49 protein-coding genes, 4 tRNA genes and 1 pseudogene (2 of these 54 only partly in view) are annotated in these 56,971 nt (G+C 66.6%); 28 read left to right on the forward strand and 26 right to left on the reverse strand.

The features are described 5' to 3' along the window. From clpX to ASF26_RS14535, 4 genes are all read left to right on the forward strand, one after another. A protein-coding gene (gene clpX, locus ASF26_RS14520; RefSeq protein WP_018044550.1) for an ATP-dependent Clp protease ATP-binding subunit ClpX crosses the window boundary here: on the forward strand, positions 1–1,048 show its 3' portion. It extends 224 nt beyond the left edge of the window; only the last 1,048 of its 1,272 coding nucleotides appear in the window; the start codon falls outside the window, past its left edge; it ends in the stop codon at positions 1,046–1,048. A 251-nt stretch (positions 1,049–1,299) separates the two neighbouring features. Beyond that, positions 1,300–3,729, forward strand: coding sequence for an endopeptidase La (lon, locus tag ASF26_RS14525; protein ID WP_056255313.1), 2,430 nt, complete (start codon positions 1,300–1,302; stop codon positions 3,727–3,729). A gap of 118 nt (positions 3,730–3,847) precedes the next feature. After that, a tRNA-Val gene (locus tag ASF26_RS14530) sits at positions 3,848–3,923 on the forward strand. Between the two features lie 46 nt (positions 3,924–3,969). Further along, positions 3,970–4,224 (forward strand): hypothetical protein, encoded by a 255-nt coding sequence (locus ASF26_RS14535; protein ID WP_056255315.1) that lies wholly within the window; start codon positions 3,970–3,972, stop codon positions 4,222–4,224. A gap of 41 nt (positions 4,225–4,265) precedes the next feature. Here ASF26_RS14535 and ASF26_RS14540 read toward each other — a convergent pair whose 3' ends face one another. The 4 genes from ASF26_RS14540 to ASF26_RS14555 form a co-directional block, all read right to left on the reverse strand. Then, positions 4,266–4,781 (reverse strand): CAP domain-containing protein, encoded by a 516-nt coding sequence (locus ASF26_RS14540; protein WP_056255317.1) that lies wholly within the window; start codon positions 4,779–4,781, stop codon positions 4,266–4,268. 176 nt (positions 4,782–4,957) lie between these two features. Continuing rightward, positions 4,958–5,173 (reverse strand): hypothetical protein, encoded by a 216-nt coding sequence (locus tag ASF26_RS14545; RefSeq protein ID WP_056255320.1) that lies wholly within the window; start codon positions 5,171–5,173, stop codon positions 4,958–4,960. A 126-nt stretch (positions 5,174–5,299) separates the two neighbouring features. Further along, a tRNA-Asp gene (locus ASF26_RS14550) sits at positions 5,300–5,376 on the reverse strand. A gap of 57 nt (positions 5,377–5,433) precedes the next feature. Next, a tRNA-Asp gene (locus ASF26_RS14555) sits at positions 5,434–5,510 on the reverse strand. 318 nt (positions 5,511–5,828) lie between these two features. Between ASF26_RS14555 and rpmI the strand changes: the two genes are divergently transcribed. From rpmI to ASF26_RS14615, 12 genes are all read left to right on the forward strand, one after another. Continuing rightward, a complete protein-coding gene (gene rpmI / locus ASF26_RS14560; protein WP_018044555.1) occupies positions 5,829–6,032 on the forward strand; it encodes a 50S ribosomal protein L35 in 204 nt (67 codons plus the stop codon). A gap of 46 nt (positions 6,033–6,078) precedes the next feature. Beyond that, the gene (gene rplT / locus ASF26_RS14565) at positions 6,079–6,453 is read left to right on the forward strand and encodes a 50S ribosomal protein L20 (protein ID WP_056255321.1); all 375 of its coding nucleotides are present in this window, start codon (positions 6,079–6,081) and stop codon (positions 6,451–6,453) included. Positions 6,454–6,651: 198 nt separating this feature from the next. Then, entirely contained in the window at positions 6,652–7,734 is a 1,083-nt protein-coding gene (gene pheS, locus ASF26_RS14570) for a phenylalanine--tRNA ligase subunit alpha (RefSeq protein WP_056255324.1), read from the forward strand. A 17-nt stretch (positions 7,735–7,751) separates the two neighbouring features. Continuing rightward, positions 7,752–8,036 carry a hypothetical protein gene (locus tag ASF26_RS14575; RefSeq protein ID WP_147829579.1) on the forward strand — a complete coding sequence of 95 codons (285 nt, stop codon included), beginning with the start codon at positions 7,752–7,754 and terminating at the stop codon, positions 8,034–8,036. Positions 8,037–8,039: 3 nt separating this feature from the next. Then, on the forward strand, positions 8,040–8,510 hold the full coding sequence (locus tag ASF26_RS14580) for a hypothetical protein (RefSeq protein ID WP_056255329.1): 471 nt from the start codon (positions 8,040–8,042) through the stop codon (positions 8,508–8,510). Beyond that, entirely contained in the window at positions 8,507–10,930 is a 2,424-nt protein-coding gene (gene pheT / locus ASF26_RS14585; RefSeq protein WP_056255333.1) for a phenylalanine--tRNA ligase subunit beta, read from the forward strand. Before ASF26_RS14580 ends, pheT begins: the two co-directional genes overlap by 4 nt. A gap of 36 nt (positions 10,931–10,966) precedes the next feature. Continuing rightward, on the forward strand, positions 10,967–11,803 hold the full coding sequence (locus ASF26_RS14590) for a DUF1186 domain-containing protein (protein WP_056255334.1): 837 nt from the start codon (positions 10,967–10,969) through the stop codon (positions 11,801–11,803). Positions 11,804–11,924: 121 nt separating this feature from the next. Next, positions 11,925–12,503 carry an NAD(P)H-dependent oxidoreductase gene (locus ASF26_RS14595; protein ID WP_056255337.1) on the forward strand — a complete coding sequence of 193 codons (579 nt, stop codon included), beginning with the start codon at positions 11,925–11,927 and terminating at the stop codon, positions 12,501–12,503. A gap of 300 nt (positions 12,504–12,803) precedes the next feature. Beyond that, positions 12,804–13,133 (forward strand): hypothetical protein, encoded by a 330-nt coding sequence (locus ASF26_RS14600; protein ID WP_056255805.1) that lies wholly within the window; start codon positions 12,804–12,806, stop codon positions 13,131–13,133. Positions 13,134–13,271: 138 nt separating this feature from the next. Next, on the forward strand, positions 13,272–15,584 hold the full coding sequence (rnr, locus tag ASF26_RS14605) for a ribonuclease R (protein WP_056255339.1): 2,313 nt from the start codon (positions 13,272–13,274) through the stop codon (positions 15,582–15,584). Positions 15,585–15,690: 106 nt separating this feature from the next. Further along, positions 15,691–16,170, forward strand: a complete 480-nt coding sequence (locus ASF26_RS14610; protein ID WP_056255342.1) for a DUF983 domain-containing protein — start codon at positions 15,691–15,693, stop codon at positions 16,168–16,170. Beyond that, positions 16,127–16,870: an NUDIX hydrolase gene (locus ASF26_RS14615; RefSeq protein WP_056255344.1), complete on the forward strand. Its 744-nt coding sequence runs from the start codon at positions 16,127–16,129 to the stop codon at positions 16,868–16,870. The genes ASF26_RS14610 and ASF26_RS14615 overlap by 44 nt, the downstream gene beginning before the upstream one ends. Before the next feature lie 273 nt (positions 16,871–17,143). Here the strand turns inward: ASF26_RS14615 and ASF26_RS14620 are convergent, their stop codons facing one another. The 5 genes from ASF26_RS14620 to ASF26_RS14640 form a co-directional block, all read right to left on the reverse strand. Beyond that, entirely contained in the window at positions 17,144–18,544 is a 1,401-nt protein-coding gene (locus ASF26_RS14620) for a 3-deoxy-7-phosphoheptulonate synthase class II (RefSeq protein ID WP_056255347.1), read from the reverse strand. 227 nt (positions 18,545–18,771) lie between these two features. Beyond that, entirely contained in the window at positions 18,772–19,071 is a 300-nt protein-coding gene (locus ASF26_RS14625) for an RNA polymerase sigma factor region1.1 domain-containing protein (RefSeq protein ID WP_056255349.1), read from the reverse strand. 82 nt (positions 19,072–19,153) lie between these two features. Continuing rightward, positions 19,154–21,451: an FdhF/YdeP family oxidoreductase gene (locus ASF26_RS14630; protein ID WP_056255807.1), complete on the reverse strand. Its 2,298-nt coding sequence runs from the start codon at positions 21,449–21,451 to the stop codon at positions 19,154–19,156. Between the two features lie 84 nt (positions 21,452–21,535). Beyond that, positions 21,536–22,921 carry a glutathione-disulfide reductase gene (gene gor / locus ASF26_RS14635; protein ID WP_056255351.1) on the reverse strand — a complete coding sequence of 462 codons (1,386 nt, stop codon included), beginning with the start codon at positions 22,919–22,921 and terminating at the stop codon, positions 21,536–21,538. A 188-nt stretch (positions 22,922–23,109) separates the two neighbouring features. After that, positions 23,110–24,108 carry a M10 family metallopeptidase C-terminal domain-containing protein gene (locus ASF26_RS14640; protein WP_056255354.1) on the reverse strand — a complete coding sequence of 333 codons (999 nt, stop codon included), beginning with the start codon at positions 24,106–24,108 and terminating at the stop codon, positions 23,110–23,112. Between the two features lie 361 nt (positions 24,109–24,469). Between ASF26_RS14640 and ASF26_RS14645 the strand changes: the two genes are divergently transcribed. After that, a complete protein-coding gene (locus ASF26_RS14645; protein ID WP_018044573.1) occupies positions 24,470–24,859 on the forward strand; it encodes a hypothetical protein in 390 nt (129 codons plus the stop codon). A 50-nt stretch (positions 24,860–24,909) separates the two neighbouring features. Beyond that, positions 24,910–25,548, forward strand: coding sequence for a general stress protein (locus ASF26_RS14650; RefSeq protein WP_056255356.1), 639 nt, complete (start codon positions 24,910–24,912; stop codon positions 25,546–25,548). Positions 25,549–25,727: 179 nt separating this feature from the next. Here ASF26_RS14650 and rpmG read toward each other — a convergent pair whose 3' ends face one another. The 11 genes from rpmG to ASF26_RS14705 form a co-directional block, all read right to left on the reverse strand. Continuing rightward, the gene (gene rpmG, locus ASF26_RS14655; protein ID WP_056255359.1) at positions 25,728–25,895 is read right to left on the reverse strand and encodes a 50S ribosomal protein L33; all 168 of its coding nucleotides are present in this window, start codon (positions 25,893–25,895) and stop codon (positions 25,728–25,730) included. A 99-nt stretch (positions 25,896–25,994) separates the two neighbouring features. Beyond that, on the reverse strand, positions 25,995–27,176 hold the full coding sequence (locus tag ASF26_RS14660; RefSeq protein ID WP_056255361.1) for an MFS transporter: 1,182 nt from the start codon (positions 27,174–27,176) through the stop codon (positions 25,995–25,997). 124 nt (positions 27,177–27,300) lie between these two features. After that, on the reverse strand, positions 27,301–28,644 hold the full coding sequence (locus ASF26_RS14665) for an efflux RND transporter periplasmic adaptor subunit (RefSeq protein WP_056255363.1): 1,344 nt from the start codon (positions 28,642–28,644) through the stop codon (positions 27,301–27,303). Next, positions 28,641–31,868 carry an efflux RND transporter permease subunit gene (locus ASF26_RS14670; RefSeq protein ID WP_056255365.1) on the reverse strand — a complete coding sequence of 1,076 codons (3,228 nt, stop codon included), beginning with the start codon at positions 31,866–31,868 and terminating at the stop codon, positions 28,641–28,643. The genes ASF26_RS14665 and ASF26_RS14670 overlap by 4 nt, the downstream gene beginning before the upstream one ends. 159 nt (positions 31,869–32,027) lie before the next feature. Next, positions 32,028–33,125, reverse strand: a complete 1,098-nt coding sequence (locus tag ASF26_RS14675; protein WP_056255368.1) for a M48 family metallopeptidase — start codon at positions 33,123–33,125, stop codon at positions 32,028–32,030. Beyond that, on the reverse strand, positions 33,125–34,417 hold the full coding sequence (locus tag ASF26_RS14680) for a YjgN family protein (protein ID WP_056255370.1): 1,293 nt from the start codon (positions 34,415–34,417) through the stop codon (positions 33,125–33,127). Before ASF26_RS14680 ends, ASF26_RS14675 begins: the two co-directional genes overlap by 1 nt. 249 nt (positions 34,418–34,666) lie before the next feature. Continuing rightward, on the reverse strand, positions 34,667–34,891 hold the full coding sequence (locus ASF26_RS14685) for a YbdD/YjiX family protein (protein ID WP_027172736.1): 225 nt from the start codon (positions 34,889–34,891) through the stop codon (positions 34,667–34,669). 5 nt (positions 34,892–34,896) lie between these two features. Next, complete coding sequence (locus ASF26_RS14690) at positions 34,897–36,957, reverse strand: carbon starvation CstA family protein (RefSeq protein ID WP_056255372.1); 2,061 nt, start codon at positions 36,955–36,957, stop codon at positions 34,897–34,899. 106 nt (positions 36,958–37,063) lie between these two features. Then, a complete protein-coding gene (locus ASF26_RS14695) occupies positions 37,064–37,675 on the reverse strand; it encodes a TPM domain-containing protein (protein WP_056255374.1) in 612 nt (203 codons plus the stop codon). A gap of 1 nt (position 37,676) precedes the next feature. Continuing rightward, positions 37,677–38,390 (reverse strand): YgcG family protein, encoded by a 714-nt coding sequence (locus ASF26_RS14700; RefSeq protein WP_244475954.1) that lies wholly within the window; start codon positions 38,388–38,390, stop codon positions 37,677–37,679. 76 nt (positions 38,391–38,466) lie between these two features. After that, entirely contained in the window at positions 38,467–39,048 is a 582-nt protein-coding gene (locus ASF26_RS14705; RefSeq protein ID WP_244475955.1) for a LemA family protein, read from the reverse strand. A gap of 301 nt (positions 39,049–39,349) precedes the next feature. Here ASF26_RS14705 and ASF26_RS14710 point away from each other — a divergent pair, with 301 nt between their 5' ends. The 6 genes from ASF26_RS14710 (at position 39,350) to ASF26_RS14735 (ending at position 46,506) form a co-directional block, all read left to right on the forward strand. Further along, positions 39,350–39,655 (forward strand): SelT/SelW/SelH family protein, encoded by a 306-nt coding sequence (locus ASF26_RS14710; RefSeq protein WP_056255381.1) that lies wholly within the window; start codon positions 39,350–39,352, stop codon positions 39,653–39,655. A 98-nt stretch (positions 39,656–39,753) separates the two neighbouring features. Further along, on the forward strand, positions 39,754–41,898 hold the full coding sequence (locus tag ASF26_RS14715; RefSeq protein ID WP_056255810.1) for an HWE histidine kinase domain-containing protein: 2,145 nt from the start codon (positions 39,754–39,756) through the stop codon (positions 41,896–41,898). Positions 41,899–42,412: 514 nt separating this feature from the next. Then, entirely contained in the window at positions 42,413–43,795 is a 1,383-nt protein-coding gene (locus ASF26_RS14720; protein WP_056255384.1) for a methyl-accepting chemotaxis protein, read from the forward strand. 123 nt (positions 43,796–43,918) lie between these two features. Next, positions 43,919–45,457 (forward strand): AMP-binding protein, encoded by a 1,539-nt coding sequence (locus ASF26_RS14725; protein WP_056255387.1) that lies wholly within the window; start codon positions 43,919–43,921, stop codon positions 45,455–45,457. A 114-nt stretch (positions 45,458–45,571) separates the two neighbouring features. Beyond that, positions 45,572–46,402 (forward strand): glycosyltransferase family 2 protein, encoded by an 831-nt coding sequence (locus ASF26_RS14730; protein ID WP_056255390.1) that lies wholly within the window; start codon positions 45,572–45,574, stop codon positions 46,400–46,402. Positions 46,403–46,414: 12 nt separating this feature from the next. Next, positions 46,415–46,506: transfer RNA gene (locus tag ASF26_RS14735), tRNA-Ser, on the forward strand. Between the two features lie 179 nt (positions 46,507–46,685). Here ASF26_RS14735 and ASF26_RS23470 read toward each other — a convergent pair. Next, positions 46,686–47,069: pseudogene (locus ASF26_RS23470) on the reverse strand (IS5/IS1182 family transposase); the annotation flags it as partial. Between the two features lie 292 nt (positions 47,070–47,361). Between ASF26_RS23470 and paoA the strand changes: the two are divergent. From paoA to ASF26_RS14755, 4 genes are all read left to right on the forward strand, one after another. Continuing rightward, positions 47,362–47,994 carry an aldehyde dehydrogenase iron-sulfur subunit PaoA gene (gene paoA, locus ASF26_RS14740; protein WP_056255392.1) on the forward strand — a complete coding sequence of 211 codons (633 nt, stop codon included), beginning with the start codon at positions 47,362–47,364 and terminating at the stop codon, positions 47,992–47,994. After that, entirely contained in the window at positions 47,991–48,941 is a 951-nt protein-coding gene (locus ASF26_RS14745) for a xanthine dehydrogenase family protein subunit M (protein WP_056255394.1), read from the forward strand. The genes paoA and ASF26_RS14745 overlap by 4 nt, the downstream gene beginning before the upstream one ends. Before the next feature lie 3 nt (positions 48,942–48,944). After that, positions 48,945–51,161, forward strand: a complete 2,217-nt coding sequence (gene paoC / locus ASF26_RS14750) for an aldehyde oxidoreductase molybdenum-binding subunit PaoC (protein ID WP_056255396.1) — start codon at positions 48,945–48,947, stop codon at positions 51,159–51,161. Positions 51,162–51,537: 376 nt separating this feature from the next. After that, the gene (locus tag ASF26_RS14755) at positions 51,538–52,461 is read left to right on the forward strand and encodes a hypothetical protein (RefSeq protein WP_056255397.1); all 924 of its coding nucleotides are present in this window, start codon (positions 51,538–51,540) and stop codon (positions 52,459–52,461) included. Positions 52,462–52,700: 239 nt separating this feature from the next. Here ASF26_RS14755 and ASF26_RS14760 read toward each other — a convergent pair whose 3' ends face one another. The 5 genes from ASF26_RS14760 to ASF26_RS14780 form a co-directional block, all read right to left on the reverse strand. Further along, positions 52,701–53,903: a Zn-dependent hydrolase gene (locus tag ASF26_RS14760; RefSeq protein WP_056255400.1), complete on the reverse strand. Its 1,203-nt coding sequence runs from the start codon at positions 53,901–53,903 to the stop codon at positions 52,701–52,703. Positions 53,904–53,953: 50 nt separating this feature from the next. Beyond that, positions 53,954–54,901 carry a PDR/VanB family oxidoreductase gene (locus ASF26_RS14765; protein WP_056255402.1) on the reverse strand — a complete coding sequence of 316 codons (948 nt, stop codon included), beginning with the start codon at positions 54,899–54,901 and terminating at the stop codon, positions 53,954–53,956. Between the two features lie 3 nt (positions 54,902–54,904). Beyond that, positions 54,905–55,474: an MOSC domain-containing protein gene (locus tag ASF26_RS14770; protein WP_082477646.1), complete on the reverse strand. Its 570-nt coding sequence runs from the start codon at positions 55,472–55,474 to the stop codon at positions 54,905–54,907. Then, the gene (locus ASF26_RS14775) at positions 55,471–55,869 is read right to left on the reverse strand and encodes a Rid family detoxifying hydrolase (RefSeq protein ID WP_056255404.1); all 399 of its coding nucleotides are present in this window, start codon (positions 55,867–55,869) and stop codon (positions 55,471–55,473) included. Before ASF26_RS14775 ends, ASF26_RS14770 begins: the two co-directional genes overlap by 4 nt. Before the next feature lie 125 nt (positions 55,870–55,994). Further along, a protein-coding gene (locus ASF26_RS14780; protein ID WP_200925945.1) for an MFS transporter crosses the window boundary here: on the reverse strand, positions 55,995–56,971 show its 3' portion. The gene runs 331 nt beyond the window's last position; the window shows 977 of its 1,308 coding nt (coding positions 332–1,308); its start codon lies beyond the right edge, outside the window; the stop codon is at positions 55,995–55,997.

The following is a 56,971-nucleotide window of genomic DNA, read 5'->3' on the forward strand; positions in this document are numbered from 1 at the left end:
TTACGTCATCGGCCAGGATTTCGCGAAGAAGGTTCTCTCCGTCGCGGTCCACAACCATTACAAGCGCCTCGCCCACGCCTCGAAGCACAACGACGTCGAGCTGGCGAAGTCCAACATCATGCTGATCGGGCCGACCGGTTCGGGCAAGACCCTGCTCGCGCAGACCCTGGCCCGCATCCTCGATGTGCCCTTCACCATGGCCGATGCGACGACGCTGACCGAGGCCGGCTATGTCGGCGAGGACGTCGAGAACATCATCCTCAAGCTGCTCCAGGCTTCCGACTACAATGTCGAGCGGGCGCAGCGCGGCATCGTCTACATCGACGAGATCGACAAGATCTCCCGCAAGTCCGACAACCCGTCGATCACCCGCGACGTGTCGGGCGAAGGCGTGCAGCAGGCCCTCCTCAAGATCATGGAAGGCACCGTCGCCTCCGTGCCTCCGCAGGGCGGCCGCAAGCACCCGCAGCAGGAATTCCTGCAGGTCGACACCACCAACATCCTCTTCATCTGCGGCGGCGCCTTCGCCGGCCTGGAGCGGATCATCTCGGCGCGCGGCAAGGGCACCTCGATCGGCTTTGGCGCCACCGTCCAGGCTCCGGACGACCGCCGCACCGGCGAGATCTTCCGCAATGTCGAGCCCGAGGACCTGCTGAAGTTCGGCCTGATCCCGGAATTTGTCGGCCGTCTGCCCGTGCTGGCGACGCTGGAGGACCTCGACGAGACCGCCCTCAAGCGGATCCTGCAGGAGCCCAAGAACGCTCTGGTCAAGCAGTACCAGCGCCTGTTCGAGATGGAGAACGTCGACCTCACCTTCCAGGACGAGGCGCTCTCCATGGTGGCCCGCAAGGCCATCGAGCGGAAGACCGGCGCCCGTGGTCTGCGCTCGATCCTCGAGACCATCCTGCTCGAGACGATGTACGACCTGCCCGGCCTCGAATCCGTGGAGCAGGTGGTGATCGGTCCGGAAGTGGTGGAGGGCAAGTCGCGCCCCCTCTACATCCACGGCGACCGCAACAAGGACGTTCCGGCGAGCGTCAGCGCCTGAGGGTGCGACTCGGCGGCCGAGGTTAGCCGCCGAAACGGTCCGGGGAGAATTCTTGAAAAAGTCCTCCCCGGCTTCCATCTGAATTGTCAGACGCGACGGCCGCACGCTCACCTTCTGAGGTGCGGTGTCCGCCTCCAGCCTCACAGTTCAACGATGTCCCCGACCCCGCGATGCGGCCCGGTCGGCCCGTGGCAGGATGCTTGCTCATTTCGAGGAGCTAGAGCCCGGAGTCCATCAAGAGGAAGTCCGACATGTCCCAATCGAAATCTCGCCAGCCGGTCGTTCCGGGTTCGACGGGCTCCTACGCCGTTCTGCCCCTACGCGACATCGTCGTCTTCCCGCACATGATCGTGCCGCTCTTCGTCGGCCGCGAGAAGTCGATCCGCGCCCTCGAAGAGGCCGTCCGCACCGACCGCCACATCCTGCTGGCCACACAGATCAATGCCAGCGACGACGATCCGTCCACCGATGCGATCTACAAGATCGGCACCCTGGCCAGTGTCCTGCAGCTGCTGAAGCTGCCCGACGGCACCGTGAAGGTGCTCGTCGAAGGCGCGGGCCGCGCCAGGATCACGAACTTCAATAAGTCGGATTCGTTCTACGAGGCCGAGGTCGAGACGCTTACCGACGAGCTCGGCGACCCCGTCGAGGCCGAAGCCCTCGCCCGCTCGGTCATCTCCGAGTTCGAGAATTACGTGAAGCTCAACAAGAAGATCTCGCCCGAGGTCGTCTCCGCCGTCACTCAGATCGACGAGCCCTCGAAGCTCGCCGATACCGTCGGCTCGCATCTCGCGGTCAAGATCGCCGACAAGCAGGCAATCCTCGAAATCCCCACGGTGGCCGAGCGCCTCGAGCGCGTCCTGTCGCTGATGGAGAGCGAGATCTCCGTGCTCCAGGTGGAAAAGCGCATCCGGACCCGCGTCAAGCGGCAGATGGAGAAGACCCAGCGTGAGTACTACCTCAACGAGCAGATGAAGGCGATCCAGAAGGAGCTGGGCGATTCCGAGGACGGCAAGGACGAGCTCGCCGAGATCGAGGAGAAGATCGAGAAGACCAAGTTCTCGAAGGAGGCTCGCGAGAAGGCGATGGCCGAGCTGAAGAAGCTTCGGCAGATGTCGCCGATGTCGGCGGAAGCCACCGTCGTGCGCAACTATCTCGACTGGATGCTCGGCATCCCGTGGTCGAAGCGGTCGCGGATCAAGAAGGATCTGCTCGGTGCGCAGGTCATGCTCGACCAGGACCATTTCGGTCTGGAGAAGGTGAAGGAGCGCATCGTCGAGTATCTCGCCGTGCAGCAGCGCGCCAACAAGCTCACCGGCCCGATCCTCTGCCTCGTCGGCCCTCCCGGCGTCGGCAAGACCTCGCTCGGCAAGTCCATCGCCAAGGCGACCGGACGCGAGTTCGTGCGCATGTCGCTGGGCGGCGTGCGTGACGAGGCCGAGATCCGCGGTCACCGTCGGACCTATATCGGCTCCATGCCCGGCAAGATCGTCCAGTCGATGCGCAAGGCCAAGACCTCGAACCCGCTCATCCTCCTCGACGAGATCGACAAGATGGGCCAGGATTTCCGTGGCGATCCGTCCGCGGCACTCCTCGAGGTGCTGGACCCCGAGCAGAACGGCACGTTCAACGACCACTACTTGGAAGTCGATTACGACCTCTCGGACGTGATGTTCGTGACCACGGCGAACACGCTCAACATCCCCGCGCCCTTGATGGATCGCATGGAGGTGATCCGTATCGCCGGCTACACCGAGGAAGAGAAGCTTCAGATCGCGCGCAAGCACCTCATCCCGGGCGCGGTGAAGAAGCACGGCCTCACGGTCAAGGAATGGGAGATCGACGATTCCGGTGTTCTCATGCTCATCCGCCGTTACACGCGGGAAGCGGGCGTGCGTAACCTGGAGCGCGAGATCTCGAACCTGATCCGTAAGGCGGTGAAGGAGATCCTCATCACCAAGGTGAAGGCCGTCGCCGTCACCGAAGAGAACCTGCCGAATTTCCTCGGTGCGCCGAAGTTCCGCTACGGCGAGATCGACGAGGAGGATCAGGTCGGCGTGGTGACGGGTCTTGCCTGGACCGAGGTCGGCGGCGAGTTGCTGACGATCGAGGGCGTCATGATGCCTGGCAAGGGCAAGATGACGGTCACGGGCAACCTGCGTGACGTGATGAAGGAGTCGATCTCGGCGGCGGCGAGCTATGTCCGCTCCCGCGCCGTCGATTTCGGCATCGAGCCGCCCTTGTTCGAGCGTCGCGATATCCACGTCCACGTTCCGGAAGGGGCGACCCCGAAGGACGGTCCGTCGGCCGGTATCGGCATGGCCACCGCCATCATCTCCACCCTCACCGGGATCCCGGTGAGGAAGGATGTGGCGATGACCGGAGAGGTCACCCTGCGAGGCCGCATCCTGCCCATCGGCGGCCTCAAGGAGAAGCTGCTTGCGGCCCTGCGCGGCGGGATCAAGACGGTCCTCATCCCCGAGGAGAACGCCAAGGACATCGCCGAGGTGCCCGACAGCGTGAAGAACGGGATGGAGATCATCCCGGTGGCGCGGATGGACCAGGTGCTGAAGCACGCCCTCGTGCGACAGCCGGTGCCGATCGAGTGGGAGGAGCCCCTCCCCGTCGCTCGCCGCCCCGTGGTCGGCGAGGACGAGCCGACGACGGTGATCGCTCACTGACCGGCATCTACCGCTGGAGAATGAAAAGGCCCCGGGGCAGAACCCCGGGGCCTTTTCTTTGTAGCCCGCTTAGGGTTGCCATCCCGACGATGCTTGGATTAACGATGCAGCGCGCGTCGGGCGGTTAGCTCAGTTGGTAGAGCGTCTCCTTTACACGGAGAGGGTCGGCGGTTCGAGCCCGTCACCGCCCACCAAGCGTCTACGCCTTTCCTTGCCCCTCCCCGGCTACAGAGACCAGCGATGACCGCGCGCGGCTTCCCCACACCCTGGCTCGTCGTCGAGAAGGTCGAGAGTTTCTGCATCGAGGATGCGGACGGGGCGGCCGTCGCCTGGACCTACTTTTCCGACGAGGCGGAGAAGCGGGAGGCGACCGGCCTCATGACACGCGAGGAGGCTTCGCGGATCGCCAGGGCCATCGCAATGATCCCTGAGATGCGCACGATCATCCGCAGCATTCAGGACGTGTTGACCGAGGCCGACCAGATTACGGATTGAGCGGCGCGGCGAGGTCCCGCGCCCCCTGAACCGCTGCGCCGTCAGTTGCCGGCGAGGACCAGGGCCCAGAAGCGCTTGTAGCGCGTGCCCGGCGCATCGACCCGGGCGATGCCGATCCGCTTAAGCTGGGGCATCAGCATGTTCTTGTTGTGCTCGGACGAATTTTTCCAGCGCGCAAGCACCTCGTCGAAGGTGTTGGAGCCGGCGCTGAGGTTTTCGGCGGCGAAGGAGCGGCCAAATCCCGCCCGCGCCATGCGCGACTCGAAGGTGCCGCCGATCTCGTGGCTGAGCCTGCCGGCCTTGGCGTTGGATTCCGCCTGGTAGGAGGCCGCCCGGATCAGGCTGGAATCCAGCACCACCGGGCCGAGCCCGTGCGACGCCCTGTAGCGAGAGATCGCCGCGGCGGCGGCCCCCTCGTCGAGAATCACCGGGCTCGTGAGGTTGTCGGCCTCGGGCAGAATCGTCGGCCCGCCGCAGCCGCCGAGCGCCAGCAGGCTCCCCACAAGAACGCCGGCGCCCAGGCGCGACAGGATGGGGGACAAGGGGAAGGGGATCATCGCTCGGTGCCGGTTCGCTGCGCTGCCGTGTCGTCGGCTCCGCCATCCCGGTCCGATGGGGCGAAATCGCGGCGGCGGGGCGCACGGGGTCGCAGGACGGGCGGATGTGTCCGATCCGCCACGCATCATGTTTACGTGGATGGACTGAGGCGAAGCTCGACCCCGACGCTGCCCCCTTAGATCCGCGTGCCGAGATCCCGGGGCGGCGACCCGCAGCGCCATGCGGTGATGCGGTAATCGGGATGGGTGTCGATCCATCGCGCCAATTGCGGCTGTGCCACGCGGATGCAGCCCCTTGCATCGGCGACATCGAGCGGGAGCCGCTTCGATTCGCAGGTGTCCGGCGCATTCGCCATGCAGGCGGTGAAATAAAGGAAGAAGAAGCCTGCCATGGTTCGGACAGCCCATTTCGCGAGTCGCGCTCGGAAGAAGGCTAGGGCGCGAACGTCCCGTGTCGAGGGGATCCCTCGGCGCGACCCGTATCGAAGCTGCCCGTTCGGCGATTTGGGTTGTATGAATGGCGCGGGCGACGGGACTCGAACCCGCGACCTCCGGCGTGACAGGCCGGCACTCTAACCAACTGAGCTACGCCCGCGTATCTGGGTAGCTTGGCATTCGGATCGTCCACCACGACGCAGGTCGATGATGGACGTGGCGCGGGCGACGGGACTCGAACCCGCGACCTCCGGCGTGACAGGCCGGCACTCTAACCAACTGAGCTACGCCCGCACGGCGTCCCGCCCCGTTTCCGGCGGTGTCGGGGGTCTAGTTTCCGCACCCCGGCCTGTCAAGCAACCGGACGCCGCATTTCCATGGAAAATCCGGTCACCGCCGTTTCAAGGAGGGAGCGAGCGGGAGGGGCGACGGCCCGGCGAGCGCAGCCGCCATTGAAACGACGTCTCTTTTCTGTCATACGCCCCCTCGCGTTGAACCGCCCGGCCGATAGGGCTGCCGTGGCGGTTCGTGCTGCTCCATCAGAAGCATCAACCGAGCGCACGCCTTCGACCTGTCCCAGGGTCGGAGGGCATGCGCGTTCAGGAGAGCCAAATGCCCAAGCTGAAAACCAAGTCGGGCGCGAAGAAGCGCTTCAAGATCACCGGCACCGGCAAGGTCATGTATGCCCAGGCCGGCAAGCGCCACGGAATGATCAAGCGGACGACGAAGCAGATCCGCAACCTGCGCGGCACCACCACCCTGTTCGAGGGCGATGCTGCCAACGTGAAGAAGTATTTCCTGCCCAACAGCCGGTAATCCTTCGCCGCAGCCGATACTGTTTTCGTAATCCAGGAGAGAACCCATGGCCCGCGTCAAGCGCGGCGTGACCAGTCACGCAAAGCACAAGAAAGTCCTCAAGGCCGCCCGTGGCTATTACGGCCGGCGCAAGAACACGATCCGGATCGCCAAGCAGGCGGTCGAGAAGGGCATGCAGTATGCCTACCGCGATCGTAAGAACAAGAAGCGCACGTTCCGCGCTCTCTGGATCCAGCGCCTCAACGCCGCTGTTCGCGAGCACGGCCTGACCTATTCGCGCTTCATCAACGGTCTCGCGAAGTCCGGCATCGAGGTGGACCGCAAGGCTCTGTCCGAGCTCGCCATTCACGAGCCGGCCAGCTTCGCTGTGGTGGTGGAGAAGGCCAAGGCCGCTCTCCCGGATCTCACCAAGGCTGCCTGATTCGTAAGGCTGCCTGAGGCGCGTTCACACGCCCTCTCATTCGTCGATGCGAAAGGCGCGGACCGAAAGGTGCCGCGCCTTCGTTTTTCGCAAAGGATCGTCGGCAGGCGCGCTTGCATTGGCGGCGCTTACCCGCAAAACCGCTCGCGGGGGCCGCACACGATCCGAAGGCCAGATGCCAACCGGTGGTTTGAACCGATGACCGATCTCGAAACCCTCGAAGGCGATCTGCTCGTGCAGGTCGGCAGTGCGTCCGACGAGGCCTCCCTCGATGCCGTGCGCGTCGCGGCGCTCGGCAAGAAGGGCTCGATCTCCGACCTGCTCAAGACCCTCGGCAGCATGACGCCGGACGAGCGCAAGGAGCGCGGTCCGCTCATCAACGGGCTGCGCGACAGGGTCCAGGGTGCCATCTCCACGCGGCGCGAGGCGCTTGCAGAGGCCGCCCTCGAAGCCCGCCTTGCGGCCGAGCGGATCGACGTCACCCTGCCGGTGCGCGAGGCGCCGGAGGCGCGCGGGCGCATCCATCCGATCAGCCAGGTCATGGACGAGATCACCGCGATCTTCGCCGATATGGGCTTCTCGGTGGCCGAAGGCCCGGACATCGAGACCGACGATTACAACTTCACCGCCCTCAACTTCCCGCCCGGCCATCCGGCGCGCGAGATGCACGACACATTCTTCCTGGCGCCCGACCGCAACGGCCAGCGCAAGGTGCTGCGCACCCATACGTCTCCGGTCCAGATCCGCACCATGCGTTCCCAGGAGCCGCCGATCCGCGTGATCTGCCCCGGCCGCACCTATCGCCACGATTCCGACCAGACCCACACGCCGATGTTCCATCAGGTGGAGGGACTGGTGATCGACAAGAGCGCCACCATCGCCAACCTGAAATGGGTTCTGGAGGAGTTCTGCCGTACCTTCTTCGAGGTCGATGCGGTGAAGATGCGGTTCCGGCCGTCGTTCTTTCCCTTCACCGAGCCGTCGGCGGAGGTCGATATCCAGTGTTCGCGCAAAGGCGGCGAAATCCGCTTCGGCGAGGGCACCGACTGGCTCGAGATCCTCGGCTGCGGCATGGTCCATCCGAACGTGCTCAGGAACTGCGGCTACGACCCGGATTTCGTCCAGGGCTTCGCCTTCGGCATGGGCATCGACCGGATCGCGATGCTGAAATACGGCACGCCCGACCTGCGCCCGTTCTTCGAGGCGGATGTGCGATGGCTGGAGCATTACGGCTTCCGCCCGTTGGACATCCCGAGCTTGGTGGCCGGGCTGACGAGTTGATGGGCATGGAGCGATCGATGACCGATCAGGAGATTACCAGACTGGTGTCCGAGGTTCTGCGCGAGCAGGTTCCCGAGGCCGGGTTCCTGGGGGCCGAAGCCGTCTCCAGTTCGGATTTTGACGGAGATCCGGTCATCAAGATCGTCGCTCGTTATCAACGTCGGCCAGATACGAAGCCCGATCCGCTGCTGAATGCCAGCCATATCTTGAGGTCTGCTCTCATCAGCCGAGGAGAGGATCGCTTCATCTTGTTGAAGAACGATGTCGCCAGCGAAAAGCAGACTGAGAGCGATATAGACTGATCCATGGCGTCGATGGTCGATCTCATGTTGGATCAGGCAGAAGCCCTGGTCGAACAGAACTCCCGTAGCGGTACGGCGAAGCGGCGGGCCGTCAGCTCGGCCTACTATGCGGCTTTCCATGCCCTCATGTGGCTTTGTGCTTCCGAGATGCTGCCCGGCGGCGATACCAACTCCGCTGATTTCGAACGCGTCTATCGCGGCATCGATCATGGCCCGATGAAAAATGCATTCCAGACGAATGGCCCGTTGAAGCAGACGATCGCTCTACGGGACATCGGAACCGACCTGATCCAGCTTCAGGAGGCGCGCATGATTGCGGATTATTCGCCTCCCCGGAGCAACTTATTCGAACTGGCCGCGGTCAAGGAACATCTTGATCGGGCAAGAAGTGTCGTCTCGCGCTTAGAGGGTTTGACCGGCCCAGACCGTCAGACCCTAGCCGTTCACCTCCTCTTCCAGGCGAGAAGAAAATGAAATTCACCCTCTCCTGGCTCAAGGAGCACCTCGACACCGACTCGTCTCTGGAGAACATCTCCGAGACGCTGACTCGGATCGGCCTCGAAGTCGAAGGCGTCGAGGACAAGGCGGCGGCGCTCGCGCCTTTTGTCGTCGCCCATGTGCTCACGGCCGAACAGCACCCCAATGCCGACCGTTTGCGTGTCTGCACCGTGGATGCCGGCGACGGGCAGCCCGTCCAGGTCGTCTGCGGAGCGCCGAATGCGCGCGCCGGGATGAAGACGGTGTTCGCGCCCCCCGGCACCTACGTGCCCGGTCTCGACAAGACCCTGGCGGTCGGCAACATCCGGGGCGTCGAGAGCCTCGGCATGTTGTGCTCGGGCGCCGAACTCGGCCTCGGCGAGGAATCAAGCGGCATCCTCGATCTGCCGGCGGACGCCCCGACCGGCCAGGCCTACGCGCTCTATGCCGGGCTCGACGATCCGATCATCGAGATCAACCTCACCCCGAACCGTCCGGATTGTACCTCGATCCACGGCATCGCCCGCGATCTCTCGGCTGCCGGCATCGGCGTATTGAAGCGCGAGCCGATGCCGCCTGTGCGTGGCGAGGGCGAGTGCCCCGTGCCGGTCACCCTCGATTTCGAGCCCGCAGACAAGGGATTGTGCCCGTATTTCGCCCTGCGCCTCGTGCGCGGCGTGAAGAACGGCCCCTCCCCCGACTGGATGCAGGCCCGCCTGCGCGCCATCGGCCTGCGCCCGATCAACGCGCTCGTGGACATCACCAATTACCTCACCTTCGATCGCGGACGCCCGCTCCACGTCTTCGATGCGGCCAAGGTGAAGGGCGCTCTCACGGTCCGTCGCGCCCGCGACGGCGAGAGCCTGAAGGCCCTCGACGGCAAGACCTATGCGCTCGATGACGGCATCGTCGTCATCGCCGACGAGAACGGCCCCGAATCCATCGGCGGCATCATCGGCGGCGAGGCCTCCGGCTGCGACGACGGCACCGTGGACGTCATCATCGAATCCGCCCTGTGGGATCCGGTGAACATCGCCCAGAGCGGGCGGCGTCTCGGCATCATCACCGATGCCCGTTACCGCTTCGAGCGCGGCGTCGATCCCGTCTTCGCCCTGCCGGGGCTCGACCTCGCCACCCGCATGGTCGTCGAGATCTGCGGCGGCACGCCGAGCGAGGCGGTGATCGCCGGTGACCTGCCGGAGACGGAACGGGTCATCGATTTTCCCTGGACCGAGACCCGTCGGCTCGCCGGGATCGAGTTGTCCCGCGCCGAGATGAAGGTGACGCTGGAGACCCTCGGGTTCCACGTGGCCGGAGCGGGCGACCGTGTGAAGGTCCTCACCCCGTCCTGGCGCCCGGATGTGGAAGGCAAGGCCGATCTCGTGGAGGAGATCATCCGCATCGCCGGCCTCGACCGGATCGAGCCGAAGCCGCTGACCCGTGGCGACGCCGCCATCGCCAAGGCGACGCTGACGCCGCTGCAGAAGCGCACGCGTCTCGCCAAGCGGGCGCTGGCCACGCGCGGCCTCGTGGAGGCGGTGACGTGGTCGTTCATCCCGCATGACGACGCCGTCCTGTTCGGCGGCGGCAAGGCGGATCTGGCGCTGGCCAACCCCATCGCCGCCGATCTCTCCGACATGCGTCCGAGCCTGGTGCCCGGCCTTCTCCGGGCGGCCCAGCGCAATGCCGACCGCGGCTATGGCGATGTCGCCCTGTTCGAGGTCGGCCAGTGCTTCGAGACCGACCAGCCCGAGGGCCAGTCGATCTGCGCCACGGCCATCCGCCGGGGCACCGCACGCCACGACGGCGCCGGCCGCCATTGGGCGGGGGCCGCCGCCACCGTCGATGCGTTCGAGGCCAAGGCCGACGCGCTGGCCCTCCTCACGGCGCTGGGCGTGCCGACCGGCGGCCTCCAGATCGTGGCGGGTGGCCCCGCCTGGCTTCATCCCGGACGCTCCGGCACGATGCAGTTCGGGCCGAAGAACCCAATCGGCTATTTCGGTGAGATCCATCCCCGTGTGATGAAGGCTCTGGACCTGAAGGGCACGCTCGTGGCCTTCGAGATCACGCTGGATACGATCCCCCTGCCGAAATACCGCCCCACCAAGGTGAAGCCCGCCCTCGCCCTCTCCGACTTCCAGCCGATCTCGCGCGACTTCGCCTTCGTCGTCGGGCGTGACGTGGCGGCGGGCGACGTGGTGAAGGCGGCGCAAGGGGCCGAACGCAAGCTCATCGCGGGAATCGACGTCTTCGACATCTACGAGGGGACGGGCATCCCCGAGGGCGCGAAATCCGTCGCCATCGCCGTGACGCTGCAGCCGGTGGAGCGCACCCTCACCGATGCGGAGATCGAAGGCGTCACGGCCAAGATCGTCGCCGAGGTGACCCGCAAGACCGGGGCGACACTGAGAGGCTGAGACAGGCTCGCAGCACCCCAGACCAGGAGGCCGTTGATGGCGAACCAGGACCTGATCGACGTCTTGTCGGCCGCCAAGCATCTGCCGAAGGAGGCGATGCTACAGGCCGTCGCGAACCCCGCCGCCATCGCGGAACCGGTCCTCGCCGTCCTTGCCTTGGCGGCGGAGGGCAAGGAGCTCGACGAGGCGCAGGGCAACCTGCTGTTCTGGGGGCTGCACGTCCTGGCGGCGGTCGGCGAGACGCGCGCCTTCGTCCCGCTCCTGAGTATCCTGCGACGCCAGGATTCCGACGGGCTGGACGCGCTCCTCGGCGACGCCCTCACCATCACCATGGCGAAGATGCTCACCAGCCTCTTCGATGGCGATGTCGCGCCGATGCACGCGCTGCTGCTCGATTCGACGGTGGACGGCTTTGCCCGCAACGAGGTCTTCGCCGCCCTCGCCTACCTGACGCAGACCGGGCGCGTCGATCGGCAGCAGACCCACGACCTCCTGGTGCGCTTCGACGACAAGCGCGCCGCCGTCGAGGGCGACGTCGCCTGGGTCGGCTGGGAGGAGACCATCGCCCTCCTCGGCTACGCCGACCTCGCCCTGCGGAGCACGGCCGCCAGGGCCGATGGCCGCCTGAGTGACGAGTTCAGCGATGCAGGGTGGTTTCACACCACCCTTCGCCGGGCGACCGCGAAGCCGAACGACCTGCAGCGGTTCGACGGACAGAATTACGGCACGCTCGACGATCCCATAGGGGCCTTGGCCTGGACAGCCGAGGGAGCGGGCCTCCCGATCCGCAATCCGGTGAAGATCGGCCGCAACGATCCCTGTCCGTGCGGAAGCGGGAAGAAATACAAGAAGTGCTGCCTCAACGCGGCCTGACGAAAGGTGAGCATCGGACCGGACCGTAAAGGTCCGGCGCGTCCGGTCGCGAGGACGCGACAGCCTTCACCTGCGGCGTTACGATGGACAAACCCGCGTTCATCGTTGCCGGAGTAGCGCCATGTCCCTCGTGATCCCCGTCATCCTCGGTTCCGTCCGCAGCGAGCGCCAGGGATTGCGCGCGGCGCGCTTCCTAGTGGCGCGCCTGCGGGAGCGCGGCATCGAGGCTCCGCTAGTGGACCCGGCCGAGTTGAAGCTGCCGCTCCTCGACAAGATGTACAAGGAATATCCCAAGGGCGAGGCGCCGCAGGTGCTCGAGGACCTCGCCACACTCTACCGCCGGTCGGATGCCTTCGTGGTCGTCTCGGCCGAGTACAACCACTCGATCCCGCCGGCCCTCTCGAACACGCTCGATCACTTCCTCGAAGAGTATTTCTGGCGGCCTTCGGCCATCGTCTGCTACTCGGCCGGCCAATATGGCGGCGTGCGGGCGGCGATGCAGCTCCGGGCGATGATGGCCGAGCTCGGCGCACCGAGCATCGCGTCGCTGCTGCCGATCCCCCGCATCGGAAAGGCGCTCGACGCGGAGGGCGTGCCGCAGGAGGAGTGGCTGGGCAAGGCCGCAAAGCGGTTCCTCGACGAGCTCGTCTGGCACGCCGAGGCGCTAAAGGCGCAGCGCGCGAAGGGCACGCCTTACTGACTGTGGTCTGTTCGATCGCAGTTCTCAGCGGATGCTCATGCCAGGGTCGATCGTCCCAGCAGATCGCCTCATCCTGAGGTGCCCGCGTCAGCGGGCTTCGAAGTTTCCCTCTAGTTCGCTCAGTGGGTGCTGGAGCTCTCCTTCGAGGCCGCTATGCGGCACCTCAGGATGAGGTAAGACGTTGGAAAACCAAATCAAACAAGCTTTGAGGGTGGTGCTCTGCGCCGGAAACCCGCCGATGCGAGGCCCGGCGCGGGTCTTGCGCGTTGACCCTCCATGATGGCGGAGGCCGCAGCAAAGATGACGACGACTCTTCAGACCCTTCTCGCCAGCCTCGTGAAGGCGGCCCTGATCTCGGACGATGCGGAAAGCCTGCGCTGGCGCGAGGAGGCGCGGCGCGCCCATGCCGCCTTGCTCTCTGACGCCGAGGCGGCGAAGTCCCTCAAGATCGATGGAATCTGGACCCTAGCCGTGGGCGAGGCCGAGTCGCCCGAATTCCAGGCTTCGGAGGGCCGGGTGTCGTTCGGCCTGCCGGCTTCTTCCCCGTTTACCCTCGCCGACCTGCTCGACCCAGGTCTCGACATCGATGCCGGGGTGGAGCGGATCGTGGGTTCCGCGTCCACCGGTTGATGAACATCGGAAGAACATTGCCCCCGGCCTCGCGCGGTCCCATGTTGTCGGATGTGGAAAGGCCCGAGCCTGAGGCCTTTCGACCTCTCGCCGCCAAGACATGAGCGGCGCGTTAGACGAGTTCGAGCCCAGAGACATTTGGCCAGACGCATCAATCCCAACCCCGGGCAGAGCGCCCTTCCCTCTCGCGAGCAGATCCTCGCCTTCATCGCGCAGGCGACCGAGAAGGTCGGCAAGCGCGAGATCGCCGCGGCCTTCGACATCAAGGGTGCCGACCGCATCGGGTTGAAGCGCATCCTCAAGGAGATCGAGGAGGAAGGGGAGATCGAGCGCGGGCGCGCCGGGCTGGTGCCGCCCGGCCGGCTACCGCCGGTGACGCTGGCCGATATCAAGTCGCGCGATCGCGATGGCGATTTCTTTGCCGTTCCCGTGGAATGGGACCATGCGAAGGGGCCGCCACCGAAGATCCTGGTCTCCTCGCCGCGCAGCGGAAAGAAGCCCGGCCGCGCCGCGCCGGGCATCGGCGACCGCGCTTTGCTGCGCGTCGAACCGATCCCCGGCGAGAGCGGGCGCTATTCCGGCCGCGTCATCAAGGTCATCGGCAAGAACAAGGCTGAGGTGATCGGCGTCTACCGCTCCGGTCCCGATGGCGGTCGCATCGTGCCCGTGGAGAAGCGGGCACAGGGGCGCGAGATCGCGATTCCCGCCGGCGAGGAAGGCGAGGCGCGGGACGGCGACCTCGTCAGCGTCAGCCTCGTCAGCGAGAGCCGGTTCGGCTTGCCGCGTGGGCGCGTGACAGAGCGCCTCGGGTCCCTCGGCTCTGAGCGTGCCGTCAGCCTGATCGCGCTGCATCTCCACCACATCCCCCATGTCTTCGCCGCCGACACATTGGCCGAGGCCGACGCGGTGGAGCCGGTGGGGATGAAGGGGCGCGAGGATTGGCGCGCCGAGCCTCTCCTGACCATTGATCCTCCCGATGCCAAAGACCATGACGACGCCGTCATGGCGATGCCGGACCCGGACGAGGCCAATCGGGGCGGCTTCGTCGTCACCGTCGCCATCGCCGACGTGGCCGCCTATGTCCGCGCCGGCTCTCCCCTTGATCGCGAAGCGCTCCTGCGCGGCAACTCGGTCTATTTTCCCGACCGCGTCGTGCCGATGCTGCCGGAGCGCATCTCCAACGACCTCTGCTCGCTGAGGGAAAAGGAGGATCGCCCCGCCATCGCCGTGCGCATGGTGATCGGCGCCGACGGGGTGAAGAAGCGCCACAGCTTCCACCGGGTCATGATGCGCTCGCGCGCCAAGCTGTCCTACGCCCAGGCGCAGGCGGCCATCGACGGATTCGCCGACGAGACCACGGCGCCGCTATTGGAGCCCGTCCTGCGCCCGCTCTGGGCCGCCTATGCGGCCCTGACGGAGGCACGCGAGGCACGCGGCCCCCTCGCCCTCGACCTGCCCGAGCGCAAGGTGCTGCTGACGCCGGACGGCGCCGTCGACCGGGTGGTGGTGCCGGCCCGCCTCGATGCGCATCGGCTCATCGAGGAGTTCATGATTCAGGCCAACGTCGCCGCCGCCGAGACCCTGGAACAGGCCAAGCAGCCGCTGATCTACCGCGTCCATGACGAGCCGGCCTTGGAGAAGATGCGCGCGCTCGGCGAGGTACTGGCCTCCATCGGCATCAAGATCCCCAAGGAAGGCGCCCTGCGCCCTGCCCTGTTTAACCGCATTCTCGGCGCGGTGGCCGAGACCGAGCACGCGATCTTCATCAACGAGGTGGTTCTGCGCTCGCAGGCGCAAGCCGTCTATGCCGCGCAGAACCTAGGCCATTTTGGCCTGAATCTCAGGCGCTACGCCCATTTCACCTCACCGATCCGGCGCTATGCCGATCTCATCGTCCACCGGGCGCTGATCGCCGCGTGCCGGCTCGGTCCGGACGGCCTGTCCTCCGACGTGACGGTGGGCGCCCTCGACCAGATCGGTGAGCAGATCTCGGCGGCCGAGCGTCGCGCCATGGCGGCCGAGCGCGAGACCATCGACCGGCTCATCGCGCACCATCTCGCCGACAGGGTCGGGGCCAGTTTCACCGGCCAGATCTCGGGCGTCACCCGCGCCGGGCTGTTCATCAAGCTCGACGAGACCGGCGCCGACGGCTTCGTGCCGATCTCCACCATCGGCAACGATTTCTATCACCACGACGAGGCCCGCCATGCCCTGGTGGGCTCACGCAGCGGCGAGACCCATCGCCTCGGCGATCGTGTGGAGGTGAGGCTGGTGGAAGCGGCGGCCGTGGCCGGAGCGCTGCGCTTCGAACTGCTTTCCGAAGGCCAGACGAGGCCACAGGCCGGCGGGACGAGATCCCCGCGCTCGCCGAGCTTCCACAAGGCCGGCCCGCCCGGCAGGCCCGCCGGCATCCGCAACACCGGGTCGCGCCATCGCGGGTCGCGCCGCTAGGGCGGCTCGTATAAGATCGTGCCGCGTCGGAGCGTTTCCCGGTCCCAATGACCTATCTCGGAATGAGGTTGCGGCGTTGGACCTCCGAAGCGGAAGGTGGATCGCCATGACAGCGAGCGTCGAGTCCCTGCCCGGCGACCGAACCGGGTTGCTGAAATCCATGGCTCGCGGTTTCGTGTGCCGCTGCCCGCATTGCGGCGAGGGCAAGCTCTTCGGCAAGTTCCTGAAGGTCCGCCCGTCCTGCGACGCGTGCGGGCTCGAGTTCCACCACCACCGGGCCGACGACTTGCCGCCCTATGTGGTGATCTTCATCATCGGCCACATCGTCGGGTATTTCATCCTCGAGCTCGAGACGAATTACGACGTGCCATTGTGGTTCCAGCTCTCGTTCTGGCCGATCGTCACCCTCGGATCGGCTCTTGCCCTGCTGCAGCCGGTAAAGGGCGCGGTGGTCGGATTGCAGTACGCCCTTGGCATGGGGGGCTTTGCCACGCTACCGACGGCCCCAAGCGTGGCAATTGCCCGCTCCGAGGAGGTTCAGCTTGGACCAAGCGACAATCCTACCCCCGGCCTCGGCCGCGCCTGAATCCCCCAGGCGCGCTGCCGCTCTGCGGCCCCGCAACGCGGCCACCCTCATCATCATCGACCGCACGGCGCGCCGTCCCAAGTTCCTGATGGGCAAGCGGCACGAGGGCCTCGCCTTCATGCCCGGAAAGTTCGTTTTCCCCGGCGGGCGGATCGAGCCCGGTGACCGGCGCATGAGCGTGGCCGGAGCGCTCTCGTCGCGGGCCGAGGATGCCCTGGTGAAACGCGTGCCCCGCGCCTCGGACTCCCTCGGGCGGGCGCTCGCCCTGGCGGCGATCCGTGAGACCCAAGAGGAGACCGGCCTCTTCCTCGGCACCACCGAATACGGCCCACCCGAGACCGTGCCGGAGGGAAGCTGGCAGGCGTTCAAGCAGTTCGGCGTGATGCCCGACCTCGAAGCGCTCCACCTCGTGGCGCGGGCGATCACGCCGCCGGGCCGGCCGCGCCGGTTCGACACGCGCTTCTTCACCATCGACCGCAAGGCCGTGGCCGCCGAACAGCCGGGGATCGTCACGCCGACATCCGAACTCGTGGAACTCGCCTGGGTGAGCTTCGCCGAGGCGCGGGAACTCGACCTGCCGCGAATCACCCGCGTGGTCCTCGACGAGTTGGAATTGCAGATCGCCGGCGGTTTCGCGCCTTACCTGCCGATCCCGTTCTTCTACGAGCGCAACGGCAGGAATGTTCGTGAGGTTCTGTAGACGATCCAGGAACCGGACCCGCTCACATTCCGTTGAACAAACGAGGATAGAGTTGGAGTACGACCATGATGAAGGGCGGTTTGCTGTGGTTGATCGGCATCCCATTGCCGATCATTCTACTGATTTACTTCTTCACGTCCTGGCTGCATTGATCCGCATTGGGACGCGACGACGCTCCGGCGCGATGGTGTTGCAGCGGATGTGAAACGAAAGAAGCCCTCTCTCCCTTGCCGGGAGAGAGAGCTTCTTTCGTATGCCGGCCTCGGTCTCGGGTTACTCGGCGGCGTCGAGGCGCGGGCGGACGATCTCGGCGCGCTCGCGCTTGACCAGTTCGGCCGTGAGGAATGCGACTTCCAGCGCCTGCTCCGCGTTGAGGCGGGGATCGCAATAGGTGTGGTAGCGATCCTGCAGGTCGTCGGCCGTCAGCGCGCGGGCGCCGCCGGTGCATTCCGTGACGTTCTTGCCGGTCATCTCCAGATGGATGCCGCCGGCGATGGTCTGCTCCGCCCGGTGCACGCCGAAGAAACCTTCGATCTCCGTCATCACCCGCTCGAACGGACGCGTCTTGTAGCGGCCGGCCGCGATGGTGTTGCCGTGCATCGGATCGCAGACCCACACGACCTTGCGGCCCTCACGCTCCACCGTGCGGATCAGCCCGGGCAGATGCTCGCCGACCTTCTCCGCGCCGAAGCGGCAGATCAGGGTCAAGCGGCCCGCTTCGTTCTCGGGGTTGAGCTGGTCGATCAGCTTGATCAGCCCTTCCGAGGTCATCGACGGTCCGCATTTCAGCCCGATCGGGTTCTTGATCCCGCGCGCATACTCGATATGCGCGTGGTCGGCCTGGCGGGTGCGGTCGCCGACCCAGAGCATGTGGCCCGACGTGGCGTACCAGTCGCCGCTCGTGGAATCGACGCGGGTCAGCGCCTCCTCGTAGCCCAGCAGCAGCGCCTCGTGGCTCGTGAAGAAATCCGTGGTGCGGACTTCCTGGTGCGTCTCCGGATTGATTCCGATGGCGCGCATGAAGTCGAGGGCGTCGCTCATCCGCTCCGCCACGTCCTGGTAGCGCGACGATTGCGGGCTGTCCTTGACGAAGCCGAGCATCCAGCGATGCGCGTTCTCGAGGTTGGCATAGCCGCCGGTGGCGAAAGCGCGCAGCAGGTTGAGCGTCGCCGCCGACTGGCGGTACGCTTCGAGCTGCCGACGCGGATCCGGGATGCGCGCCTCCTCGGTGAAGGTGATGCCGTTGACGATGTCGCCCCGGTAGCTCGGCAGGCTCACCCCCTCCATCGTCTCGGTGGGCGAGGAGCGGGGCTTGGCGAACTGTCCGGCGATGCGCCCGACCTTCACCACCGGTGACCCACCGGCGAAGGTGAGCACCAGCGCCATCTGCAGGAAGACGCGGAAGAAATCGCGGATGTTGTCGGCCGAATGCTCGTCGAAGCTCTCGGCGCAATCGCCGCCCTGCAACAGGAAGGCTTCCCCGGTGGAGACGCGGGCGAGCGCGGATTTCAGCTTGCGCGCCTCACCTGCAAAAACGAGGGGCGGAAAGCTGGCGAGCTGGGTCTCGACCGTCTGGAGCGCAGCGGCATCCGGATAGGCCGGTACCTGCTGGATCGGCAGGTTACGCCAGGATGTCGGCGTCCAACCGGTCTTCGATGTCCAACGCTCGCCCATGATGATCTCCCGTCCACCTCTTGGCCGGCTTCGTAAAAGGGGAATCCTTCGCGAAGAGCGGGGCTTATAGAGCGGTTCTCGAAGAGAAGCGAGGGATACGCGCCGGCCGGTTCCGCCGGTTGCGAGATGGTCCCGCCCGATAAGGCCAAGGTCGACCCCGGAGGTGGAGATGGAGCCTCGTCGACTCAAGACGCCGGCGATCCGAGGGATGTCTGAAGCGGGAGTCGCTACTCGCCCTCCCCGTCCTCCACGGCGATGCCGTGTTCCGAGAGGATCCAGAAGATCACTTCGAGATCCTCGGCCGTTACGTCGCGCGGCGGCAGGGCTTCCTCCAGATCCTCGTAGGTCAGGCGGCGTGCCCGCTGCGCTTCGGCCTTGGCGAGCAGGCGATCCACCGTCTCGCGCATGTCCTCCGGCAGGGCGTCGTGACTCGGCAGGCGACGATCGACATCCGGAAACAGCGCCTGTTCCAGCATTCGGTCGATGATCGCCTGGCGCCGGTCATGCGCGTCGTCGTTCTTTGCCATGCCCCGTTATGGAGCGCGAAAGCCGCTCGAAACAAGAGAGCCTCGCATCGCCGACTTCATGGCGCCGGAGGCCGCGGCGGCCTCAACCCTGAAGGGTCGAGGCCGAGCGGACGATGGTCACCGGGATCGCCTTGGCGGCCGGCGTCTTCGATTGCTCGTCGTGGTGCCAGAGCGGGATCAGCGGATTGAGCTCCGGGTAGTAGCCCGCACAATTCCCTGGCGGGATGTTGTAGGCGACGATCCGAAGCCCCTTCACCGAACGGACCCTATCGTCGGAGACCGTCGTCACGTCGACGATCTCGGCATCGGCAAAGCCCAGGCGAGCGATGTCGTCGGCATTCATGAACAGGATCGTCCGTGTGCCCTTCACGCCACGGAAGCGGTCGTCATAGCCGTAGACGGTGGTGTTGAACTGGTCGTTCGAGCGCAACGTGATGAGGTCGAGGGCCTCTGCGCTCCGCAGCGGCATGTCGGGATCGGCCTCGATTCCCTCCGGAACCGTGAAATTGGCCTTGCCCGTCTCCGTCTCCCAGCGGCGGTCGCGGGCGGCCAGCGGCTTGTGGATGCCGCCCGGCTCGAACATCCGGCCTTCGAGGTTGTGGAACACCGAGGGGTAGGTCGCCTCCATGGCCCCGCGAATGTAGGAATAGTCACCGACCCACGCGTCCCAGGGGACGTTCGGATTCGGCTCGAGCGTCGCCTTGGCGATCTCGGCGACAATCCAGGGCTCCGAGCGGACCTGGTCGCTCACCGGATTGGTCTTGCCCCGCGAACCGTGGAAGCACGAGGTCGAGCTCTCCATCGAGACCGCCTGCGGTCCGCTTGCCTGGGTGTCGATCTCGATCCGGCCGAGGCAGGGCAGGATATAGGCGACCTCACCGTTGATGAGGTGCGAGCGGTTGAGCTTAGTCGAGATCTGCACGGTGAGCCGCATGGTCCGCCACGCCTCCTCCATCCGCACCGTCTCGGGGATGGCGCGGACGAAGTTGCCGCCGAGGCTGATGAAGGCCTTCACGTCCCCGGACACGATGCCCTCGCAGGCTTCCACCGTGTTGAGGCCTTTCTCGCGGGGCGGCTCGAAACCGTATTGCTCCTTCAGGACATCGAGAGGCGCGAGTTCCGGCTTCTCGGTGATTCCCACGGTGCGCTGGCCCTGCACGTTGGAATGGCCGCGAACCGGACAGGGGCCGGCGCCTTTCCGCCCGATATTCCCGCGCAGGAGCAGGAGGTTCACCAGCATCTGCACGGATTCCGTACCCTTCCGATGCTGGGTCAATCCCATGCCGTAGACGCCGATGACGGCGCGCGCACGGGCATAGACGGTGGCCGCCGCCTCGATGGCGGTGCGGGTGAGACCCGACCGGCCTTCTAGGGCTGCCCAATCCTGTGAGTCGCAATAGGCCGCGAAGGCGTCGAACCCGTGGGTGTGTTCGTCGATGAAGCTCCGGTCGAGGATGCCCGGACGCCCGACGCTCAGCGACTCCCGGTCGGCGGCGATGATCGCCTTGCACATTCCGGTGATCGCCGCGAGATCGCCGCCCGCCTTGACCTGATGGTACTGCGTCGAGATCTCGGTGGCGTGGCGCGTTGCCATTTCCACCACCGATTGTGGGTTGGTGAAACGCTCCAGCCCGCGCTCGCGCAGGGGATTGAAGGTGACGATCGGTACTCGGCGTTTGCGCGCCTCCTGCAGCTGGTGGAGCATCCGGGGCGCGTTCGAGCCAACATTCTGGCCGAAGAACAGGATCAGGTCGGTGGTGTCGAAATCCTCCAGCACCACCGTCCCGACGGGGACGCCGATGGACGCCTTGAGGCCGACGGAGGTCGGCTCGTGGCACATGTTGGACGAGTCGGGCAGGTTGTTGTTGCCGTACATCCGGGCGAAGAGCCCATACATGTAGGACGTCTCCAGCGACGCCCGGCCCGATGCGTAGAACACCGCCGATTTCGGATCGAGGGCACGCAATTCCCGACCGATCGCCGCCGTGGCCTCGTCCCACGACACCGGCACGTAACGATCGCTGCCCGCATCGTAGCGCATCGGATGCGTAAGGCGGCCCTGCTCCTCCAGGGCGTAATCCGTCCAGTCGCGGAGTTCCGTCACCGTGTGCCTGGCGAAGAAGTCGGGTCCGCAGCGCTTGGCGGTCTGCTCCCAGGCGGTGGCCTTCGCGCCGTTCTCGCAATACTCGAACGTCAGTGGTTTGGCGGGCTTGGCCCAGGCGCAGGATACGCACATGAAGCCATCCGGCTTGTTCTGCTTCATCAGCAGCGCCGCTCCCGACACCGGGATCTCCTCCCGCAGGAGGATCTCGGTGAGGGATTGCGCCGAGCCCCAACCGCCGGCCGGCCCGTCATAGGCCTCGATCTTCGGCTCCGCCATCTTGTCGGTCATTCGCTGGGCCTTTGCCGATGAATCGGTTCAGAGCCCAACGGCAGCGCCGAGTGCGTGTTCCGGGGTGCGGCTCTAACCCACTCCTTCCGGTCGCTTCGTCACGGCGGGCACCCGCATGGTGACGAGTTCCTCGCCCGCGGTGGGATGCACCGCGATGGTCCTGTCGAAATCGGCCTTCGTCGCGCCCATCGTCACGGCGATGGCAACGGCCTGGATGATCTCGCCGGCATCGTGGCCGACGATATGGACGCCGAGCACCCGGTCGCTGGCGCAATCCACGATGATCTTCATCAGGACACGCTCGGCGCTGTTGGACAGCGTCGCTTTCATCGAGCGGAAGCTCGACTTGTAGATGTCGATGGCCTCGAACCGCTCGCGCGCCTGATCCTCGGTGAGGCCGATCGTGCCGATCTCGGGCGTCGAGAACACGGCCGTGGCGATGAGGTCGTGGTTCACCGCCCAGGGTTTGCCGCCGAAGACGGTGTCGGCGAAGGCATGGCCCTCGCGGATGGCGATTGGCGTGAGCGCGGCGCGGTTGGTGACGTCGCCCACCGCGTAGATCGAGGGGACGCTGGTCTGCGAGAACGCGTCCACCGGGATCGCGCCGCTCTCGTCGGTCTCGATGCCCACATTCTCCAGGCCGAGGCCGCTCACCGCCGGCTTGCGCCCCGTGGCGACGAGGACCTGGTCGACCTCGATGACGCTGCCATCGCCCAGTGTCACGGCGATGCCGCTGTCCCGCCGTTCGAGGCGCTCCACCGTCTGGTCGAGCCGGAGATCCAGGCGCTTGTCGAAGGCGAGGCCGAGGGCGTCGCGGACCTCGTCGTCGAACCCGCGCAGCAGGCGGTCGCCCCGGTGCAGCAGGGTCGTGCGCGACCCGAGATGTGCGAAGACGCTGGCGAATTCCACCGCGATGTAGCCGCCGCCGATGATGAGGATGCGCTCGGGCAAGGTCTCCAGCTCGAAGACCTCGTTGGAGGTGATGCCGAGATCGCCGCCGGGAATGACCGGGACTTTCACCGGATGCGCGCCCACCGCCACGAGGATGTACTTCGCCCGCACGCGGCGTCCCGAGCCGGTGAGACGGACCGTATGGGCATCCTCGATGACGGCCCGCTCGGGGATCACGGTGACGCCCGCCCGTTCGAGATTGGTGTCGTAGATCGATTCGAGGCGCGAGACCTCGGCGTCCCGGCGGGTTTTCAGGACGCTCCAATCGAAGCGCGGCTCGCCCACCGACCAGCCGAATCCGGCCGCGTCCTCGAACTCGTCGGCGAAGCGCCCGGCATAGACCATGAGCTTCTTCGGAACGCAGCCGCGGATCACGCAGGTGCCGCCGATCCGGTACTCTTCGGCAAGGCTCACCCTGGCGCCGTAGCCGGCCGCGATGCGTGCCGCCCGCACGCCCCCCGAGCCGCCACCGATGACGAACAGATCGACGTCGAACTCGTCGGTCATGGCAGATTCCTCACAGTGACGGATACGGGTTCGGCGATCCTGGCGGAACGCGGGGCTGGTTCCGTCCGCTCTATCGCAGGAACACGATGCCCGTCATCGCCGAACGCCGAGAATCCATCGTCGCAGATGGTTATGCCGTGCCGGGATGGCTGCCCGGCCGCGGGCTCGACGTCCGAACGACGTGCCGGCTACAGGAGGAAGTCACTCGCGTGCAGGCTCTCCACCACGTTCTTGAGGGAGATCTGGAAGTCGGCCTTGCCGTCGCCGTTCACGTCGCCCTCCACGATCGTCGCATTGCCTGAGACGAGGGCGTGGAGCTGGCCCGCCTGCTTGCTGAAGGCGGCGTCGCCGATGAAGCTGAAAGGCTGATCGCCCGTCGCGCCCGTCACGGCTTGGATCAGGTGCAGATCGATATGGTCGGCACCGATGGTGAAATCCGAGATCTGGTCTCGGTGCTCGGCGCCCACCGCGCTGTCCCTGATGGACTTGAACTGGAAGGTGTCGTCGCCCGCTCCGCCGAGGAGAACGTCGCGACCGCGTCCGCCGATCAGCGCATCGTCCCCCGCGCCGCCCTTCAGCGTGTTTGCGGCGGCGTTACCGGTGAGAACGTTGTCCCCGGTGTTGCCGGTGCCGTCGATCGCCGACGTGCCGGTAAGCGTCAGGTTCTCGATGAACTGGCCGCCGATGGAGAAGGACACGGAGGACTTGACGAGGTCGACACCATTCAAACTCCGCTCGATGACGCGATCGCTGGAATTATCGACGATGTAGACGTCGTTACCATCGCCGCCCTTCATCGTATCGGCACCGGTGTATCCATTGATGTAGTCGGAATACCGCGATCCGTTGATCGTGTCGTTCCCGGCGAAGATGTCCTTCAGCACGTATTGCGTGTCATTGTGATCGAAGTACTTCTGCTCGTGGGCCACCGTCACGTCGATGCCGCGCAGCGTGCTGTAGAGGCCCGCACCGTCGTCGTAATCGAGTGCCGTCGTCGTCCCGGATGTCGGGTCTCCGTTCGCCGCGTAAGTCAGATCGTGGCCCTGGACCAGGATGGCCGTGCGATCGTTGAAATCGAGCTCGTATCCGGTCGGGGCGAGATCGTAATAAAGTCCGCCCGTCTTATCGAGGTGCCAGATATCCAGCGTTCGAAAATCGACCTTGTCGTAGACGCTATACGTCGCCATCGTTTCCACCCGTGTTCGAGCAGCGATGCCAGGGCTTGGCAGTGCCTATGGCCGGATCATCGCCTGGGCGTTCGGTATCCGGGCCCAGGATCGTTGTACATTCACACAATTGCGACGTGCCGGACCGTTACGAAGCCTCCTTCGACGTGGTCGCTCCCGTAAGATCGCAGGCGGGAGCCTGGCGATATCGACATGCATCCGAGCCATGGGCGGCGGCCTGAAGCATGGTTGCAATGGTAACGCTCAATATTTTTCGAGACGGCCGCGATCCCAGCTACGCTTAGGGTCCGTGTATCGGGTGCTATCTACGGAACGCTTTGGCTTCCCTCGGAATTGAATGGGTCCGATGAGGGAGATTATCATGCGACATCAGCTGGCTACACTCGCCTTTGTGGCGATTCTGGGTTCGAGCGCGGCCTACGCGCAGACCACCGTGACCGGCAAGCCCGCCACCGATGCCGAGACCAGCGCCAAGTCCGGCGGTCAGGAATCCGTGACGCGCCCCAACACCGACAAGCCCGATGCGAACCGCCCCGCCACCACACAGGCGACAGCGGCCAACGCCAAGCTTGAGGAAGGCGCCAATAGCTTCACCGAGGGCCAGACCCGCAGCCGGCTGGAGCAGGCGGGCTACAAGGACGTCAAGGAACTCAAGAAGGACGACAAGGGCATCTGGCGCGGGGCGGCGACGCTCAACGGCAAGCCGGTCACCGTCGGCGTCGACTTCAAGGGCAACGTCGCGGCCAACTAGCCGCGTCCCTGAAGCGGCCGGCCTGTCGATACAGTGAGAGGAACGATCCCATGGCAAACCAGACCATTACCGCACTCTATGATTCCTACGACGACGCCAGCAAGGCCGTCGCCAAGCTCGAAGCGTCGGGCATCAGCCACAGCGACATCAGCATCGTCAGCAGCAACGAGAATGACCGGCATGCTGGACGCGTGACCACTGGCGATCATACTCGCACCGACACCGCCGAGACGGCATCGACGGGTGCCGGCACCGGAGCGGGCGTCGGTACGCTGCTTGGCGGCGCGGCTGGCCTCCTGACCGGGCTCGGCCTTCTCGCCATCCCGGGCGTCGGCCCCGTCGTCGCAGCCGGTTGGCTCGTTACTACCCTGGCCGGTGCCGGCATCGGTGCCGCGGCCGGTGGCCTCGTCGGCGGCCTGACCGGCGCGGGCTTGAGCGAAGCCGATGCCCACACCTACAGCGAGGGCGTGCGCCGGGGCGGTACCCTCGTGACCGTCAAGGCTGACGATCTCCGCGCATCGCAGGTGATGGACGTTCTGGAAGAGCACGGTTCGGTGAACGTGACCGAGCGTGCCGAAGGCTGGAAGGCCGATGGCTGGACCGCGCCGAGCGCTGTCCCCTCCGATGGCACCACCCTTCCGCCCCAGGGACGCCCGGGCGTGCGCTCCTACCCCACGGCGTCGCTGTAAGTCCGACGCCTTAACAGGTTCGCGCTGGCACGCCGACGCGAACCTGCTCTGCCCCTTACCGTGTCGCGGTTTTCTCATCGCAGAACCGGGGACCTCTTCTGCAGAATTTGTTGAACACCAACGGAAAAAGCCGCCCGAAGGGGCGGCTTTTTTGTGCCGTCTCGATGAAGAGGCGCGGCTTACTTGATCTTGGTTTCCTTGAAGTCGACGTGCTTGCGCACGACGGGGTCGTACTTCTTCATGGACAGCTTCTCGGTCTGCGTCCGGGAGTTCTTCTTCGTGACGTAGAAGTAGCCCGTATCGGCGGTCGAGATGAGCTTGATCTTGACGGTGACGGCCTTGGCCATGGCGCGGTGCTCCTGAAGGTGGCGGCATTCCGCTTGAGCGAAACGCAAAATGGCCGGCACGGACCGGCTGAATTCCGCGCGGTCATTGCCTCATCGGGCTCACTTCGTCAAGGCCGAGGCGGTTGTCAGAAGCCGCCATAGGACGAGGACGGCATAGGCCACCAGCACGCCGCACATGGCATGGGCGAAGCCCTGGGGGGGCATCAGGTCCATGCCGCCGCCGATGATCGGCGGCCCGACCATCAGGCCGACATTGTAGAAGATCAGGAAAGCGGCATTCGCACCGGCGAGTTCGGCCCCGCGCACGCTGGCCCCAAGATGGGCCAGCCCGACCGTGTAGAGCGTGCCGGTGAGGCCGCCCCAGATCAGCAGGAGGACGGCGAGCCAGAAAGGGGACGCCGATGCCGCCGGGATCAAAGCCGCGCCGATCGCGCCCCCCAGGGCGGAGGCGAGGAGGAGGTGGCGACGGTCGAACCGGTCGGCCAGCAGGCCGAACGGGATCTGGAACAGGACGTGGCCCAGCGCGAGCATGCTGACGAGACCGGCCGCGCTCTCCGCATCCAGCCCGATCCGCAGGCCGTAGAGCGGCAGGATGGCGAATCCCCCGGTCTCGACGGCGCCGTAGACCAGGGCCGCGAAGATGGCGGCGGGCGCCAGCCGGACATAGCCGAGGACGCCTCGGCTGCTCCTGCCCTCGATCACCGGGGCCAGGCCGCGCGCCAGGGCGATAGGCACGGTGCCGAGGAGGAAAAGAGCCGCACCGGCGCAATACGGCGCATAGCCCTGGGTGCCGATGACGACGAGGAGGGTCGGTCCCACCGCGAAGCCCAGCGCCAGGACCGTCGCGTAGATGCCCATGACGAGGCCGCGCCGGGCCGGGGGCGCGACCTCGTTGATCCAGAACTCGGACAGGACGAAGAGCACGCCCAGAGTCGCCGAGAAGACGAAGCGGAGGGGGAACCACCAGCGGATATCGTGGAGCAGCTTGAACCCCACGAGGGAGGCGGCGCCGGTGCAGATCGCCAGGACGAGGAAGCGCACGACGCCGATCCGGGCGGCGAGACGAGGCACGAACGGTACGGTGACGATGCTGGCGAGACCCGCCAGAGCCGTATTGATGCCGATGACCGTGCTCGACACGCCCATGCGCTCCATCTCGAGGGAGAGGAGCGGAATCGACAGGCTGAGGCCGATGCCGACCACCGCGACGCAGGTGATCGCGGCGCTCATCGCCGCCACCTTGGCGCGATCGAGGGTGTCCGAGGCGGGGCGGTCGAGCATGATCCAGGGGCGTTCCGGGGGATGCGCGAGAGGGCGCACCGAACGGCGAGGCTCTACGCCATCATCCGCCTTCGACGGAACCTGCCGGACGGCTGGGCTGGGCTGCGCCTCCGTCCAGCCGGTGCTACCGCGCCGCCGATTTCAGCGGCTTCCCATCCTGCTTCGGTGCCTGGCGCTCCATCCGCTGTCCATCGCGCAGGTCAACGGGCGGGCTCAGGACGATCTGCTCGCCCCCGTCCAATCCGTGGTCGATCTCGATGGTGGTGCCGAGATCGCGCTGGATGTGGACGCCGCGCCATTCCACCGTGCCGTCCTCGCGGGAGATCGCGACCTGGGTGCCGCGCTGGTTGAAGACAAGGCCCTCGGCGGGGATGACGGTGTTCCTCGCCGTCCGCGGCACCTTCAGCGTCACGTAGACGTAGAGGCCGGGCCGCAGGCTGCCGTCGCGGTTGGGAACGTCCACCTGCGTGGTCAGGGTTCGGGACGAGGTCAGCAGGGCGACGGAGCTGCGCTCGACCTTGCCGGAGAAGGTCCGGTCCGGGATCTGCGGCACCTTGATCGTGGCGGCGACGCCCGGACTTACCCCGACGGCGAGGTTCTGGGGCACGTTGACGACCACGCGCAGGACGTCGTCCCGGTCCATGGACAGCAGGGCGGTGCCGGTGCCGTCCGCCTGGACGAGGTCGCCGACATCGACGCTGCGGGCGGTCACGACGCCGTCGAAGGGGGCGATGACGTCCTTGAAGCCGGTCAGCGCCTTCAGGCGGTCCACGGTGGCGCGCTGCGCCTTGATGTTGGCCTCGGCCACCTTCACCCCCGCCTCGGCCGAAGCGAGGCTCGCGCCCTGGCTCAGGACGCTCGCCTGGGAATTGTCCGCGTTCTGCTTCGAGGCCCAGCCCTGCACGGCGAGGGTGGAGGTTCGGCTGTTGGTGGCGGTGGCGAGATTCACGTTGGCCTTCGCCTGATCGACCATGGCCCTGGCCTGGAGGAGCTGGGCTTCGAGTTGGCCCACCTGCGCCTGGGCCTGCGCCAGCTGCTGGTCGAGATCGGGGGCGGCAATGCGGATGAGGACGTCGCCCTGCTTGACCCGCGTGCCGATATCGACCCGGCGCTCGGCGATGTAGCCCGTGGCACGGGCGAAGAGGGACGCCCTGGCGAAGGCGTCGGTCTGTCCGGGCAGGGTGATGTCGATGGGCTGGTCGGCCCGCTCCACCGCGATGGTCCGCAGCTTCGGCACGAACTCCCTGGCCTTGCGCTGCGTCTCCTCAGCCGCGGCGGCCTTCTGCCAATGGCCGTAACCGCCCCAGCCGAGCAGGCCGACGGCGATGAGCCCGGCCACGAGGAACGGCCCCTTCCCCGGCGGCGGCGGGATTTCCGCCGGGCCTCGCCCCGATCCATGGCTCGACCCATGAGCCGTCACCGTGCCGGTCTCGCCATCGGTCGCGTCACCAGGGCTGTTCCCGCTCATGCGTAATCCTGAAGCGGCTTGACCTCGCCCCGCCTGAGAAGGGTGTAGAGGAAGGGCACGAAGAGCAAGGTCGATGGCGTACCGATGGCGATGCCGCCCATCACGGCACGCGCCAGGGCCGCGTTCTGCTCGCCGCCCTCCCCCGTCCCCAGGGCCATCGGGATCAACCCGAGGAACATCGCGCCCGCCGTCATCAGAACCGGCCGCAACCGCGTCTCGCCGGCCAGGAGCGCGGCTTCGGTGGCGCTGCAGCCGGTGGCCTCCCGATGCTCTTTGGCGAAGGTGACGAGGAGGATGGAATTGGCGGACGCGATGCCCACCGACATGATCGCCCCGAACAGCGAGGGGATCGAGAAGGTCGTGCCGGTGATGAACAGGCTCGCCACGATCCCGCAGAAAGCGAGCGGGAGCGCCGCCAGCACAACGAGCGGGTCGCCCCAGCTCTGGAAGTTCACGGCCATGAGGAGATAGACCGCCACCAGGGCGATGGAGAGGCCGATTCCCATGCGGAAGAAGGCCGATTGCATGTTCTCGATCTGCCCGCGCACGGTGATCTTGTCCGGCGCCGGCAGGGCCTTCTGTTCCTCCTCGACGATCCGGCGGATGTCTTTCGCCACCGAACCGAGATCGGAATCCTGCACCGCCGCGTAGATGTTGAAGGTCGGCTGCGTGTTCACGTGGTTGATCACCGTCTGCGACCCCTCGCGGCGCATGGTGGAGACGCTGGAGAGCAGCGTCAGCACGCCGGGCGCGTCGGAATTGCCGTTGACGAGGAGCGGGGTGTTCTGGATCGCCGTGAGGCTGTCGTTGCGGTATTCGGGCGTCTGCACCCAGAGCTGGTAGGGAATGCCGGTCTTCGGGTCGGTCCAGAAATTCGGCGTCACCTGGAAGGAGCCCGACAGGGAGACGTTGAGGCCCTGCGCGATCTGCTGCTCGGTGAGCCCCAGCTCGGAGGCGAGGCGCCGATCGACATCCACGAAGAATTGCGGCGTGCCGACGATCTGGTGGAGATGGACGTCCACCGCCCCGCGCGTCTCCTTGAGGCGGCGGACGATGTTCTGCGCGGCGGCGAGGTCCTTGGCGGTGTTGCGGCCTGAGACCTGGATGTCGATCTGCGCCAGCGTTCCGAAGTTCAGGATCTGCGTGATGATGTCGGAGGGCTGGAAATAGACGATCAGGTCGGGGAAGCGCTCGCGCAAAACCTCGCGCAGTCGCTTGGTGTAGCCGGCGACCGAGCCGTGGCCTTCCTTCAGGTTGATGAGCATCTGCCCATCGTTGTTGGCGACGAACGACCCGTCCGAGAAGGCGAAATTGTAGTTGTTCGCGGGCAGGCCGAGATTGTCGAGAACCTGGTCGATCTCGACCTCGGGGATGACCTCCCGGACGACGGCCTGGACTTCGGCGAAGGTCTGCACCGCCGTCTCGATGCGCATACCCGGCCGGGTGCGCAGATGCAGCGTCATCTGGCTCGATTCGACCTGCGGGAAGTAATCCTGGCCGACGAAGCCGAACAGGCCCGACGTGCCCGCGAAGATCACCGCCACGGTGGCCAGGGTGACGACGCGGCGGCGCAGGACCACGTGGAGCAGGCCGAGATAGCTGCGGTGGAAGCGGGCGAACCGGGCTTCGAATCCCTGCCGGAACCAGCCCGCGAGGCGGTAGAGCGGCCCGAACACCCAGCCCAGCGCACGGGCGACGCGGCCCCGTCGCGGAGCCTGCCCGCCTTTGCCGTGATGTTCCTCGTATTCCCGCGCCACCAGCACATCAATCAGCACCGGCACCAGGGTCCGCGACAGGACGTAGGAGGTCAGCATCGCGAAGACGACGGCGAGCGCCTGGGGGGTGAACAGGTATTTCGGCGTGTCCGTCAGCGCGAAGACCGAGACGAAGGCGGCGCAGATCGAGAGGGTCGAGATCAGCGCGGGTTTGGCGATGCCCGCCGCGCCCTCCACCACGGATTTGCGGAACGGCTCGCCCTCCTCGAACAGCCGGTAGGTGTTCTCGATGGCCACAGTGGCGTCGTCTACGAGGATGCCCACCGCCAGGGCGAGTCCGCCCAGCGTCATGACATTGATGGTCTCGCCGAGCGCCGTGAGGATCGACAGCGAGGTCAGGATCGAAAGCGGGATCGAGACGAGCACCACGATGGTGGAGCGCCATGAGCCGAGGAACAACAAAATCGTCAGGCCGGTCAGCGCGGCGGCGATGACGGCCTCGTGGATGACGCCCTCGATGGCGGCGGAGACGAAGACCGACTGGTCGAACAATTCGCGTAGCGCCATGCCCTCCGGGGCGGCGGCGCGGATGTCCGGCAGGGCCTTCTTCACGTTGTTGACGACGTCGAGGGTCGAGGCGGTGCCGTTCTTGAAGATGCGCATCAGCACCGAGTTCAGACCGTCGGCCCGCACGATGTTGACCTGTGGCGGGCCGCCGTCGCGAACGTTGGCGACGTCGCGCACCAGCACCGGCTGTCCGCCCACCACCCGGATCGGCACTTGGTTGAGCGCCTCGATGGCGTCCGGCGTGGCGTTGAGCTGGATCGGGTATTGCTGCTCGCCGATCTTGGCGAGGCCGGAGGGCACGGTGAGGTTCTGCGCCGTCATCGCGTTGGTGACGTCCAAAGCCGTCAGGCCCAATGCCCTCAGGGCCTGGAGGTCGAGATCGACCATGATCTGGCGCGGGGTGCCGCCGAAGGGCGAGGGCAGCGTCGAGCCCGGCACCTGGGTCAGGCGCTGGCGGATGCGGTACTGGGCGTAATCGTAGACCTTGGTCAGGCTCTCGCTGGTGGAGGAGAGCGAGAGCTGGATCACCGGGACGGAGGAAGCCGAGAACCGCAGGACGATGGGCGGCTGCACGCCCGGCGGCATGGTCGAGCGGATCGAGTTCATCGCCGAGACGGTCTGGGCGATGGCGAGGTCGATGCTCACCGACTGGTCGAAATAGACTTTCTGAATCGCCGTGCCCTGCAGCGTCGTCGATTCCATCCGGGCGATGTTGTTGACGTTGTTGGAGAGCGAGAACTCCGCATAGGTCGTGATGCGCCGTTCCATCTCCGAGGTCGAGAGGCCGGTATAGGTCCACACCACCACGACCACCGGGATGTCCACGGTGGGCAGCACGTCCTTGGGCGCCACGATCACCGCGGCCGCGCCGCCGAGCATCATCAGCACGGCCAGCACGTAGATCGTGATGCGGAATTTCAGAGCATACTGGACGAGGCCCATACGGTATCCGCGCAAACCTGTTCGGGCTGGTGTACCACGTTCGTCGCATGCCACGAGGTGATCTGTAGCCGTGACGCCGCGACGCAAGCGACGGACCGGGGCCGGATATTTGTCTCCGGATGTAACCGGTACGCGAACACGCTCCGCGCAGGGTCGCGCCTATTTCGCGGGTTTGGCCGGCACGTTGCGGCAGATGCCCTTGAGCGTCGCCCAGTCCGTCTCGTCGAGGATGCGCCGGTCGACCGTCTCCGTGCCCGCCATCGCGCGGATGCGGGTGGCGCGCTCCTTCGTGAAGGGATGGCTGCGGAGCAGGCCCGCGAACTCGCCCTTCTCGTCGTCCTTGGCGATGCGTTCGAGGATCGTCGCCAGCGCCGTGGCATCCCCGCCCGACCGGCGCATGACCTCCACCGAATAGGAATCCGCCGCGTTCTCGGCCTCGCGGGAATAGCCGGCCGAAATGGCCGCCTGTCCCACCGCGACGACGATCGTCGAGCCGGTCAGGTCGCCGAGCACGAGACTGAGGAGGAACGAGCTTCCGCTCGCCGCCAGCAGCGCCCGCATGGGATCGTGCGCGGCGACATGGCCGAACTCGTGGGCCAGCACGCCGGCGAATTCGTCGGGCGTGCGGGATTGATCAATGAGGTCCGACAGCACGACGACCCTCCCGCCGGGAAGAGTGAGGGCATTGGCGATGGCGTGCCGGCGGACGGTGATCGCCGGATCGACCGGCAGGCCGCCATTCGCCGTCATCCGCTCGATCAACCGGTCGAGGACGGCCCGCGCCGGGGCATCGTCACAAACCGGCGGGTCGCCCAGGATCTTGCCGATCTGCCCGTCCACCGCGCCGCCGAGCCGCGCTTCGATCGCTGCCGGGATGACGGGTGCGAGACGCACCGCGATGGCCGGGACACCGTAGATCGCCAGGCCGATCACCGAGATTCCGGCCGCGATCGACCACAGGACGAGGCGCAGGCGACCGCCCGAGGCGGAGGGGTCGGTCCGGTACAGGTCCGGACAGCGATCCTTCAGCGCGACGGCCAGAGTCTCGTCGGTGAACTCGACCCGCTCGGCACACCCCGCCGGGCCGACACGCATGAGCGGGGCCGCCGTGTCGCCGGCCGCGAGGTCGGTGAGTGTCCAGGCGAGGCGGAGGTCCCGTCCGGTGATCTCCAGGCTGTCCTCGAGGACCAGGGTCACCGGATGAGCCCTGGCGCTCAAGCCATCGTAGTACGTGCCGTGGGCCGCTTGTGCCGGCACTAGAACCCCACTTCGAGGGCGCCGCCGACATCCAGCGCGTCGGCGAGGCCCTCGTTGAGGCCGCTGCCCACGCGCCGGCTCGACGCGAGCACGGCGTCGAGGCCGCCGGCATTCTCGACCACCGTTGTGGTGGCGACCGCCGCCCAGAGCCGCGCCGTGATGACCCGGACATAGAGGACCGCGAAGAACAGCGCGCCGCCGAGATAGCCGAACGCCATGCCGAACAAGAGCGCCCAATGAAATCCGCTTTCCATGCCCTGCGCCTGGAGGAGCAGGCCGCCGCCGCCGATGACGAGGCCGAGGATCAGCACAAATCCGATCACGGAGAGGAGATAGACGAGATAGGGCCAGTAGAACTGGCGGGCCTTCAGGGTGGACGAAAGGCGCACGGGGCCGAGGCTGGCCGCGTTCATGAAGAGCCGTGTCTCCCGTGCCCGGTAGAAGGGGATGAGCAGGAGTCCGAGAGGAAAGGTAATTCCCAGCGTACTGAGGAAGAGCGCTCCGAACGTGGCGATGGGCGTACCGTCGTAATCGCTGTTGAACTCTGTCTCGCCGGGTTTGCCCCCCTCCTTGGGGATGAACAGGTCGTCGGGTATGGTGAAATCGGCGGCCACGAGGAAGGCGAGAAGCGCGCCGACGATGGGCAGGAAAACCACCACGTAGAATGCCAGCCAGGGAAGCAGCAGCGAGCGCCCGCGCGCGGTGGATTCCATCCGGCTCGACCCGATGAGGGTGTGATTGATCCGGTACCGCTCCAGGCTCGCCCGCATTAAGGGGAAGACGAGGCCGAGGGTGAGGAGCGTCAGCAGCGACCAGCCGATGGCCATCAGAGCGTAGGTGATCGCCGACCCGTCCTGGCCGAGGCGGATGCCGCGCCACAGGGTGCGTGAGGCCCGGTAGCGCCGGCCGCGATAGACCGCGAACTGGCCGAGGACGAAGAGGATGAGGAAGGACAGGAGGCTGCCGAAGGCCGCGAGCCAGGGCGCCGAGATCGTCGCGACGAAGATCAGGACGTAGACGGGGATCAGGATGGCGATGGCGACGAGGAAGCCGAGGAACAGTTCCTTGCCGGTCCCGGTGTATTCGGCCGGGCTGCCATCGACGACGGTCCGGTTCCAGAAGTAGCGCCGTAGCTCGGTGACGTACCAGAACCGGTAGATGCCGAAGGTGACGAGGGACAGGAGGAAGCCGCGGACGGCGATACCGGTGAGGCCCTTGACTGTCTTGTCGAAGGTGATCGGGCCGGAGCGGTCCATCCCGGATCGCGTGTCGGTCATTGGCGGCTGCGACATTATACCTCCTCTCTCGGGAGGCTACATATAAGCCTATCGTCTCAGACGAGGCTACCCGCCGACGTGACTTTAGATCGGCCTGATCTTGCCCGGATGAAGTACGGGGCCGCCGCCATTGTCACAAAGCCCCCGTCCGGTCTTCGAATGTCTGCCCGGAGACATGTATTAGAAGCGGTTTCATCGCGTAATCGCGATGGAGGTGGAGATCTGTCTCACCGACTGTCGAATGATCGAAGGAGATCGCTCCGATCAGCAGCAGCGGAAACCATTCCGGTTACCGACACCGAACCGGGCATTCTCCCGGTTGCGATAGAATTCCCGCTCGGTCATCGGCTCCTGATCGGCATGGGTGCGGCGAATATGGGCGGCATAGGCTTCGTAATCGCCCTGCCCCACCATGAGGCGGGCGCCGTCGCAGACGCATTTCGAGAAGGTCTTGAGCCGGTCCCGCAACTCCGTCGACGACAGCGCCATGGTGCTTACTCCGCCGGGACGGGGGACGGGCCGCCGCTCTCGAGCGCCGTCCAGCGGTCGGCCCTGTAGGCCTTCAGGCAGGCCTGGACGCCGAAGACGGCGATGGCCACCACGAGGCCGACGAACATGACGGCGAGCGCCGCGTCGATCCGGTCGTTGAAGACGATCTTGTGCATGTCGGCCATGTTCTTGGCCGGACCCAGGACCTTACCTTCGGCGATTGCCGCCGAGAACCGGTCGGCATGGGAGAGGAAGCCGATCTTGGGATCGGCCGAGAAGATCTTCTGCCAGCCCGCCGTGAGCGTGCAGATCAACAGCCAGACGGTGGGGATGATGGTGACGAAGGCGTAGCGCTCGCGCTTCATCTTGAAGATCACCACGGTGGCCAGTGTCAGCGCCACGGCCGCCAGCATCTGGTTCGAGATGCCGAAGAGCGGCCACAGGGTGTAGATGCCGCCGAGCGGGTCGGTGACGCCCTGGTAGAGGAAGTAGCCCCAGGCCGAGACGCAGAGGGCCGTGGCCAGGATGCTGGGCGCCCAGGCCGTGGTGTCCTTGAAGGTCGGCGAGATCAGGCCGAGCAGATCCTGCAGCATGAAACGTCCCGCCCGCGTGCCGGCATCGACGGCGGTGAGGATGAAGAGGGCCTCGAACAGGATCGCGAAATGGTACCAGAAGGCCATCATCGTCTTGCCGCCGATGGCCGACGAGATGATGTGGGCCATGCCGACGGCGAGGGTCGGTGCGCCGCCGGTGCGCGAGATGATCGAGTGCTCGCCAACATCCTTGGCGGTCTGGGTGATCAGATCGGCGGAGATCGGGAAGCCGAGATTGGTCACGGCGGTGGCCGCGCTCTCGGCTGAGGTGCCGAGCAGGGCGCCCGGGGAGTTCATGGTGAAGTAGATGCCCGGATCGATCACGCTCGCGGCGACCAGCGCCATGATCGCGACGAAGCTCTCCATGAGCATGCCGCCGTAGCCGATGAAGCGAGTGTCGGCTTCGTTATCGATGAGTTTCGGGGTCGTGCCCGACGAGATCAGCGCGTGGAAGCCCGAGACCGCTCCGCAGGCAATGGTGATGAATAGGAACGGGAAGAGCGAGCCCGCCCAGACCGGGCCGGTGCCGTCGACGAACTTCGTCATGGCCGGCATCTGCAGATGCGGGGCGACCACGACGATGCCCAGCGCCAGGCCGATGATGGTGCCGATCTTGAGGAAGGTCGAGAGGTAGTCGCGCGGGGCGAGCAGGAGCCAGACCGGCAGGATCGAGGCGACGAAGCCGTAGCCGATCAGCATCCAGGTGAGTTGGGTGCCGGTGAAGGTGAAGGCCGGACCCCCGACCGGGTGTTCGTTGATCTGGCCGCCGCCGACGATGGCGGCCATGAGCAGGACGAAGCCGAGGATCGAGACCTCACCGATCTTGCCCGGCCGGACGAAGCGCGCGTAGAGGCCCATCAGGATCGCGATCGGGATCGTGGCGGCGACGGTGAAGGTGCCCCAGGGGCTCTCGGCCAGCGCCTTGACCACGATCATCGCCAGGACGGCGAGCAGGATGACCATGATCATGAACGTGCCGAACAGCGCGATCACGCCGGGGATCACGCCGAGTTCGGCCCGGATCAGTTCACCGAGGGAGCGACCGTCGCGGCGCATGGAGATGAACAGGATCATGAAGTCCTGCACCGCGCCCGCGAGCACGACGCCCGCCAGGATCCAGAGCATGCCGGGCAGGTAGCCCATCTGCGCGGCAAGGACCGGGCCGACGAGGGGACCCGCGCCCGCGATCGCCGCGAAATGGTGGCCGAACAGGACGGTCTTGTTGGTCGGGACGTAGTCGAGTCCGTCGTTGTGACGGTGGGCCGGGGTCTTGCGGCTCGGGTCGAGCTGCATCACCTTGTCGGAGATGTAGAGCGAGTAATAGCGATAGGCGATGAGATAGACACAGATCGCGGCCACGACGATCCACAGTGCGTTGATCGATTCGCCGCGGCTGGTAGCGACGATCGCCAGGGCCGCCGCGCCCAACGCACCGACAAGGGCCCAAGGCCCATGCTTCTGTATCGCACCCATCGACGTCTCGCTCCTGCGACCCGTCCTTGATGGCGGATCGTCACGGTTCTTCTCGCTCAAAAATTCTTTCGGGGCCAGAGAGAAAAATACAAAGTCGCGGACGATGTCAGTCCGTGACGATCACACGATTGGGCAACTCGTCGATATCCCCCGGCCGGCGCGGCAAATGTTGTGTGAGGACCGCGCCGATCCCCTCCACGGCGGAAACCAGACCCTCGGCCGCCGCGCCCCGTCGAAGGGAAGACAGCAGCGCGTCGATGGCCGAGGACCACGCCGCCGGGGAAATGCGGGACGCGATGCCTGAATCGGCGACGATCTCCGCATGGCCCTCGGCGACGGCGAGGTAGATCAGGATGCCCGTGCGCCCACGCGTCCGGGCCAACCCGCGTGCGGCGAACTCGCGCGACGCCGCCTCGTGCGCCCTCGCCCGGCGGATCGAGCGTGGAACGAGGAGGAGGCGGGCTCGCGGATGGGCGGCAGCGGCCAGAGCCGCCAGAACGATGGCGGTCTGCGCCAGGGCGATCGACGCTGCGCTCCACGGGGTGAACAGGATCAGCGGCCAGGGCGCCACGAGCCCGAGGGCCAAAGCCGGCACCAGCGCGGCTGACCGGTAGAGGCCGGCGCGGGCGGCCACGAGAACGACGATCTCCGCCGATGTCGTCGATTCGGCCTTGGCGATCGCTTCGGCGATCTGCGTCCTGTCGGTGTCGCTCAGCATCCTACCAATCCCCGGAGGCGCCGCCGCCTCCCGATGAGCCACCGCCGCCCGAAAATCCCCCGCCATCCCCGAAGCCGCCTGAGACGCCGCCGCTCCATCCCCCGGAGGACGGGCCGGGCAGGATGATGAACCCGCCGCCACGGCGGCCCCGATTCATCCGGTACACGACGAACAGAATCACCAGGAAGAGGACGATGAAGCCGACGACGTGGGACGGCTCGGCCTCGTCGCTCCGCACCTTCCCCTTGCGCTGCCATTCTTCGGCGTCGCCGCTCAGGATCGACAGCATGGCATCGATTCCGGCCTTGATCCCGCCGCCGTAATCGCCCGCCTTGAAGCGGGGCGTGATGGAAGTGGTGATAATGACCTTCGAGAGGGCGTCGGTGAGCGCCCCTTCGAGGCCGTAGCCGACCTCGATCCTGACCTTGCGGTCGTTGGGCGCCACGAGAAGGAGCGCGCCGTTGTTGGTCTTGGCCTGCCCGATGGCCCAGGAGCGGAACAGCCGATTGCCGTAATCCTCGATGGTCAGCCCCTGGAGGTTGGGCACCGTCGCCACGACTACCTGATCGGAGGTCTTCTCCTCGTAGGCCTTCAGCTGCGCCTCGAGCGCGGCCGTTTCGTCCGGCTTGAGGATGCCGGCGGCATCCACGACCCGGCCGCTGAGGGCCGGGAAGGTCGGCTCCGCCGCCAGGGCCTCGCCGCGCGCCAGCAGCATCCCCGCCAGGACGACGAGGACGAGCGCCGCGAACGACGCGCGTGCGCCCCGAAGAACCGTGGCCCTCTCCACCGCCCTAGAACTTCACGGTCGGCGGCTTGTCCGAATTGGGCGTCGCGGTGAACGTCTCCATCGGCTTCGAGTCGGGATAGAACCACGCGGCGATCCAGCGGCCCGGGATGGTGCGGACCTCGGTGTTGTAGGCCTGGACGGCACCGATGTAATCGCGGCGCGCCACCGCGATCCGGTTTTCGGTACCCTCCAGCTGGGATTGCAGCGCCAGGAAGTTCTGGTTCGACTTGAGGTCGGGATAACGCTCGACGGTGACGAGGAGACGGCCCAACGCTCCGGAGAGCTGGTTCTGGGCGTCCTGGAATTCCTTGAACTTCTGGGGATCGGAGACGGTGGAGGCGTCGACCTTCACGCTCGACGCCTTCGCGCGGGCTTCCGTGACGCCGACGAGGACGTCCTTCTCCTGCTGCGCGTAGCCCTTCACCGTCTCCACGAGGTTCGGGATCAGGTCAGCGCGGCGCTGGTACTGGTTCTGAACCTCGCTCCACGAGGATTTCGCGCTCTCCTCCAGGGTGGGCACCCGGTTGATCGCGCCGCAGCCCGACAGGGTCGTGGCCAGGGCCACGGCGACCAGCGCGGACCGCATCCGTCGGAGCAGCGATGGGCGGGGCGAGCGCGCGAAGGGCGCGGCGGCGGGACGCATAACGGACGGCATGGGTGGCTCCTCGCGGACGGATGCGGCATCGGGCATGGTATGGACGGGTCCAGGCCTCTGCCGCCCGGCTACGCTCTTGGAGATAGGGCGCGATGCCGCGGGTGAAAGGCCGGATAGGCGCGCTCCCGCCGTCAAACGCCCTGTCGATCCGGCGGCCGAACCGTTCAAGCGACCGGCCGACTGTCACGGTGGCAGGTTGACAAGGCACCGTGCATGGGTCGCTGTGCCGGCCATGGATGAAACGCCACCTGCCCCACAGGTCGAGAAACCCAGGGTTTCCATCACCTACTGCACGCAGTGTCAGTGGCTCCTGCGCGCCGGCTGGATGGCGCAGGAGCTGCTCTCCACCTTCCGCGACGAGATCGGCGAGGTCGCCCTGATCCCGGGGAAGGGCGGCGTTTTCCTGATCGTCTGCGGATCGGAGACGATCTGGGACCGGACGCGGGACGGGGGATTTCCCGACGTGAAGACCTTGAAGCAGCGTGTCCGCGATCGGCTGGCGCCGTCCCGCGACCTCGGTCACATCGACAGGCCATGACCGGCGAGACCCATCACGACGCCGAGCCCGAGAACCACATCGACCCCGCTTCTGAGCGGACGAAGAGCGGTGGGTGGCAGGGCACGGCCCCGGGCCGGCTGTTCGCGCGCATCCGGCAGCGCGGGTTCTCGACGCAGGTGTATCTGGTCGCCCTCGTGGTGGCGTTGATCGGGCCGGGACTGCTGTTCACGGCGATCCTCCTGTTTCGCTACGCCGGGACCGAGCGGGCGCGCTTCGAGCAGGATGCGCGCGAGAACGTTCGCGGGATCGCCCTGTCCATCGACCGCGACACGGCGGGGCTCGTCTCCGTGCTGCAGACCCTGGCGACGTCGCCCCGCCTGAAGGACGCGGAGTTCGAGAATTTTGACGCCCAGGCACGGCTCGTCCGGGAAACTGTCGGGCTCGACATCCTGCTGCGCCGGCCGGACGGCCAGCAACTGGTGAACACCTCGGTCCCGCGTGGAGCGCCGTTGCCGAAGACCGCCCTGCCCTTCGACCGGGAGATCGCATCGGGCACGCAGCGGGCGATGATCTCCGGTATCCTGTCCGGCACCATGCCCGACCGCGCGACCTATGCCATCGCCGTGCCGGTCCAGAACGAGGGCGAGGTCGCCTATGTCCTGAGCTTCCTCGCGCCGGTGAGCCGGCTGCAGGGCATCCTCGGCCGGGAATACGTCCAGGGCTGGATGACGGGCGTGTCGGACCGGGATGGCATCGCCCTCGCCCGCATCCCCGATCCGGCATCGATCGTCGGGCGCCCGCGCCTCGCGACCCTTCGCCAGCGCCAGACCGAGACGCCGGGGGTCTGGGAAGGCAAGGATTTCAACATGCGCCCCGTCACAGTCGTGGAGGCCCGATCGCGCCTCACCGGCTGGACGGTGAGCGCGGTGATCCCGAAGGCCCTAGTGGATGCGCGGCTGCGCGGTTGGATCTGGGCCTTCACCGGCTTCGGGCTCCTCGTCCTCGCGACCTCGTCGATCCTGGCCATCAATCTCTGGTCAAAGGTCTCGCAGCCACTGCGCCGCCTCGTGGCGACGGGGCCGGCTTTGGCGCGCGGCGAGGCGATCCCGCGCATCACCTCGCCGATCCACGAGATCCGCCGCCTCGGCGACGTGCTGGCGGACGCCTCCCTGCGCCTGCGCACCCGGGGCGAGGAGCGCGACTCGGCGCTCGCCGAGACCGAACGCGGTCTTTCGGCCCTGCGCGAGAGCGAGGCACGATTCCGGCACATGGCGGATTCGGCCCCCGCCCTGATCTGGATGACGGACGAAGTCGGGGAGATCAGTTTCGCCAACATGCATTTCGACCACCTGTTCGGGAAGCCGGCCAGCGCGCTGGCAGCCGGCGGGTGGCAGACGATCGTCCATCCGGACGACCTGCCGGCGTTCTCCGCCAAGTTCTCGGACGCCTTCGTCGGGCGCGTTCCCGTGAGGGCGGAGGTTCGGGTCGTGGATCGCGACGGGGTGGTGCGCTGGCTGCGGTGCGAAGGCGTGCCGCGCCTCGACGATACCGGAACCTTCCTCGGCTATACCGGCTGCAACGTCGACATCACCGATGCCAAGCGCGCGGAAGAGCATCTGCTCTTGCTCATCCATGAACTCAACCATCGCGTGAAGAACACACTCGCCACCGTCCAATCCATCGCCATCCAGTCACTGCGCGGCCTCGACACGCCGGAGGCGGCGGCGGCCAAGGCCGCGTTCGAAGCGAGGCTCCTGGCACTCGCCCGCGTTCACGACGTGCTCACCCGTGAAAGCTGGGAGGGAGCGGAACTCGGAAACGTGGTGGCCGATGCCACCGCTCCCCTCGATTCGACCGAAGCGGGGCGATCCCGCTTCATCGTCGCGGGACCGCATCTTCGTCTGCCACCTCGGCTCGCGCTCTCCATCGCCATGGCGCTGCACGAACTCGGCACCAACGCGGTCAAATACGGCTCGCTCTCGCAGGAGGGTGGCACGGTGACGATCACCTGGAGCGTGGTGAAGGAGGCCGAAACCCGCCTCCTCCTGCGCTGGAGCGAGAGCGGCGGGCCGCCGGTGACGCCGCCGACCCGCACCGGGTTCGGCTCGCGCCTCATCGAGCGCAGTCTCGCCCGTGAGCTCGACGGCGAGGTCCAGCTCATGTTCGCGGCCAGCGGCGTGGTCTGCTCCATCGAAGCGCCCGTGCCTCCACCGACCCTGCTCGAGCGCAAGGCGGGCCTCGTTCCCCTGCGACCCGCGACGCTTCTCCCCCATTCGGCCTGACCTTTTCAGCGATCCGAACAAGTCATGACGTGATCTCGGCCGAACACTGTCGGGACGTCGGTGCCCCGTCGTGCCTCGTCCGTTCGCAAAGAGGTGTCTTCCACGGCATCGGCACGAAGTTCGCAACAAATTTACTTTCGGGGTTGCGGCGTCCCGTGAACTGCAATTCAACTACAAGTATGCGGGTGTCTTGTTATTGGCTCGCGTTTGATTCTTATGGCCCAAGGGTGTAATTGGTCAAAGTGCGAAACCGACGATTTTTGTCTACGCGTCATACTAAGACTGGATCGGGAGATCGACCGGCTCTTCTGTCTTGGGGCTCTGGTGTCCGATACTGCCATGGAGAAGAAATCATCGGTAACATAGGGCACGTTTACCATCTGATGCTGACGCCAGCATCTGGGAAATCGACGAACCCTTCGTTCCGGCCGGCGCGAAGGGTTGGACTGCTAAGGCGCCATTAAACAATAGCGTTTATGACTTTGCCTTATCGATATCTCAAGGTTGTGGTTTCATGATCGGCTTCTCCCGCAAGCGTCCGGCCAACGACACGGTTGCGGTGCCTACCGCTTCCCAGCAGACCGAGGCCGACGACCTTCGTCTCGGCGCCGCGGTGGAGGCGCTGATGTCGAGCCAGGGGCTGTCGGCCATCGACCTGCCCGACGGAAAGCTCAAATCCGCGATCGAGCGCCTGAACGGCCGTGGCGAGGACGACAATCAGCGCAACCTCTCCTCCATTGCCGCCATGGCGAAGGAGGCGTCCGAGGCGGCCATCAACATCGGCTGGATGACCTACGATGTCGGCGAAGTCGCCCGCGCCACGCAGACGATCGCCGGCGCCACGGAAGAGATGGCGGCATCCATCGCCGAGGTCTCCCAGACATCCGACACGGTCGTCACCGTCGCCCAGGACGCCCTCACCGCCATGAGCGCCTGCATCGGCGACGGGCGCGAGGCCAAGTCCGCCATGCAGGAGATCGACGTCCGCACCTCGCTCATCTCGGAGCGGGTCGTGGTGCTGGAGCGGGCCATCGCCCAGATCGAGGTCATGGCGACCGCCATCGCCTCGATCTCCGCCCAGACCAACCTGCTCGCCCTGAACGCGACCATCGAGGCAGCGCGGGCCGGCGAGGCCGGTCGCGGTTTCTCCGTGGTCGCGGCCGAAGTGAAGTCGCTCTCCGCCCAGACCGCCAAGTCCACGGGCGAGATCCGGGGGCTTCTCAGCACGCTGACGTCCGAAATGGCGGCCATCTCCATCGCCGTCGGCGAGAGCCGGAACGCCGTCACGTCCGGCCGGGCCATCGTCGATCAGCTCGAAACGCGGGTCGAGCAGACCAACGAGCGGATCTCCCAGGCGAGCGACCTGAACCAGGCGATCTCGCAGATGCTTTCCCAGCAGCGTTCGGCCACGGCCGAGATCTCCACCAGCGTCCAGAACATCGCCGGCAAGGCCGCGAAGACCCATGAGGAGATCGACAAGATCACGACGCGTCTGGTGAAGGCCGAGGATTTCGGCCGGACCGCCCTCGCGGCAGAAAGCGGACGGGTCAAGGCCCATGGCCTAGTCTGCCTGCCGGCGGATGTCGGCATGTGGAAGCGCAAGCTCGCCCGCATCCTGGTCGGGCTCGCCCCGGCCGCGTCCTCCGATCCGACGATGCTGGGCATCGTGAACCACAGCGTCTGCACCGACCTGCAGAACGGCCCGCTGCACGATCATCCGGCGCTGGCCCGTCTCGCCGATGCCGAGAAGACCGCTCTCGAACAGGCCAAGACGATGACCGATGCCGTTGCCGCCAACAATTGGGACGTGGGCACGCCGGCCTATCAGGCCGCGTCCGCCGCCATGAAGGTGATGCTCGCCGCAGCCAACGAGTTGCTGGCCGTCAAGACGGTGTGATCCTCGGCCATCGCTGATAGCGCGCACCCGAACGGTCCGAAGTCCCGCGGTCGGCCCTTGTTGCCGGCCGCGGGTTTCGTCATGGCTTGAACGCGTCGCCACGCGAGAACCCGAACCGTTTCCATGATCCGACCGGACGCTCCCCTACCGGCCCGTTTCAATGCCGCCCGTCATTGCCTCGCTGAGAATGCGCGTCTGCGGCCGGACAAGACCGCGCTGATCATGGCAGGCGCGGAGGACGGGTCGTTTCACCTGACCTTCGCCGAGGCCGACCGTGCCGTGCGCGGCATTGCCGCCGGTCTCCTCGCCCTCGGCCTGCGCCACGGCGATCGCGTGATGATCCGGATGGGCAACGAGGCGGATTACGTCCTCGTCTATTTCGGTGCCTTGGCCGCCGGGCTCGTGGCCCTCCCCTCCTCGCCCCAGCTGACGCCGGCGGAAGCCGCGTTCCTCATGGAGAATTCCGGTGCGGCCGTCGTGGTGACCGGGGCGGGCCACCGTCTCGACTCGGCCGAGGCCGAGGGCCGCATCGTCCTCGGCCCCTCCGAGATCGCCGCGATGAAGCGTGCCGAGCCGGTCGCGGAGTATGCCGATACGGCGGCGGACGATCCGGCGACCCTGGTCTACACCTCCGGCACGACCAGCCGGCCGAAGGGCGTGCTCCATGCCCATCGCGCGATCTGGGGGCGCCGCCCCATGCATGCGCATTGGCTCGGGCTGACGGAGACCGACGTCATGCTGCATGCCGGCACCATGAACTGGACCTATACGCTCGGCGTCGGCATCACCGACCCGTGGTCCTGCGGCGCCACAAGCGTCCTCTACGACGGGCCCCGCGACCCTGCCGTCTGGCCCGCCCTCATCGCGCGGCACGGCGCGACGCTGTTTGCCGCCGTGCCGAGCCTCTACCGCCAGATCCTGAAGTACGCCGACCTCGCCGCTCACGACCTGTCCCGGCTGCGCCACGGCTGCACCGCCGGCGAGGCCCTGCCCGCCGAACTGCTGGAGGCCTGGACGCGGCGGACTGGCAAGCCTCTCTACGAGGCGCTCGGCATGAGCGAGATCTCCACCTATGTCTCCAGCGGCCCCACCATCCCGGTGAAGCCCGGCTCTCCCGGCAAGCCCCAGCCCGGGCGCCGCGTGGCGATCCTGCCCGTGGACGGGCCGGATGAGCCGCTGCCGGAGGGCGAGACGGGGCTTCTGGCGATTCACCGCACGGAGCCCGGCCTGATGCTCGGCTACTGGAACCGGCCCGAGGAGGAGGCCACCGTCCTGCGCGGCGAATGGTTCGCGGGCGGCGATCTCGCGAGCCTCGACGAGGAGGGCTACCTCTGGTTTCACGGGCGCAACGACGACCTGATGAACGCCCTCGGCTACCGCGTCTCGCCCAACGAGGTCGAGGGCGTGGTCGGCTTGCATCCCTCCGTGGCCGAAGTCGGCGTCACCGAACTCGCCGTCCGGGCCGACCTGAAGGTCATCGCTGCCTTCGTCGTGTTGAAGCCCGGTGAAGAGGCGGACGCAGCGTCGATCCTGGCTTGGTGTGGCGAGAGACTGGCCGCCTACAAATGCCCGCGCGAGGTCCGGTTCCTCGATGCCCTGCCCCGCACTGCCAATGGCAAGGTCCAGCGCAAGCGGCTCGCCGACCAGCCGGTCGCGGCATGAGGTCGAGGCCGCCGGGCCAGCCGTGCCGATCCCGAGTCCAGGGTCTTCGTTCCATGACGGCCGTGGTGAGAAAGGTGTATCGGCCGGCCGGACCGATATCGTAGAGCCCTCACCATGTCCGCGCCGCCGCTCTCGATCTTCCTCATCGCCTTCAACGAAGCAGACCGGATCGGCGCGACCATCCGCGCTATCCGCGACCTGACCGACGACCTCGTGGTGGTCGATTCCGGCTCCACCGATGGAACGCAGGCCCTGGCGGCCTCCCTCGGCGCGCGGGTGATCCACAACGACTGGTCGGGCTACGGCCCGCAGAAGCGTTTCGCCGAGACCGAGTGTCGGCACGACTGGCTCCTGAATCTCGATGCGGACGAGGTGGTGCCCCCGGACCTCTCCGACGCCATCCGGACCCTGTTCGCCGCCGGTGAACCCGCCCACCCGGCCTATCGCATCGCCATCGCGGAGATCTTTCCCGGTGAGTCGAGGCCCCATCCCTGGGCCTATGCCCTGCATCCCGTGCGCCTCTACCGCAAGGACAGGGGCCGCTACTCGCCCTCCCCCGTTCACGACCGGGTGGAGCTCGATCCCGGCGCCAGCGTCGGACGCCTGAAGGGGGTCATCCACCACTTCTCCGTCCGCTCGCTCGGCGACCAGCTCGACAAGCTCAACCGTTATTCCGACCAGCAGGCCCGGGACCTCGAAGCCCGCGGCGTCACGATCCCGACCTGGCGGATCTTCGTCGAGCTGCCGCTGAATTTCCTAAAAGCCTATCTCGGTCGGCGCCATTTCGTGAGGGGCGTCTACGGCTTCCTCACAGCCGCGAACTACGCGATCTCCCGCCATCTTCGGGTCGCCAAGCACTACGAACGGCGCAGCGCGCTGATTTCCACCCCGTTGCCGCCTATTGAACCGGCGAAGCGGGTTGACCCGTCGGACGCGAAATTCTAGAGCCACCCCTACGGAGACGTGGCCGAGCGGCTGAAGGCACTCGTTTGCTAAATGAGCATACCCCGAAAGGGGTATCGAGGGTTCGAATCCCTCCGTCTCCGCCATTCGCGGCAGCCTCCCATAACTAATTGTTTTGAGCGGGCTTTCGGCTGCGAAAAAATGCATGTGTCCCCGCGGGTATTGCCTGTGGAAAGCCTGGGCGAGCTGGCGATTCGTGGGCGAGGCGACATGCCTCGATAAGCGTGAGTTTTGTCGTCTCGGGTCCATGGCGGAAATGCTCGGGTCATGAATCGCTTTCGAGCGCCTGACAGAACCGCCTGATCTGGTTGAGGGTGATGAGGCTCACAGCGAGGGTGGTGAAGGCCTCGTAGATATCGCTACGCATCCTGCGGTTCGGTGCAGCGTTCGCAGCGTATCAGCAGGCGTAAGTTCTCTCGACGATTTCCGTGCTGACGGCCGAGCTTCTTTCAGCCCTCGATGCCTTTGAGGGCGATGCGTGGCCCGATCCCACGGGCGTGGCACTGGCTGCGGCGTAAGCGACCCCGCCGGCCGCTGTGCAGCGGCGGGATCGCATCAAGGGTCGGGCCATCATCACGCTGTCGTGGCGGTTGGCCCCTGTGAAGGTCGGGCCGAGGGGCGAGCCGTCCCGGCTCAGGTATCGCGTCGAACGCCACCCACGGCATCGGCCTTCCCGGTTCGGCGCTGGCCGCCATCCGAGAGGACAGCGCCCGTCCGACGGGGATTGTGATCACGCTTGCCGGTAGCCCACATCCGAACAGGACGGGCTCGCGGCTGATCCATGAGTGCGACTCATCAGGGCATGTCGATTTCTACCCCTGATTAAGGTCGGATCGAGCGCTAGCTTAGATCGGATCCAGACAGCCATGCCCGTCCTGGGGCGGCGCATGGCGTCTGCCGTCGAATAGCCGTGCCGCATGCGCCGTCGGCTGGGAGAACACATGACAGGTCCTGGAGACTTCGACTTGAACCGACGCGAACTGGTGGCCGGCGGGAGTGCCGCCGCCCTGACCTCGCTCCCGCGCGGAGCCCACGCGGAGACTACCCCCATGGATCGAACGACACGCATGCAAGTCAGCCTGACGGTGAACGGTCAGCGACGAGACCTGGAGCTCGATACCCGCACCAGCCTGCTCGACGCGGCGCGCGAGCACCTCCACCTGACCGGTTCCAAGAAGGGCTGCGACCACGGCCAGTGTGGCGCCTGCACGATGATCGTCGATGGACGACGCATCAATTCATGCCTGACGCTCGCGGTGATGCACCAGGGCGCGGAGATCACCACCATCGAGGGGCTTGGCCAGCCGGACGCTCTGCACCCGATGCAGGCGGCCTTCGTCAAGCACGATGGTTACCAGTGCGGTTACTGCACCCCGGGCCAGATCTGCTCCGGCGTGGCCGTACTCGCGGAGATCAAGGCCGGCATTCCGAGCCACGTCACCGCAGACCTCAACGCCGCGCTTCAGGTGACCGAGGACGAGATCCGCGAGCGCATGAGCGGCAACATCTGCCGCTGCGGCGCCTATTCCAACATCGTCGAGGCGATCACCGAGGTTGCCGGGAGGCCCGCATGAAATCCTTCACCTACGAGCGTCCGAGCTCGCCCGCGGAAGCCGCCGCCGCGGTCGCCCGCACCCCGAACGCCAAGTTCATCGCCGGGGGCACCAACCTCCTCGACCTGATGAAGCTGCAGATCGAGACCCCGGCCCACCTCGTCGATGTCAACGCGCTCGGCCTGGACACCATTGAGGCGACACCGGAGGGCGGCCTGCGAGTCGGTGCCTTGGTGCGCAACACCGATCTTGCCGCCGATGCGCGGGTACGGAAGAATTACGGCGTGCTGAGCCGGGCACTGCTCGCCGGCGCTTCGGGCCAGTTGCGCAACAAGGCGACCACCGCCGGCAACCTGCTCCAGCGCACCCGCTGCCCGTATTTCTACGACACCGCCCAGCCCTGCAACAAACGCCAGCCCGGCTCGGGCTGCTCGGCCTTGGATGGCATCAGCCGCCAACTGGCGGTGATCGGCGCGAGCGAAGCCTGCATCGCCACGCATCCGGGCGACATGGCGGTGGCCATGCGGGTCTTGGACGCCACCGTCGAGACCGTCGATGCCAAGGGCGGTGCGCGCAAGATCGCCATCGCCGACTTTCACCGCCTGCCGGGGGATAACCCGCAGATCGAGACCGCCCTGAAGCCGGGTGAACTCATTACCGCGGTCACCCTGCCAAAGCCGCTCGGCGGGACGCACATCTACCGCAAGGTCCGCGACCGCGCCTCCTACGCCTACGCCCTGGTCTCGGTGGCGGCGGTGGTGCAGCCCGACGGGTCCGGCCGGGTCGCCTTCGGCGGCGTAGCCCCCAGGCCTTGGCGTGTGGAATCGGCTGAGAACGACATGGGCCGGGGCGCCAAGGCAGTCACCGACAAGGTCTTCGCCGGTGCCAAGCCCACCCACGAAAACGCCTACAAGCTGAAGCTCGCCGAGCGCACGCTGGCGGCCGCGATCACCGAAGCGAGGGCCTGAGCCATGAAGTTCGATACCCCCGCCACTCAGAACCCCATCGACCAGCTGAAGGTCGTCGGAAAGCCGACCGACCGGATCGACGGGAAGTTCAAGACCACCGGTACCGCGCCCTACGCCTACGAGCGCCACGACGTCGCGGCGAACCAGGCCTACGGCTACGTGATCGGCGCCGGTATCGCCAAAGGCCGCATCCGCGCGATGCAGGTCGACGAGGCCAAGCGCGCGCCGGGCGTCCTTGCCATTGTCACGACCCTCGACACGCCCCGGCTCGAACGCGGCACGATGAACACCGCCTACCTGTTCGGCGGCGACCGGGTGCAGCACTACCACCAGGCCATCGCGGTGGTGGTGGCCGAGACCTTCGAGGAGGCCCGCGCGGCTTCCTTCCTCGTGCGGATCGACTACGCCCCCGAGGCGGGCAAGTTCGACCTCGCCGCCGAGGCGAGGGGAGCGAAGCCGGTTCCCGGCGACAGCGGCGAGGGCAGCGGCGGAAACGGCGAGGAGCGCGTCGGCGATTTCGAGGGTGCCTTCGCCCAGGCGCCCGTAACCGTGGACGCAACCTACACGACCGCCGACGAGAGCCACGCCATGATGGAGCCGCACGCCACCGTCGCGGCCTGGGACGGCGACAAGGTAACCCTCTGGACCTCGAATCAGATGATCGCCTGGGGCCATGGCAGCATGGCCAAGATCCTCGGCATCCCGAAGGAGAACGTCCGGATTGATTCGCCCTACGTCGGCGGTGGATTCGGCGGCAAGCTGTTCGTGCGTGCCGACGCGGTGCTGGCCGCCCTCGGCGCCAAGGCAGCGGGACGTCCGGTGAAGGTCGCGCTGACCCGCCCCCTCATCGCCAACAACACCACCCACCGCCCCGCCACCATCCAGCGGGTGCGCATCGGTGCCACCAGGGACGGCACGATCACGGCCATCGCCCACGAGAGCACCTCGGGCAACCTGCCCGACGGCGATCCCGAGACGGCGGTGAGCCAGACGAAGCTCCTTTACGCGGGCGCCAACCGGCTCGCGGCGATGAAGCTTGCCCTTCTCGACCTGCCCGAGGGCAACGCCATGCGTGCGCCTGGCGAGGCTCCGGGCCTGATGGTCCTGGAGGTGGCCATGGACGAGATGGCTGAGAAGCTCGGCCTCGACCCCGTCGAGTTCCGCGTCCGCAATGACACCCAGGTCGACCCCCACGCCCCGGATCGCCGCTTCTCGCATCGCGACCTCGTCGGGTGCCTCAAGCTGGGAGCGGAGAAGTTCGGCTGGGCCAAGCGCAACGCCAAGCCCGGCACGGTCCGGGACGGGCAGTGGCTCGTCGGCGTCGGGGTCGCCTCCGCCTTCCGCAACAACATGGTGATGAAGTCCGGTGCGCGCGTTCGCCTGGACGAACAGGGGACGGTCACGGTCGAGACCGACATGACCGACATCGGAACGGGCACCTACACCATCATCGCCCAAACGGCCGCCGAGATGATGGGCGTGCCGCTGGAAAAGGTCATGGTGCGCCTCGGGGATTCCAGCTTCCCGGCCTCGGCGGGCTCGGGTGGCCAGTGGGGCGCCAACTCGTCGACGTCCGGTGTCTACGCGGCCTGTATGAAGCTGCGCGAGGCCGTGGCCCAACGCCTCGGCATCAACTCGGCCGACGCGGTCTTCGAGGACGGTCATGTCCGCTCCGGCAACCGCGCCGTGCCGCTCGGCGATGCGGCCCAGGGCGGCCTGACGGTCGAGGACGCCATCGAGTTCGGCGACCTTTCCAAGACCTATCAGCAATCGACGTTCGGAGCGCATTTCGTCGAGGTGGGCGTCGACGTCTACACCGCGGAGATCCGCGTCCGGCGCATGCTCGCAGTCTGCGCCGCCGGTCGCATCCTCAACCCGAAATCGGCCCGAAGCCAAGTCATTGGCGGCATGACCATGGGCACCGGTGCCGCATTGATGGAGGAACTCGCCGTCGACACCGAGCGCGGCTTCTTCGCCAACCACGATCTGGCCGGCTACGAGGTGCCGGTGCACGCCGACATCCCGCACCAGGAGGTGATCTTCCTCGACGAGGTCGATCCGATCTCGTCGCCGATGAAGGCAAAGGGTGTCGGCGAGCTCGGCATTTGCGGCGTCGGTGCGGCGGTGGCCAACGCCGTCTACAACGCCACGGGTATCCGGGTGCGCGACTATCCGATCACCCTCGACAAGCTTCTCGACCACATGCCGGAGGCGGCATGAGCTCGCCCCGGGGGATCGCCGGTACGGGGTGGTACCCGGTCGCCCCGGCAGCGAGGCCTGGATCGCCGGTCGCACGACCATGGCCAGATCGCAGAGGGTAAGGCTCCGACCCCGTTCACGATCGACGGAGCCTCCCTCAAGTCCGGCCTGGTCTACGAGATCAGCCTGCTGACGAGCCCGACCCTCGATGGTCTTGCCGGGGTGTCGAACGCTTTCGACCCCCATGGCGAGCTTGGCCGAGAAGCCCACCGCCGGTCGGTCGCTCCGGCGCCCTCACACAGAGACATGTGAGGGTGGCACGGTCTGGCTCCGGCGCGGGGTCGAGGACGCCCCGGCGGCCTGAGCTTCTCTACGAACCCCACGATGAGGACCAACCATGCCCAGGCTCACCACGACCGTCGACTATGCCGAGCGCGATGCCGCAATCGCGATCAACACCTACACGACGGTGCTGCGACGCCCCCGGGTGCCGCACGAGCTTTTCGCCACCTATTGGCGGGACGTGCACGGACCCCTGTGTGCGCGCATTCCCGGGCTCGGGTGGTACGTGCAACGACATCTCGATCGTGCGCAGGATGCCCATCTATGGCCAAGGGTCGAAGGGATCGGGCCGTTTGCGGACTACGAGTTGGACGGGGGCGTCGAGATCGGGTTCCGCTCCGCCTCGGACCAGGCAGCCTTCACGGAGGCATGCCCGATCCTGTTCGCGGACGAGCAGAACATGTTCGCCGCCACGGTCGCGTATGCGCTCCCGCACGGCTCGACGACCTTGGTGGACCGCGTGGCCGAGCCATCCCCGAACGGGGACGACGGCCTCGACAGGATCGAGATTCATTTCGGCGCCTCACACGGTAACGCGGCGGCCTTCGGCGAGCGCATCACCGAACTGGCCCGCTCCCTCGCGGCCGAGGCCGCCGTCCTGAAGGTGCGATGTCATCTGCCCGAGCCTTACGACAACGCGAAGCCCGCTCCGCCGGCGCCGAACGTGAATCACGCGGTGCCGAGCGAGCGTCGGCTGATCGCGGTCCTGGAACTGGCGTTCGGCTCGCCCCTGGAGCGGCGCACCGTTTACGCGTCCGATGCCTTTGCGGCCGCAACCTCGGGGCTGAGCGAGCATGTCGCCCATGCCTCGGCTTTCGCGGTCAGCGGCGTCTACACCTATGTCCGCGACGGGACGCTGACGCTGGCGGGCCTGCGTGGCAGCCGCCCCGCCCAACTCATCGAGCGGATCGGCGCGGTCAACCAGGTCGGTGAGGATGTGCGGCATCTGCTTCACACCGGGGAATTACCCCGTCGCTGAGTGATCGCCGGCATCCGCGCTTGGGTGATCCATCTCGATGAAGGTCGTCATGGATGGACTCCTTCTGCAGCAGGTTCGGCGGGGGCGCCGGTCTCGGCCTCGGCAGGACGGATCCGAAGAATCCGCAGCTCGGTGCCGGTTGCGTCGATGGTTTTGGCGGACAGGCCGGCGACGAGGCCCTCCGCCCAACGTTCCTGTCGTTCGCTCGTGCGGAGATGCCCAGGAAACGCGGGACCGGGTTACTCCATCAGCACCCTTGCCGCCGCCGCTCCGAGCGCGCGCACGCCGTAGGCCAAGTCCGAATCGCTGGTATCCTCCGCCCAGTGATGGCTGATGCCGCCGATCGACGGGACGAACAGCATGGCGGCCGGCAGGATGCGGGCGATGTTCTGGGCGTCGTGGCCGGCGCCCGAGGGCATCACCTGCCAACGGCCCGGGCAGATCTGCTCGGCCGCCTCCGAGAGAGCCCGCATCAGGGTCGGGTCGCAGGGGGCGGGGATCGCCTTGGACAGGGCGATGAGCGTGGCGGTGCAGCGCTCCCGCCGGTTCGACTCGCGCACCAGCGCGTCAAGACAGGCCTCCATCCGCTCCAGCACCGGGACCGACACGTCGCGGAACTGGAAGGCCACCTCGGCGCGGCCCGGGATGATGCTGTAACCGCCGGGATCGAGCGTGATCCGCCCTGTCGTCCAGGTGCTGCGCGGGCCGCAGACCTTCGGAAATTCCCGGTCGATGGCCGCGAGCAGGCGCACCGCAGAAAGCCCCGCATCCCTGCGCTCGGCCATGGTGGTGCCGCCGGCATGATCCTGATTGCCTTCGAACACGATCTGAAACTGCCAGATCGCCACGATGCCGCTGACCACGCCGAGATGCAGGCCGGCGGATTCGAGCTGCGTGCCCTGCTCGATATGCAGTTCCAGAAAGCCCCGGTAGCGGGCTGGATCGAGCCGCATGCGGGGCAGGTTGGCGAGACCGCTGGATTCGAGGGCCACGCGCAGGGGCGTGCCGTCGGTACGGTTGCGGGCGGCGTCGATTTCGGCCTCGGTCAGGTCACCGATCGCCGACCGGCTTCCCAGAAAACCACCGGAGAAGTGGCCTTCCTCGTCCGCGAAGGCGGCGACATCGACGGGAAGTCCGGCCCGCGCCAGCGCCAATCCGGCGACGACACCGAGCGCCCCGTCGAGCCAGCCGGCCTCATTCTGTGTCTCGATATGGCTGCCCACCAGGAGGTGGGGGCCAGGGCCGCGATGACGCCCCAGCACGTTGCCGATGCCGTCGATCGACGGCTCGAGACCGCAGACCTCGAGCCGGTCCATCAGCCAGCGACGCGCCTGCATATCCTCGGGCGAGAAGGTCGGCCGATGGACGCCGGTGCGGAACCGGCCGATCTCGCGCAAGGCATACAGGTCGGCCAGAAAGGTGTCGGTCTCGATCTCGCTCATGCTGGGTCCAGGCGGTTGATTGCGTTCGGTGGTCACCTCCCCACCGTCTTTCAGAGATCGAGGGTCACGCTGCCCCGAGCGCGCGAGACGCATGGCGTCATCCGGTCCTGGCGTTTCCCGACCGAGAGCACGGCATCGCGATGGATCACCGTACCGTCGCGGTAGCCGCACTCGCAGGCGCCGCAGACTCCGAGTTCGCACGAGGCGGGCTGAGAGACACCGTGCTCCCGCAGGACGTCGAGGAGCGAACGGTCTGCAGGCACGTGAAGCAGGGTGCCCGTGGATGCGATGCGCGCCTCGAAAGGCTCGGGCTTGAAGGCTTCGTCCGAGAGGGGGGCAAAGTGCTCCACATGGACCTGCTCCAGCGGCCAGCCCTGCGCGTCGAGGGCAGACTGGACGGCGTCGGTGAGACGCCGCGGGCCACAGGCATAGACGTGCGTGTCCCCCGCGAAGTCGCAGAGACGCGTTGGATCGAGGCGTCGACCTTCATCGGCGAACCAAACCTGTAGTCGGTCACCGCAGATCGCGCGGACATCCGCGAGAAGAGGCGCATCGGCGTGGGAGCGCGCACAGACATGAAGCGCGAAGTCCGCCGCTTCCGCCGCAAGCGTGCGTGCCATGGCGAGGAGCGGCGTCACGCCGATGCCGCCCGCCACGAGGATATGGCGCTGTGCATCAGGTGCGAGGGGGAAGTTGTTGCGGGGCGCGGAGACGTCGGCGACCGCGCCAACGGTGAGGTTGCCGTGCACCCAGGCCGACCCCCCGCGTCCCGCATCCTCACGCTTGATCGCGATCTCGTATCGACCGCGATCGGCAGGGTCGCCGCAGAGCGAATACTGGCGCACCCGCCCATCGGGTAGCCGAAGATCGACATGGGCGCCGGCTGTCCAGGCCGGCAGTTCCGGCCGTCGCGGATGGACCAGGGTGAGATGCAGCACGTCGGGCGTTGTCGCTACAGCCGCCGCGACCTGCAGCTTCATGACCAGGCGTGCGCTCATGGGCTAGTCCACCATCTCGATCGTATCGCCGACCCGGATGATGCCGCCGCGCTCGATCCCGCAATTGAGGCCCGAGCGGTTGTAGAGAGGCAGGTAGACAGGTTGGCCCAGGAGCTCCTCGAGGTATTTGCAGGGGAAGTTTAGCCGTCCGCCGCGCAGGATTACCTCGCCCACGCGAAAGCGACGCCCGACGAGATGGTTGAGCGGCACGCCGCGCACCGTGAGGTTGCGGCGGTGGTCGATGGGCGCGATGTGCAGGGGGGCGCTCTGGAGCGGCGGGTCGTTGCGGTTGATCGCATCGAGCGCCTCCTGCTCGATCAGGGTCACCTCACGGGTGTCGGGCTTGGGCGAATAGGTGCCGGAACCGAAATAGTAGCGGTCTCCCTCGATGCCGCGTCCGGCAACGCACCGAGCCTCGGCGCGCTCTTCCATCTCGTAGCTCGCCGCCGAAGCGGTATGGATGTTGAGCAGGCTACCCCGCCATCCCACCGCTCCACCCGGCACGCCGACAGCGATCGAACCGGCCGGGTGCGCGAACGCCTCGACCATGCGGGGGGCTGATGCGTCCGTCATCGCGCAATCTCCGACTGTGTCGCAAGCGCGATGGCTTCTATCTCGACCATGGCGTCGCGGGGCAACCGGGCGACTTCGATCGTCGAGCGCGCCGGGGCATCGCCGGGGAAGTGCTCCGCATAGACCGCGTTCATGGCGGCGAAATCGTTCATGTCCTTAAGGAACACAGTCGTCTTTGCGACTGTCGCCAGGCTCGCGCCACCTGCCTCCAGAACCGCCGCGAGATTGGCCAGGGAGGCCCTGGTCTGTGCCGCGATGCCGTCGGGAAACCCGCCCGTCTCCGGGTCGATCGGGAGTTGTCCGGAGGCGAAGACGAGATCGCCGACGCGTGTGGCTTGGGCATAGGGACCGGCGGCCGGAGCAGCCTTGTCCGTCTTGATGATCGTCCTGTTCATCCGTCCTCCTCGAAGCCGGCGCGGCTCCACAACATGTTTACGATACTGGATAATTATCCACTGTGAAGGATCCGCGAGGAGCGTTTCGCAGTTCGCGGCTCCGACCATCGCAAAGAAGCGGTCGCTCAGTCGATCTGCCGCCGCGCGGTCTCGGGTGAAAGGAACGCGGCGACCAGCGTCACGCAGGCCAGTACGATCAGGTAGACCGAGATCGGCCAGGTCGCGCCGCTGCTCCAGGTCAGCAGGGCGGCAGCGATGAGCGGGGTGAAGCCGCCGCTCAGGGCCGCTCCGACTTGGAAGCCGAGCGAGGCGCCGCTGTAGCGCAGGCGCGCATCGAACAACTCCGACATCCAGGCCGCCCCCGTCCCGAACATGATGCCCTGGCCGAAGCTCAGCGCCACTGCGACGGTCAGCGTGATGATGGTCGGATCGCGGGTGTCGAGAAGCTGGAACAGCGGGAAGGCGAAGACGATGGAAAACAAGCAGGCGACGACGAACAGGGTGCGGCGGCCGTAGCGGTCCGAGAGCCATCCGAAGACAGGAATCGTGAAGAGTTCGATGATCGCCGCGACCAGGATGCCGTTGAGGATGACGCTGCGCGGCAAACCGAGTTTCCCCGTCACATAGGAGATCGAGAATACCGTCACGATGCTGACATAGGCGATCTCCGACACTTTCAGGCCGACCGCCTTCAGGAAGGTGCGGGGATGCTCGGTGAGGATCTCGACGACCGGGATCTTGGATACGGCGGAGCGCTGCTTCACGCGCTGGAACGAGGGCGTCTCGTGCAGGCGAAGCCGGATAAAGAGTCCGACCCCAACGAGAAGGGCGCTCGCCAGGAACGGCAGGCGCCAGCCCCAGGAAAGGAACTCGGATTCGGGCATCAGCCCCGCCAGGGCGAAGGCTCCGATGGAGAGGATGACCCCCAACGGATAGCCGAGTTGGACGATGCTCCCGAAGAAGCCCCGCCGATGGGCCGGTACGCTCTCGACCACCATCAGGACCGCGCCGCCCCACTCTCCGCCGATGCCGATGCCCTGGACCAGCCGCAGGGTGACGAGCAGGATCGGTGCCCAGACGCCGATCTGGGAATAAGTCGGCA

This window comes from Methylobacterium sp. Leaf93, assembly GCF_001422345.1.
GTDB classification, from domain to species: Bacteria; Pseudomonadota; Alphaproteobacteria; order Rhizobiales; family Beijerinckiaceae; genus Methylobacterium; species Methylobacterium bullatum.

Excerpts from the sequence above, each read along its gene's own strand:
- lon (WP_056255313.1), top strand. The coding sequence starts at position 1,300 with ATGTCCCAATCGAAATCTCGCCAGCCGGTCGTTCCGGGTTCGACGGGC.
- ASF26_RS14535 (WP_056255315.1), top strand. The coding sequence starts at position 3,970 with ATGACCGCGCGCGGCTTCCCCACACCCTGGCTCGTCGTCGAGAAGGTC.
- ASF26_RS14540 (WP_056255317.1), bottom strand. The coding sequence starts at position 4,781 with ATGATCCCCTTCCCCTTGTCCCCCATCCTGTCGCGCCTGGGCGCCGGC.
- ASF26_RS14545 (WP_056255320.1), bottom strand. The coding sequence starts at position 5,173 with ATGGCAGGCTTCTTCTTCCTTTATTTCACCGCCTGCATGGCGAATGCG.
- rpmI (WP_018044555.1), top strand. The coding sequence starts at position 5,829 with ATGCCCAAGCTGAAAACCAAGTCGGGCGCGAAGAAGCGCTTCAAGATC.
- rplT (WP_056255321.1), top strand. The coding sequence starts at position 6,079 with ATGGCCCGCGTCAAGCGCGGCGTGACCAGTCACGCAAAGCACAAGAAA.
- pheS (WP_056255324.1), top strand. The coding sequence starts at position 6,652 with ATGACCGATCTCGAAACCCTCGAAGGCGATCTGCTCGTGCAGGTCGGC.
- ASF26_RS14575 (WP_147829579.1), top strand. The coding sequence starts at position 7,752 with ATGACCGATCAGGAGATTACCAGACTGGTGTCCGAGGTTCTGCGCGAG.
- ASF26_RS14580 (WP_056255329.1), top strand. The coding sequence starts at position 8,040 with ATGGCGTCGATGGTCGATCTCATGTTGGATCAGGCAGAAGCCCTGGTC.
- pheT (WP_056255333.1), top strand. The coding sequence starts at position 8,507 with ATGAAATTCACCCTCTCCTGGCTCAAGGAGCACCTCGACACCGACTCG.
- ASF26_RS14590 (WP_056255334.1), top strand. The coding sequence starts at position 10,967 with ATGGCGAACCAGGACCTGATCGACGTCTTGTCGGCCGCCAAGCATCTG.
- ASF26_RS14595 (WP_056255337.1), top strand. The coding sequence starts at position 11,925 with ATGTCCCTCGTGATCCCCGTCATCCTCGGTTCCGTCCGCAGCGAGCGC.
- ASF26_RS14600 (WP_056255805.1), top strand. The coding sequence starts at position 12,804 with ATGACGACGACTCTTCAGACCCTTCTCGCCAGCCTCGTGAAGGCGGCC.
- ASF26_RS14610 (WP_056255342.1), top strand. The coding sequence starts at position 15,691 with ATGACAGCGAGCGTCGAGTCCCTGCCCGGCGACCGAACCGGGTTGCTG.
- ASF26_RS14620 (WP_056255347.1), bottom strand. The coding sequence starts at position 18,544 with ATGGGCGAGCGTTGGACATCGAAGACCGGTTGGACGCCGACATCCTGG.
- ASF26_RS14625 (WP_056255349.1), bottom strand. The coding sequence starts at position 19,071 with ATGGCAAAGAACGACGACGCGCATGACCGGCGCCAGGCGATCATCGAC.
- ASF26_RS14630 (WP_056255807.1), bottom strand. The coding sequence starts at position 21,451 with ATGGCGGAGCCGAAGATCGAGGCCTATGACGGGCCGGCCGGCGGTTGG.
- gor (WP_056255351.1), bottom strand. The coding sequence starts at position 22,921 with ATGACCGACGAGTTCGACGTCGATCTGTTCGTCATCGGTGGCGGCTCG.
- ASF26_RS14640 (WP_056255354.1), bottom strand. The coding sequence starts at position 24,108 with ATGGCGACGTATAGCGTCTACGACAAGGTCGATTTTCGAACGCTGGAT.
- ASF26_RS14645 (WP_018044573.1), top strand. The coding sequence starts at position 24,470 with ATGCGACATCAGCTGGCTACACTCGCCTTTGTGGCGATTCTGGGTTCG.
- ASF26_RS14650 (WP_056255356.1), top strand. The coding sequence starts at position 24,910 with ATGGCAAACCAGACCATTACCGCACTCTATGATTCCTACGACGACGCC.
- rpmG (WP_056255359.1), bottom strand. The coding sequence starts at position 25,895 with ATGGCCAAGGCCGTCACCGTCAAGATCAAGCTCATCTCGACCGCCGAT.
- ASF26_RS14660 (WP_056255361.1), bottom strand. The coding sequence starts at position 27,176 with ATGCTCGACCGCCCCGCCTCGGACACCCTCGATCGCGCCAAGGTGGCG.
- ASF26_RS14665 (WP_056255363.1), bottom strand. The coding sequence starts at position 28,644 with ATGAGCGGGAACAGCCCTGGTGACGCGACCGATGGCGAGACCGGCACG.
- ASF26_RS14670 (WP_056255365.1), bottom strand. The coding sequence starts at position 31,868 with ATGGGCCTCGTCCAGTATGCTCTGAAATTCCGCATCACGATCTACGTG.
- ASF26_RS14680 (WP_056255370.1), bottom strand. The coding sequence starts at position 34,417 with ATGTCGCAGCCGCCAATGACCGACACGCGATCCGGGATGGACCGCTCC.
- ASF26_RS14685 (WP_027172736.1), bottom strand. The coding sequence starts at position 34,891 with ATGGCGCTGTCGTCGACGGAGTTGCGGGACCGGCTCAAGACCTTCTCG.
- ASF26_RS14690 (WP_056255372.1), bottom strand. The coding sequence starts at position 36,957 with ATGGGTGCGATACAGAAGCATGGGCCTTGGGCCCTTGTCGGTGCGTTG.
- ASF26_RS14695 (WP_056255374.1), bottom strand. The coding sequence starts at position 37,675 with ATGCTGAGCGACACCGACAGGACGCAGATCGCCGAAGCGATCGCCAAG.
- ASF26_RS14700 (WP_244475954.1), bottom strand. The coding sequence starts at position 38,390 with ATGCTGCTGGCGCGCGGCGAGGCCCTGGCGGCGGAGCCGACCTTCCCG.
- ASF26_RS14705 (WP_244475955.1), bottom strand. The coding sequence starts at position 39,048 with ATGCGGTCCGCGCTGGTCGCCGTGGCCCTGGCCACGACCCTGTCGGGC.
- ASF26_RS14710 (WP_056255381.1), top strand. The coding sequence starts at position 39,350 with ATGGATGAAACGCCACCTGCCCCACAGGTCGAGAAACCCAGGGTTTCC.
- ASF26_RS14720 (WP_056255384.1), top strand. The coding sequence starts at position 42,413 with ATGATCGGCTTCTCCCGCAAGCGTCCGGCCAACGACACGGTTGCGGTG.
- ASF26_RS14725 (WP_056255387.1), top strand. The coding sequence starts at position 43,919 with ATGATCCGACCGGACGCTCCCCTACCGGCCCGTTTCAATGCCGCCCGT.
- ASF26_RS14730 (WP_056255390.1), top strand. The coding sequence starts at position 45,572 with ATGTCCGCGCCGCCGCTCTCGATCTTCCTCATCGCCTTCAACGAAGCA.
- paoA (WP_056255392.1), top strand. The coding sequence starts at position 47,362 with ATGACAGGTCCTGGAGACTTCGACTTGAACCGACGCGAACTGGTGGCC.
- ASF26_RS14745 (WP_056255394.1), top strand. The coding sequence starts at position 47,991 with ATGAAATCCTTCACCTACGAGCGTCCGAGCTCGCCCGCGGAAGCCGCC.
- paoC (WP_056255396.1), top strand. The coding sequence starts at position 48,945 with ATGAAGTTCGATACCCCCGCCACTCAGAACCCCATCGACCAGCTGAAG.
- ASF26_RS14755 (WP_056255397.1), top strand. The coding sequence starts at position 51,538 with ATGCCCAGGCTCACCACGACCGTCGACTATGCCGAGCGCGATGCCGCA.
- ASF26_RS14760 (WP_056255400.1), bottom strand. The coding sequence starts at position 53,903 with ATGAGCGAGATCGAGACCGACACCTTTCTGGCCGACCTGTATGCCTTG.
- ASF26_RS14765 (WP_056255402.1), bottom strand. The coding sequence starts at position 54,901 with ATGAGCGCACGCCTGGTCATGAAGCTGCAGGTCGCGGCGGCTGTAGCG.
- ASF26_RS14770 (WP_082477646.1), bottom strand. The coding sequence starts at position 55,474 with ATGACGGACGCATCAGCCCCCCGCATGGTCGAGGCGTTCGCGCACCCG.
- ASF26_RS14775 (WP_056255404.1), bottom strand. The coding sequence starts at position 55,869 with ATGAACAGGACGATCATCAAGACGGACAAGGCTGCTCCGGCCGCCGGT.